We start from the raw sequence: 57671 nt of genomic DNA on the forward strand, positions 1-57671 counted from the left end.
TCATGGCCATCGAACGGGACAACAACCTGTGGCTGTCCGAACCGCGGCCGCTGCTCGCCGCCGCCGAGGTCGACGACGTCCTCAAGGCCCAGCTAGTGTCCTGAGTCATTAATTCCGGTCGAGTTGTTAGACTGGGTTATGCCGACTCCCCATGCCGCCGAGATCGTGTTGACCGATGCTGAGCGAGTAGAGTTGGAGGGTTGGGCGCGGCGACGCCGCAGCGCCGGGGACTTGGCGATGCGCTCACGAATTGTGTTGGCCGCAGCTGATGGCGGTTCCAATACGAGCTATCGCAACGACTCGGACTTGCGATCACCACGGTGCGGCGGTGGCGTAACCGGTTTGCCGTCGATCGTCTCGACGGTCTGCTCGACGAACCGCGCCCGGGACGGCCACGAGTAGTTGGCGACGAGCGGATCAAGGACCTGATCACCACGACGCTGGAGACCACTCCACCTAATGCCACCCACTGGTCGACGCGATCGATGGCCGAGCACCTGGGATTGAGTCAGTCGATGGTGTCGCGAGTGTGGCGGGCGTTCGGATTGACTCCGCACAAACAGGATTCGTGGAAGTTGTCCAAGGATCCTCAGTTCGTGGACAAGGTGCGCGACGTGGTCGGACTCTACCTCGATCCTCCCGAACGAGCCGTCGTGCTGTGCGTCGACGAGAAGACCCAGATCCAGGCCCTGAACCGGACTCAACCCGTGTTTCCCATGCTGCCGGGGACGCCGGCGCGGGCCAGCCACGACTACGTGCGCCACGGCACATCGACCCTGTACGCCGCTCTTGATCTGGCACCGGCAAGGTCATCGGCTCACTACACGCGCGTCACCGCGCCCGCGAGTTCCTGGCATTCCTGAAGAAAATCGACGCCGAGGTACCTGACGATCTGGACTGCCATGTCGTACTCGACAACGTCTCAACGCACAAGACACCCGCGGTAAAGCGCTGGCTGACAAACCATCCCAGATTCGTCTTGCACTTCACGCCCACCAGTTCATCTTGGCTGAACTTGGTCGAGCGCTGGTTCGCCGAGTTGACCACCAAGAAACTACGTCGCGGCACTCACACATCAGTGCGCCAGCTCAACCGACATCCGCGCATGGATCGACACCTGGAACGACAACCCACGCCCCTACGTCTGGACCAAAACCGCCGATCAAATCCTCACCAGCATCGGCAACTACTGCACCAGAATTAATGACTCAGGACACTAGAGGCGGGCATCGGGCTGCGCACCCTCATCCACATGGACGACCCGCACCACCGCAAGGTGCGCGCCATCGGCGCCGACTGGTTTCGCCCGAAGGCCATGCGCGACTTGAAGGTTCGCGTCGATGAGCTGGCGAAGCGCTATGTCGACCGGATGCGTGACGTGGGTCCCGAATGCGACTTCGTCACCGAGATCGCGGTGAACTTCCCGCTGTACGTGATCATGTCGCTGCTGGGCTTGCCGGAGGAGGACTTTCCCGCATGCACATGCTCACCCAGGAGATGTTCGGCGGCAACGACGAGGAGTTCCAGCGCGGGAAGACGCCGGAGGACATGCTCGCGGTGCTGGCGGATTCTTCAACTACTTCGCGACGCTCACCGCGTCACGGCGCGCGCGAATCCCACCGATGATCTCGCCTCGGCGATCGCCAACGGCCGCCTCGACGGAGAACCGTTGTCCGACATGGACACCGCCTCGTACTACGTCATCGTCGCCAGCGCCGGCCACGACACCACCAAGGACGCGATCTCCGGCGGGCTGCACGCGCTGATCGAGAATCCCGGCGAACTGGAGCGGTTGCGCACCAACATGGATCTGATGCCGCTGGCCGTCGAGGATGATCCGGTGGTCGACGCCGGTCAAGGAGTTCATGCGCACCGCCGCGAGGACACCTCGGTGCGCGGGGTGCCGATCGCCAAGGGCGAGTCGGTGTACCTGGCTTACGTGTCCGGTAACCGCGACGAAGAGGTGTTCGACGACCCGTTCCGGTTCGACGTCGGCCGCGACCCCAACCGGCATGTGTCGTTCGGATACGGCGTGCACTTCTGCCTCGGCGCGGCGCTGGCGCGCATGGAGATGAACAGCTTCTTCACCGAACTGATCCCGCGGTTGGACTCCATCGAGCTGGCCGGCGCGCCGGAGCTGACCGCCACCACCTTCGTCGGCGGCCTCAAGCACCTGCCGGTTCGGTACTCGCTGAGGTGATTTCGCTCGGCTTGCGCGCGTGCGTGGCCAGGAAGCCGTCGACGGCGGCTTCCGCGCACGCGCGGTAGTCGAAGTCGGCCACGGTCGAGAGCTTGCCGAGGATCAGTGGGCCGATGAGCAACGCGATGGTCTGGATGCGATCGGTCTCGTCGAGCTCCTCGGCCGCCTGCGGGCTGTCGAGGATCGCATCGAACGGCACCGAGTACAGCTGCACGATCCGGGACCGCAGCGTGCCGACGGCATCCGAATCCGCCTCCCGCACATCGGGATAAGGGCCGACATCCGGTCCGGACGCCATCCAGGTCATCGCGGTGAGCATCGCGGGCACCTCGGCGATCGACTCCGCCCAGCCCTCGACCACCGCGATCAGCCGGTCGCGCAGGCTGCCTTCGGCGGGCGGCATCGGCGCGGGGCTGAGCAGCCCCATGAACGCCGCGGCCATCAGGTCGTTGGCACTGGAGAAGTGGCGGTACAGCGTGGCCCGCGCGACGTTCGCGGTGCGGGTGACGGCGTCGATGGTCACGCGTTCGGCCGCCGCAGCAGCGTCGTGGCCGCTTCGAGCAGGCGCGCCCGGGACCGGGCGGGCCGCGGATCGCTACTCGGGCCGCTCATCGTTTACCCCTCCACACCGGGAACAAGACTATCGGTCTCAGTACAAGACTGTTAGTCTCAAAAAATCTCATCCGCCCGAAGGAGAACGACGGTTCATGGTCAACACCCTCGAACGGTCTGATCAGGATATCGACGCCAACCTGAGCACCCTGAGCAGATTCGGGCGTTTCTGGCTGCTGACGATCGCCAGCCTCGATGTGCTGCTGGTCATCGCATCGATGGTGGCGCTCAACGCCGCGATGCCCGACCTCGCGATCGAGACCTCGGCCACCCAGACCCAACTGACCTGGATCGTCGACGGCTACACGCTGGTGCTGGCCTGCCTGCTGCTGCCCGCCGGCGCGCTCGGCGACCGGTATGGGCGCCGTGGCGCGCTGCTGCTCGGGCTGGCGATCTTCGGCCTGGCCTCGCTTGCGCCGGTGTTCTTCGACAGCCCGACGCAGATCATCGTCGCGCGGGCGGTCGCCGGACTGGGGGCCGCATTCGTCATGCCCGCGACTCTCTCGCTGTTGACCGCCGCCTTCCCGAAGGACGAGCGCAACAAGGCCGTCGGCATCTGGGCCGGAGTCGCCAGTTCGGGGCGATCGTCGGTTTCCTGGGTACCGGCGTCCTACTGCACTTCTTCTCGTGGCAGTCGATCTTCTGGGCGTTCGCCGGTTCCAGCCTCGCGTTGCTGTTGTGCACGTTCACGATCCGGTCCTCCCGGGACGAGTCGGCCACCCCGCTGGACTGGGTCGGGGCGGTGACGATCGGCGGCGCGGTCGCCGTCTTCGTCTACGGCGTGATCGAAGCCCCGATCCGCGGGTGGAGCCATCCGATGGTCTGGGGCTGCATGGCCGCCGGCGTGCTGCTCGCCGGCGTGTTCACCGCGGTGGAACTGCGGCACCGCCATCCGATGCTGGACGTGCGATTGTTCGCCAAACCCGACTTCGCCACCGGATCGCTCGGCATCACCTTCCTGTTCTTCGCCAACTTCGGTTTCTTCTTCGTCGAGATGCAGTACCTGCAGCTGCTGCTCGGCTACAGCGCGCTGCAGACCGCGTTCGCCTTGTCCCGTTGGCACTTCCGATCATGGTGCTCGGCGCGACCATGCACCTGTACCTGCCGAAGGTCGGGCTGCGGGCCGCGGTGACCACCGGGTTGCTGTTTCTGGCCGCCGGGTTGTTCTGGATGAGCAGGCTCGGCGCCGACGCGGCGTACATCGATCTCGTCGGCCCGCTGTTGGCGGCGGCGGTCGGCATCGGGTTGTGCGTCGCGCCGACCACCTCGGCGATCATGAACGCGGTGCCGACGGAGAAGCAGGGCGTGGCCTCTGCGGTCAACGACACGACCCGCGAGGTCGGTGCCGCGGTCGGCATCGCGGTCGCCGGTTCGGTCCTTGCCGCGCAGTACAATTCGTCGCTCGGGCCGGCGCTGTCCACGGTTCCGGAGCAGGTGCGGGGCGCCGCGTCGGACTCCCTTGCCAATGCCCTGGCGGTGGCGCAGCAACTCGGAACCGCGGGCGCCGACCTGGCCGCCGCGGCCACCGCCGCGTTCGTCGACGCCATGAGCCTGTCCCTGACGGTGCTCGCCGTGGTCCTGGTGGTCGCCGCGGCGTTCGTCGCGGTCTGGGCGCCGGGCCGCGACGGCGAGCAGTTCGGCTTTGTGAAGCGGCGACGTGCGTCAGCCGATGAACTCGGCGGCGCGGTGCCCGAGCATGCAGATGCTGGCGTGCGGGCCGCGGCTGGTGATCGCCGGCAGAACTGACCCGTCGACCACCCACAACCGATCCACCCCATACACCCGGCACTGCGGGTCCACCACGGCGCGGTCATCGCCGTCGACACCCATTGGCGCCGTGCCCGCCAAGTGCTGTGAGGTGGACCAGGACACCGGGCCGAATCCGGTTGTCCTGCCGATCAGTTCGCGGACCATACCGACACCCGAGCGCAGCAGCGCCACGTCGCCGGGCGCGCTGTCGTACCGGTGCTCGATGACCGGCGGGGTGTTTGGGTCGGCGGTGCGCACCGTCAGCCGGCCGCGCGACGTCGGTTGCATGACCGCCACCCCGATGTGGGGATGGTCGGCGGGGTCGTCGCGCCGGCCGCTGACCATGGCACCGAACCCGGCGGTGTACGGCCGGATCTCCAGGCCGTCGGCCGTGGTCAGGACGGCTTCCAGCGGCGGCACCCCGTGGGTCTCCGCCCAGTGCACCGGCAGCACCCACTCCGGGTGGTCCGAGGTCGCCGCACCCACCGGAAGGTCGGCCACCACCGGGATACCGGCGGCCTGCAGCGCGTCGGCCGGACCGATGCCGGACAGCATCAGCAGGTGTGCCGACCCGATCGCCCCGGAGCACAGGATGATTCGGTCGCCGCGCAGGTCGGCGGGGCCGTCGGGTCCGACCGCCTGCACGCCGACGGCCCGACCGTCGGCGATCAAGATCCGCAGGACGCGGGTGTCGGCGAGCAGGGTGAGGTTCGGCCGGTTCATCGCCGGTTGCAGGTAGGCCCCGCCCGGGCCGACGCGCGTGCCCTGCTGGATGTTCAGCGGCACCGCCCCGATCCCGGAGCCCAGGGGTTGCTCGAGCGTCGACCCGTTCAGGTCGGGAATCCAGGGATGCCCGGCTGCGGTTGCTGCTTGAACGAAAGACGCTGTGCAGCCGTCGAATTCCGAAACCCTGCGGACTGCGATCGGGCCGTCGTCACCGTGCAGGGGGTTGGTGAAGTCGAGGTCGGTCTCGATCGCGCGGAAGTGGGGCAGCACGTCGCTGAACGACCAGCCCGGCAACCCCCAGCTGTCGAAGTCGGCGGGCAGACCGCGGCAGAAGTAGCCGCCGTTGACCGCCCCCGATCCCCCGACCACCGCGCCGCGCATGATCTGCGCCGCCCGCGGCGGGTCGACGGTGAGCGTGGTCGGGTACCGGTGCACGACCGAGCTGGCGTCGCCGATCGGCAGCCGCAGGCCGTTGCTGATCTGTGCGTGCACGCGCGGGTCGGACGGCGCCGGGCCGGCCTCGATCAAGGTGACTTGGCACGACGCATCGGCGGAGAGGCGTTCGGCGAGAACGGAACCAGCGCTGCCCGCGCCGACGATCAGAACGTCAGGCACGCGATCGGTGCCGCTTCACGTTCGGATCTGGGGCTTGAGCGCGCCGAGGTGGCGCTCGCGGACCACACCGGACCACAGGCCCACGCCGTAGGCCAGGTCGTCGAGCCGCTTGAGCAGCACGTAGGTCAGCAGCCCGACGGGTTTGGTGTCGTCCTCGGCCTTACCGTTGCGGGTCAGCCAGTCGACCACCCCGTCGACCACCGCGGCCACCAGCACCACCTGTCGGCAGCGCCGCGACACCAGCGCCGCGATCAGGGCCACCGGCCAGTAGTGCCGGCAGATCGCCGACGCCAACTGCATCGCCGCCGACCACAGACCGTGGGCGGCGACCACCGCGACGTCCTTGGGTTCGGTCTCCACACTCGACAGTGACTTGGCGATGCGCCGTCCGGTGAGCATGGCGACGACGACGGAGGCCAGGTAGCCGATCGACGATCCCATCGCCAGCAGCATCCACGCCACCAGCGTCCACCCCGAGATGACCAGCGGAGCGGTCTTGCCGGGGTGCCGCGAGGCCAGGGGCGCGGCGGAACTGCCGTAGAATGCCTTGCGCAAGAACCACTCTCGCATCTGGGTGCGGTGATCATGGGCCACCAGAGCGATCGGCTCGTACCGCAGCCGCGCCCCGGACTCGATCAGCCGCCAGCACAGGTCGACATCCTCGCCGGAGCGCAGCGTCTCGTCGAACCCACCGACCTCCTTGAGTACCGACCGGCGACAGATGATCGCCGCACTCGGGACGTAGGAGACCGTGCCGTAGGGCACCACCGGGGCCTCGCGCAGGCCCAGGTCCAGCGAGGAGCGCACGGCCTCGTAGCGGCCGACCAGACTGTCCGGTTCGCGCAGCCCGACGATGCGGGGCGCCACCAGCGCGACGGCCGGGTCACAGAAGTGGCCGAGCAGCGCCTCGAGCCAACCGCGCCGCGGCACCACGTCGCTGTCGAGGAACGCCACGTAGTCGGTGTTGCATGCGGCCATGCCGGTGTTGCGCGCGGCGGCCGGTCCCCTGCTGCGCGCGTGGCGCAGCACCTGCACGTCGCTGTGGACATCGGCCAGGTCGACCTGCTCGAGCGGTGTCTGCGAACCGTCGTCGACCACGACGACCCGCAGCCCACGGACCGCGGTGAGCAGGCGGCGAACTCCAGAAGCATTGTCCCGCACCGGGATCACGAGCGTGACATCGCGATGCGACGGGCCGCTGGCCGGCCGCGGGTGCGCGACGGTGGCGTCGAGCAGCGTGCGCGCCAGCTGAGCGCTGACCGCGTCGTGGACTTCGAGCCTGCCGCCGTTGAGCATGGTCTGCGCAGCGGGCGCGAGGCGCAGCAGCCGCGTCGGGGATCCGCCGAGCAGCGCTGACCCCTCCCCGAGCACCTTCACCCGGCGATCAACCTGAACGGCGAACCCGTCGGGGAGCCGTGGACCCGTCATGTCAACATCCCGTCGCGATCGGGTACCCAACGCTCGATTCGCTGCAAACATGATTCGACCATGGCGTCGAAAATGCGGGCGCCCTCGTCGGCGGTGGCCGTCGTCGGATCGCCGAGCACGCCGACGTCGCTCACGGCCGCGATGCCGCCACGACGCAATTCGGGCATCAGCTCGCGCAGCGGCGCGCAGTTTCCCGGCACGCGTTCGTCGACCGCGACGTCCCGCGGCGAAAGATGTAGCAATACAGACGTTTCGGTATGGCCGGCGTGCGCGTCGGCCCCGGCGACCGTGCACGGACACCACGCCACATCGCGCTCCTCGTACCGAAGCAAAGCCGTTGCGGCGGCCAAAGCCTCCACGTTCCCCCCGTGCCCGTTGACGAAGACCAGCCGCGACGCCCACCGCGACGCCGAGCGGCCAAACTCCACCAGCAACAACCGCAGCGCCGAGGTCCCCACCGAAACCGTGCCGTCGAAGGCCTCGTGCTCACCGCTGGCGCCGTAGCCGATCGACGGCGCGATCCGCCAGATCGATCCATCTCCGCGGGCCAACCGGTCAGCAACCGCGCGCGCCACCGCGTCGGCGATCCTGGTGTCGGTGTCCAGCGGCAGATGCGGGCCGTGCTGTTCGGTGGATCCGACGGGCACCAGCAGTGCCGACGGTGTGCCTTTCAGCTGCTTCGACGTCGCATTCGCGAGCTCGCTGACGAAAGGCACCCGCCGATGGTAAGCCGAATTCACCTGGTATGCGCCAATTGTTCGTGCATGCGCAGCAATTGATTCGCCGGAATTTTCACGGGCGACATCGACACTGTCCCGTCAGTCCCCTGCGCCACGTCTGTACCAGGAGCTTTGCAAATTCGACGCGCGCGACGGCGCACCGGACTGCGGTCAGGTGTCCGTTCCGCCGGGCACCCCGAGCGCCCGCTCGAAGCCGGGCGGCACCAGGATGTCGTCGGCGCCGAGGTCGTGCACCGACGCGCGGCCCAGACCCATCAATGCAGAATCGATGCCCCCGCGGAGCACGTCGAGCACGTTCTCGACACCGGCCTGCCCGTTGGCGGCCAGGCCCCACAGGTACGCCCGGCCGATCATCACGGCGCGTGCCCCCAGCGCGACGGCCTTGACGACGTCGCTGCCGCGCCGGATGCCGCCGTCGAGCAGCACCTCGATCTCGTCGCCGACGGCCTCGGCGATCGCGGGCAACGCGCGGATCGCCGCCGGCGTCCCGTCCAGGTTGTTGCCGCCGTGATTCGACACCGAGATCGCCGAAACACCGGCGTCCACAGCGCGTTTCGCGTCGTCGACCCGCATCACGCCCTTGAGCATGAACGGGCCGCCCCACAGCTCACGCAGCCACGCGATGTCTTCCCAGGTCGGCGGCGGGGTGCCCATCCATTCCCCGTAGGCGTGGAAGAACGGCGGGCCCGCCTCGCCGCGCGCGGCCTGGTTCGGCACCCGCAAGTTCGGCGGCCGCATCGTCTTGCCCCACTGCCACATCCAGCTCGGCCGGGTCAGCCCGGTCGGCAGCATCCGCACGGTGGTGCGCAGGTCCATCTGCTCGGGGATCTTCGGGCTGCCCCAGTCGCGGCCGTGCGAGAAGCTCCAGTCGGTGGTCACGATCAGCCCGACAGCGCCGGCCGCGCGGGCCCGCTCGACCCGCGCCGCGATCGCGTCCCGGCCGCCGAGCCAGTAGACCTGGAAGAACAGCTTGGGGTTGGCGGCGATGACCTCTTCGATCGGCTTGCTCGCGAACGACGACAAACCCATCGCGGTGCCGCGCGCGGCGGCGGCGCGGGCGACGGCGACCTCCCCGTCGGGGTGCACGGCCTGCACGCCGGTCGGCGAGATCAGCACGGGCAGCGAAATCTCCTGGCCCATCACGGTGGTCGCCAGATCGCGCTTCTCGGTCGCGCCGATGACGTGGGGCGCGAAGCCCAACTCCGCGAACGCCTCGACGTTGTCGGCGACCGTCACGCCCTTCTCGCTGGCCGCCAGCAGCGCGGAGTACACCGGCTTGGGCAGACGCCGCCTCGCCCGCTCCTGGGCGGCGGCGACGGTTTCGAACCAGGTGTCGGCCATGACTTACACCGGACTTTCGTTGCAGAGGCGTTTCGGAGGCGCGCCGGCGCCGACATCCGACCTTGGGGGTTTGGTCAGCAGCTTCAGTGCGACGGGCCCGCTGCGGGAGTGATCGACGCTGGACTTGGGCTTGACCCGCTCGCGGGCCAGCGCGGGAGCGCCGTAGCCCTCCACACATTCGGGGTCCGGGCCGTCCATCGGCAGCCCGGTGAAGAACTTCGCGGCCATGCAGCCGCCGCGGCAGCTGTCGTAGTGGTCGCAGCTGCTGCAGGCACCCGCCGACTGCGGCTCGCGCAGCTGGCGGAACAGCGGAGCGTTCTTCCACACGCTGTCAAAACCGCCGTCCGACAGGATGTTTCCGGCCAGGAAGCGGTCGTGGATGGCGAACGGGCACGCGTAGACGTCGCCGACCGGGTCGATCAGGCAGACCACGCGGCCGGCGCCGCACAGGTTCAGGCCCGCCAGCGCGCCGGGCGCACCGAGGCCGGACAGGTGGAAGAACGAGTCGCCGGTGAGCACCCGCTCACCCTTGGCCACCAGCCAGTTGTACAGCTGCACCTGCTGTTCTGAGGTGGGGTGCAGATCGTCCCAGACGTCGGCGCCGCGGCCCGACGGCCGCAGCCGGGTGATCCGCAGTGTGGCGCCGAACTTGTCTGCCAGGGCGACGAATTCGTCGAGCTGGTCGACGTTGTGGCGGGTCACCACCACCGAGATCTTGGCGTCCTTGAAACCGGCATCGGCCAGGTTCTGCAACGCCCTGGTGGCCATCTCGAACGAGCCGGCGCCGCGCACGGCGTCGTTGACCTCGGCGGTCGCGCCGTCCAGCGAGATCTGCACGTCGACGTAGTCGCTGGCCGCCAGCCGGGCCGCCACCTGCGGGGTGATGCGCACCCCGTTCGTCGAGAACTTCACCCCGACGTGGTGCGCGGTGGCGTAGTCGACGAGCTCCCAGAAGTCCGACCGCACCGTCGGCTCACCGCCGCCGATGTTGACGTAGAACACCTGCATGCGCTCGAGTTCGTCGATGATGTCCTTGCACTGCTGGGTGGTCAGCTCGCGCGGGTCGCGCTTACCCGACGACGACAGGCAGTGCACGCACGCCAGGTTGCACGCGTAGGTCAGCTCCCAGGTCAGGCAGATCGGGGCGTCCAGTCCGTGCTCGAACTGCTCGACGAGCCGAGGCACCGGGGCGATTGAAGTCATTGGGGCACCAGCATTTTCGATTGAGCAAGCACACCGAGTGCATGCAGATACGGCGCCTGCTGCGCGTCGTCGACACCGGCGGCCCGGCAGGCGGATCGGACGTCGGGATGCTCGGAGAGCACGTTGACGACGTCGACGATGGTGCGGTTCTTCAGGAACGACAGCTTGCGTGTGCCGAAGTGGTAGAGCAGCGCACCGAACGGCTCGGGCCGCACCGCCACCTGGTGGTGCAGCCGCCAGCCGCGCTCGGGGTCGAAGACCGCGTCCTCGGCCCCCGTCGACGTCGAGGTCACGGTCAGTAGACCCCGCACATCCCGTCGATCGACACCTCTTCGACGAGGGTCTCGGTCACGAGCTCGTCGTTGTTGACCTGCTGATTCGGTTCCATCGGGCTCCGCCTTTCACTTCACCGGTTCTCGACAATGTGATCGAGGTCGCAATAATATGGCATCGAGTGCCTAAATGGAAAGGGGGCCCCTGACGGACGAGCACCGGGTGGGCCGACGGCGCTCCACGACGTGGGACCACATCAGCAACGTCGCGATCGACCTCTTCGCGACCCGCGGCTTCGACGAGGTCAGCGTCGACGACGTCGCGGAGGCCGCCGGCATCGCGCGCCGCACCCTGTTCCGCTACTACCCGTCGAAAAACGCTTTGCCCTGGGGCGATTTCGACGCTCACCTGGCGCACATGCGCGACCTGCTGGCCGATTCCGATCCCGACGTGCCGATCCGTCATGCGTTACGCACGGCACTGCTGGCGTTCAACACGTTCGACGAAACCGAGACCGCACGACACCGCAGGCGGATGCGGGTCATCCTCGAGACGGCCGCGCTCCAGGCGTACTCGATGACGATGTACGCCGGCTGGCGCGGGGTGGTCGCCGACTTCGTCGCCAAGCGGCTGGCCACCACGCCCGGGGACCTGGTGCCCCAGACCGTGGCGTGGACGATGCTCGGGGTGGCGCTGTCGGCATACGAGTACTGGCTCGCCGACGAGGCGGTGCCACTGGCCGACGCGCTGGGCGCCGCGTTCGACACCGTCGCCGACGGACTGCGCGCGCTGGATCCCTGATTCACCCGGCTCCGGTCGCGGGCCCGCGCTAGTTTTGGGCGATGCCGGAGAAGAAGACGGGACAGACGCTTCTGTTCGACGGGCTGTGGACCAAGGGCACCGCGTTCACCGAGCAGGAGCGTCACGAATTCCGTTTGCTCGGTTTGCTTCCCACGGCGGTCAAGTCACTCGAACAGCAGACCGAGCACTCCTGGCTGGAGTTCTGCCGCCGGCGCGAACCGCTGGACAAACACATCTATCTGCGCAACCTGCAGGACCGCAACGAGACGTTGTTCTACCGGGTGCTGCGCGACCACATCGCCGAGACCATGCCGATCGTCTACACCCCCACCGTCGGCGAGGCGTGCCAGCGGTTCAGCGAGATCTACCAGCGGCCCCGCGGGCTGTTCGTGTCCTACCCGGACCGCGAATTCCTGCGCGAGGTGCTGCGCAACCGTCCGCGGCGCGAGGTCGACGTGATCGTCGTGACCGACGGGCAGCGCATCCTCGGCCTCGGCGATCAGGGCATCGGAGGCATGGGCATCCCGATCGGCAAGCTCTCGCTCTACACGCTCATCGGCGGCATCGACCCGGCGCGCACGTTGCCGATCGTGCTCGACGTGGGCACCGACAACGTCGAACTGCTCGAGGATCCGCAATATCTGGGTTGGCGGCACCGCCGCATCGGCGACGACGAGTACTACGCATTCATCGACGATTTCGTCACCGTCGTGCACGAGGAACTGCCCGACGTGCTGCTGCAGTGGGAGGATTTCGCGACCGCGCACGCGCTGCCGATCCTCGAGCGTTACCGCGACAAACTGCTCACCTTCAACGACGACATCCAGGGCACCGCCGCGGTGACGCTCGGCGCGCTGCACGGAGCGGCCCGGGTGGCCGCTCGGCCGCTGTCCCACCAGCAGGTGGTGATGCTCGGCGCCGGTTCGGCGGGCATCGGCGTGCTCGACATGGTGCACCGCCAGATGGTCACCGAGGGCCTGAGCGAGCAGCAGGCCGCGGCGCAGATCTGGGTCGTCGACATCAACGGACTGCTCACCGACGACCGCACCGACCTGTCCCCCGGCCAGCGCCGGTTCGCCCAGCCCGCCGACCGGGTCGCCGGCTGGGGACTGTCCGGCCCCGCGCAGCTGGCCGACGTCGTGCACCACGTCGAGGTCGGCGTGCTGCTCGGATTGTCCACCGCCGCAGGCGCATTCACCGAAGAGATCGTCCGGGAGATGGCGGGCAAGGTGGACCGGCCGATCATCTTCCCGCTGTCGAACCCGACCAGCCGCGCCGAGGCGCACCCGGCCGAGCTCGACGAGTGGACCGACGGCCGCGCGCTGATCGCGACGGGTTCGCCGTTCGCGCCGCTGCAGCGCAACGGCCGCGAGCATCCGATCGCGCAGTGCAACAACGTCTACATCTTCCCGGCGATGGGCCTGGCCGTCACCGCCGCGCAGGCCACCCGCGTGACCGACGAGATGATGCGCGCCGCGGCCGCCGCGCTCGGCGACGCCTCCCCCGCACTCGCCGACCCGGACGCGCCGCTGCTGCCCGCCTGGTCCGATGTGCCCGACGTCGCGCTGAGCATCGCCCACGCCGTCGCGGTGCAGGCCGTCGCCGACGGCGTCGCGCCCGAGCGCAGTCCCGAACAGCTGACCCAGCGGATCACCGAGGTGCGCTGGACGCCCGAGTACCGCAGCTGAGCGCTCGCCGAAAAAATTTTCCGCCAGGACCCGTCGGAGTTCGGTGCCCGGCGGCGACGATAAGGGTGTGAGCGCCGAACCGAACGGCCCCGACGCTCCGCGGGCACTGCTGGAGTTGTACGACGACGCGCTACCACGCGTGTACGGCTACTTCGTCCGGCGCTGCGGTGACCGCGGGACGGCCGAAGACCTGACGTCGGAAACCTTTCTGGCGGCGATGGACGCTGCCAGAAAGGACGCTCCACCGCCGATCACGGTGCCGTGGCTGATCGGGGTGGCCCGCCACAAACTGGCCGACCACTACCGCCGCCGCCACGACCGGTTCAGCGTCCCCGTCGACGAGGTGCCCGAACCCGACGTCTCCGACGACTGGGACGCCGAACTGGACCGCATCGTGGCCGAAAGCGTGCTGACCAAGCTGTCCGAGCAGCACCGCACGGTGTTGACGCTGCGCTACATGGACGACTGCTCGGTGCCCGAATGCGCCGAGCTGATCGGGCGCACCGTGCACGCCACCGAGGCGCTGCTGGTGCGGGCCCGCCGCGCTTTCCGCGCCAACTATCCGGGACCGGAAGGAGGGAAGTCATGAACGACCCGCTGGCCGTGCTGCGCGGCGACGACTTTCCGGTGCAACCGGATCCGGCTTTCGCCGCCCGGTTGCGTGCCCGGCTGGAATCGGCGCTGACCCTACCGAACCGAACCGAGGAGGTTGTCATGAGCGGAACCGATACCGCGATCGCCGAACTGTCCGACACCGCGTCCGACCCGGTGCACACCGCGCCGAGAGCGGCCGCGCTGCCGTACCTGACCGTCGCCGACGCGCGGGCGGCCATCGCCTGGTACGCCGAGGCATTCGGCGCGACGGTCGTCGGCGAACCGATCGAGATGGACGACGGCCGCATCGGCCACGTCGAACTGGCGATCGGTGACGGAGTGCTCTACCTGGCCGACGAGTATCCCGAGATCGGCCTGAAAGCGCCTGCACCGCAATCGACTTCGGTGAGCCTGATGCTGCACGTCGCCGACACCGACGCCGCGTTGCAGCGAGCCCGCGACCGCGGTGCCGAGGTGCAGCGCGAACCGTACGAGAACTACGGCGCGCGCAGCGCGGCGCTCATCGACCCGTTCGGCCACCGGTGGATGCTCAGCGGTCCGGTGACGCAGGCGGGTGTGCAGATCCAGCACGGCGACGTCGGCTACGTCTCGGTGTGGGTGCCCGACGCCGAGCGGGCCGCGGCGTTCTACGGCCACGTGCTCGGGTGGACCTACGACCCGGCGACCCACCAGGTGACCAACACCGACCAGCGGATCGGGATCTTCAGCGTCGACGGCACCCAGGGGATGCTGTGCTGCTACGCCGTCACCGACATCGACGGCGCGCGGCAGTCGATCACCGACGCCGGCGGCACCGTCGGTCGGGTCACGGAGTTCGACTTCGGCACCGTGCTCGACGCCACCGACCCCAGCGGTATCGCGTTCGCGGTGTTCCGGCCGAAGCCGGGCACCCCGCGGCCGGCGGTCAACGGCACTGGGCCGGGCGAACTCTCCTACATCACGCAGCTGGTGCCCGACTCCGCGGCGTTCCGGGCGTTCTACAGCCGGGTGCTGTTCTGGACGTTCGAGCCCGGCCGCGTCGACGACGGTTGGGCCGTGCGCGATGTCCATCCGATGGCGGGCATCGCGGGCGGCAACGCCGAACCGGCGATCGTGCCGATGTGGACCGTCGACGACGTCGACGCCGCGGTCGCGCGGGTCCGTGAGGCGGGCGGGACCGTGATCGAGGAACCCTCGGAACAGGCCTACGGCCGCTCGGCGCTGTGCACCGACGACCAGCACACCCGCTTCTACCTCGGCCAGTTCTAACGGCGACTTCGGTGTAGTTGGTGGCGCTGGGCGCAACTAACTACACCGAAACCGCAACGTACTCAGCCCAGGACGTCGGCGATGGGTGCGCCCGCGGCGATCTTGCCGCGGGCCTTCATCACCTTGCCCGGCATACCGCCGCCGACCACGCCGGCCACCACGCCGTCGCGCTCGTAGTAGGCCAGGAACTTGCGGCCGTCGTCCTCGACGACGTGCACGGTGTCGCCGGGTTCCGGTTCGCCGAGGCACTGGATCTTGACGTCGTACTGGTCGCTCCAGAAGTACGGCACCGACACGGCCGCGGGCGGCTCCTGCCCGAGCATCGCGGGCACCAGGACCCGCGCCTGGTCGGCGACGTTGCTCCAATGCTCAACGCGCACTTGATGACCCAGGCTGTGCCGCCACGACGCCACGTCGCCGATCGCCCACACGTGCGGCGCGCTGGAGCGGCCGTTGTCGTCGCAGACCACACCGTTGTCCAACTCCAGGCCGCTGCCCTCCAGCCAGTCGGTGCCCGGCCGCGACCCGATGCCCACCACCACGATGTCCGCCTCGACCTCGGTGCCGTCGCCGAGCACCACCGTCTCCACCCGGTCGGCCCCGCGCACCTCGGACACCCCGACACCGCAGCGCACGTCCACGCCTTCGGCGCGGTGCAACCGGGCGACGAGTTCGCCGATCTGCTCACCGAGCACCGACGCCAACGGTGCGGGCTGCGGCTCGACCAGCACCACGTCGGCGCCGAGCTTGCGCAGGCTGGCCGCGACCTCGCAGCCGATGAACCCGGCGCCGACCACGACGGCGCGCCGCGCGGAGCCGGCCTCCTTGCGCAGCGCGACGGCCTCGTCGTAGTTGCGCAGCACGTGGATGCCCGCCAGATCCGGGAACGACGGAATGCGCTTGGGCACCAGACCCGTCGCGATGATCAGCTCGTCGTAAGCCAGTTCGGTGCCGTCGGTGAGCGTGATCGTCTTCGCTTCGGTGTTCAGCGACTTCGCGCCGCTGCCGAGCCGCACGGTGATGTCGTTCTCCGAATAGAACTCCGCGGGCTTGAGGGTGACGTCGTCGGTCTCGGCGCGCAGCACTTCCTTCGACAGCGGCGGCCGGTCGTAGGGCAGGTGGTCCTCGTCGCTGACGATGGTGACCGGACCGGCGTACTCGGACCGTCGCAGCTGTTCGGCCGTGCGGGCCGCCGCCAATCCGCCGCCGACGATGACAATGCCGCTCGTAGAGGTCATGGACAGTTTCTTACACGATGCGTGTGGTGTTTTGTCCGCCACCCCGGCCTCAGGTGCTTAGCTGCGCGAGGGGGCGCCCCGGTCGCGATCGATGATGTTCGTCAGCACCACGATGCTCTCGCTGCGCTCGACGTCGGCGGCCGAGCGGATCCGTTCGAGCGCCTCTTCGAGATGGCGCATGTCGCGGGCCACCACGTGCAACATCGCGTCGGCCGTGCCGGTGACAGTAGCCGCGCTGATCACCTCCGGGATGTCGATCCACGCCGCGCAACCGTTCTGGCGCGATTGTGCCGTGCCGGAACACCTGCACGTACGCCTCGGTCGTCCAGCCGAGCGCGCTGCGGTCGACGACGGTGGTGAAGCCGCGGATGACGCCGTTGTCGAGCAGGCGGTCGACCCGGCGCTTCACCGCGGGCGCGGACGGGTTGACCCGTTCGCCGATCTCCGCGTACGTGGCGCGCGCATCGTTGGCCAACGCCGCCAGGATCTGCTCGTCGGTCTCATCCAGCCGGTCCACCATCACCTCCGCGCAACAAAACACTGCTATCAGCAGTTTGGCACAATGTATAGGTCCTGAACACGCAATGAACGACGATTGATTGCAAATTCATGCCGCCATACCGTTGATCTATGACGATCTCCCCCGTCGCCGCCGCCCCGGACGGCGACCGGACCGCCTCGCGACGGTCCCGCACCCGGCACTACGCCATGACCCCGCCGACCTTCTTCGCCGTCGAGTACGCGATCAACCCGTGGATGGACACCGACACCGTCGTCGACACCGCCCTCGCACTGGCGCAGTGGGAGACGCTGCGCCGGACGTACACCGACCTCGGCCACACCGTCGACATCATCGATCCCGTCGCCGGCCTGCCCGACATGGTGTACGCGGCCAACGGCGGCCTGATCGTCGACGACACCGCCGTCGTCGCCCGGTTCGCCTATCCGCAGCGCGCGGCCGAGGCCGACGCCTACGCCGCATGGATGGCCGCCCGCGGCTACCGGCCGGCCCAGACCCGGCACGTCAACGAGGGCCAGGGCGATCTGTTGGTGGTGGGCTCGATGGTGTTGGCGGGCTTCGGCTTCCGGACCGACCGCCGCGCCCACGACGAGATCGCGGACCTGGTCGGCAGGCCCGTGATCAGCCTGGAACTGGTCGACCCGCGGTTCTACCACCTCGACACCGCGCTCGCCGTGCTCGACGACACCACCATCGCGTACTACCCGCCCGCGTTCACCGACGAGTCGCGCGCCACGCTGTCGGCGCTGTTCCCCGACGCGATCGAGGTCGGCACCGCCGACGCCTACGTCCTCGGGCTCAACGCGGTGTCCGACGGCTGTCACGTCGTACTGCCCGCCGCCGCAACCGGTTTCGCCGACCAGCTCGTCGCCGACGGATTCCAGCCGGTCGGCGTCGACCTGTCCGAACTGCTCAAGGGCGGCGGATCCATCAAATGCTGCACGCTGGAGGTGCATTCATGACCACGATCGAGACCACCACGCCGGCGACCGAGCGGGCGATCGCGCTCGACGCCCGCCACACCGCGCACAACTACTCCCCGCTGCCGGTGGTCGCCGCCAGTGCCGAGGGCGTCTGGATCACCGACGTCGACGGCCGGCGCTACCTGGACTGCCTGGCGGCCTACTCGGCGGTCAACTTCGGCCACCGCAACGCGGAGATCACCGCGGTCGCGCACGCCCAACTCGATGCCGTCACCCTGGTCAGCCGCGCGTTCCACTCCGACCGGCTGGGGCCGTTCTGCGCCGCGCTGGCCGACCTGTGCGGCAAAGACATGGTGCTGCCGATGAACAGCGGCGCCGAGGCCGTCGAGAGCGGGCTCAAGGTCGCGCGCAAATGGGGCACCGACGTCAAGGGTGTGCCCGCCGAGACCGCGAACATCGTAGTGGCGCACAACAACTTTCACGGCCGCACTACGACGATCATCAGCTTCTCCGACGACGCGAGCGCCCGCCGTGGCTTCGGGCCCTACACGCCCGGCTTCCGCATGGCCCCGTTCGGTGACGCCGACGCCTTCGCCGACGCGATCGACGAACACACCGTCGCGGTGCTGGTCGAGCCGATCCAGGGCGAGGCCGGGATCATCGTCCCGCCCGACGACTTCCTGCCCCGGCTGCGGGCGCTGTGCACCGAGCGCAATGTGCTGCTGATCGCCGACGAGATCCAGTCCGGGCTGGCGCGCACCGGGCGCACGTTCGCCTGCGACCACTGGGGCGTGGTGCCCGACGTCTACCTGCTCGGCAAGGCGCTCGGCGGCGGTGTGCTCCCGGTGTCGGCGGTGGTGGCCGACCGCGACGTCCTCGGCGTGCTGCACCCCGGCGAGCACGGGTCGACCTTCGGCGGCAACCCGCTGGCGGCGGCGATCGGCGCGACCGTCGTCGAGATGCTCGCCCGCGGCGAATACCAGCGTCGCTCAACCGAACTCGGCGCTCATCTGCACCGGCGGCTGCGCGCGCTGATCGGACGCGGTGTCCTCGCGGTCCGCGGCAAGGGGCTGTGGGCCGGCGTCGACATCGACCCGGCGCTGGGCACCGGCAAGGAGATGTGCCGACGCCTCGGGCAGCGCGGTGTGCTCGTCAAGGACACGCACGGCTCCACGCTGCGGTTCGCCCCGCCGCTGGTGATCACCGAGGACGAGATCGACTGGGCGGTCGACCAGTTCGAGGCCGCGCTCACCTGATGCCGGCGAGCAGCCGCAAAGTGACCCTAAAACCCGCAAATTGTGGGCATTTCGCGTCTGCTCGCGGGAGAAAAGTCAGTACTTCATCGTGCCGCGGTCGACGGCGATCTGGCTGCCGGAGATGGTCCGGGAACTGTCGCCGGCCAGCCACGCGACGACGTCGGAGACCTCTTCGGCCGTCATGAACTCCTGCAGTCCCTTGTTGCCGTCGGAGTCGACCGGGTGGTACGGCATCGGCGAGAAGCTGTGGATGAAGTTGGGGTGCTTGCCGAAAAGCTGAATCATCGCTTCCTTCTCGACCATCGGGGTGTCGATCGAGTACGGGTGGATGGAGTTGACCCGGATGCCGAACTCGCCGGCTTCGATGGCCAGCGCGTTGGTCAGCGCGGTCACCCCGTGTTTGGACGCCCCGTAGTGCGCGTTGCCCGGGGTGGCTTTCAGCCCGGCCGACGAGCTGACGATGATGATCGACCCGCCGTTACCCGCCTCGATCATCGCGGGCACCGCCGCGCGCACGGTGCGCCAGGTGCCGTTGAGGTTGACGTCGATGACGGTGTCCCACTGCTCTTCGGACATCTCCCAGATGCGGCCCCAGCTCAGCACGCCGGCGTTGGCGACGACGATGTCGAGGCGGCCGAACTGCTCGACGCCGTCGGCGACGACCTGCTGCAGCGCGGCCAGGTCGCGGACGTCGACCTCGCGGGCCAGCACCTTGCGGCCGGTGGCCTCCACGGCGCGCACCGTCTCGGCGAGCTCCTCGGAGGTGGCCAGCGGATAGGTGATGGTCTCCGAGATCGGCGCGCAGACGTCGATCGCGATGATGTCAGCGCCCTCCTCGGCGAGCCGGATCGCATGCGACCGGCCTTGCCCGCGCGCGGCTCCGGTGATGAACGCCACGCGGCCTTCCAGGGGTTTCGTCGCCGTCACCGCTGCTCCTTCCGAGGGATGCTGCGGACAGGCTAACAGCCGAACTGGAACGTGTTCTAGTGCCGCGGTCAGTCGAGCGGGTCGCGGATGATCGGGCAGGTCATGCAGTGCCCACCGCCGCGGCCGCGGCCGAGTTCGGCGCCGACGATCGTGATCACCTCTACCCCGGCGCGGCGCAGCAACGTGTTGGTGTGGGTGTTGCGGTCGTAGGCGAACACCACCCCGGGTGCGACGGCGACGAGGTTGTTGCCGCTGTCCCACTGCTGACGCTCGGCGTCGTAGGCGTTGCCGCCCGTCTCGACCACCCGCAACTCGCCGACTCCCAGCGCCGAGGCCACCACCTCGACGAACGGCTTGGTCGCCTCGACGACCTCCACGCCGGGGTCGGCGTCGCTCGGATACAGCGTGAACGTCTGCATGGCGTCGACGATCTCCGGATAGATGGTCACGACGTCGCGGTCGGCGAACGTGAAGATGGTGTCCAGGTGCATGGCCGACCGCAGCTTCGGCATGCCCGCGACGATCACCTGTGTCGCCGCGCCCTCGGCGAACAGCGCCGCGGCCACCTGGGTGATGGCCTGGCGCGACGTGCGTTCGCTCATCCCGATGATGACGACGCCCTGTCCGGGGACCAGTACATCGCCGCCCTCGAATGTGGCCAGCCCCCAACTTGATTCGGGATCGCCCCACCACACCCGGGACCCGGCGAAGTCGGGGTGGAACTCATAGATCGCCTTCATCAGCAGGGTTTCGTCGTGCCGGGCGGGCCAGAACAGCGGGTTGAGCGTCAGACCGCCGTAGATCCAGCAGGTGGTGTCGCGGGTGTAGAGCGTGTTGGGCAGCGGCGGCATCAGATACTCGGTGACACCGCTGTTCTCGCGCGCCAGGCCGCGGTAGCCCGACTGTGTGTCCTTCGGCAGGTCCCGGATGGACATGCCCCCGATGAGCAACTCCGCGAGCCGCTGCGGCGGCAGCGAGTCCAGAAATCCCCGGGTGTCGTCGACCAGTCCGAGCCCGACCTCGTTGGGCACGATCTTGCGGTCCAGCAGCCACGCCTTGGCCTGCGGGTCGCTCATCGTCTCGGCCAGTAGCTCGTGCAGTTCGACGACCTCGACGTCGTGGTCGCGCATCTTGTCGACGAAGTCGAAATGGTCGCGGCGCGCGTTCTGCACCCACAGCACGTCGTCGAACAGCAGGCTGTCGCAGTTGGTGGGGGTCAGCCGCTCGTGCGCGAGGCCCGGCGAGCACACCAGCACCTTGCGCAGCCTGCCGACCTCGGAGTGCACACCGTAGTCCGTGGGGTTCGACACGTCAGTTCTCCTCCTGTGCATCAGATTTCGATGGCGCCGGTGGCCAGCGAGAACACTCCCGCGACCGCGCCGACAACGATCACGCCGAACAGCACGGCCTCGGCGGGACGGAACACCCGCAGGCCGCGTTCGCGTCGCGCCTTGAAGTACAACGCGGCCGCGGGGGCGTAGAGGATGCACGACAGCAGCAGCTTGTCGATGCCCGCCGCGTGGACCAGGAACAGGGTGTAGACGGTGGCGACCGCGGCGATCGCCATGTCCGGCGCGAGCGACTGTCGGGTGTCGTAGGTTTCGCGGGTGAGCGTGAGCTTGAGCGCGTAAGCCGCCGCGAGCAGATACGGAATCAGCGACAGCGCCGCGGTGAGGTCCAGCATGAAATCGAGTGCGTCCGCGGCGAACAGCAGCGCCACCAGCAGCAGCGTCGTCAGGCCCGCCGCCATGACCAGCGCCGTGACGGGGGCGTCGTGGCGGTTGGTGCTGCTCAGGAAGCGCGGCATGTCGTCGGACTTGGCGGGGATGAACAGCACCTCGGCGGCCATCAACGTCCACGCCAGGTAGGCGCCGAGCACCGACACGATGACCCCGACCCGGATGAACACCGAACCCCACGGGCCGACGATCGACTCCAGCACCGCGGCCATCGACGGCTGGCTCACACCGGCGAGGTCGCTCTGCGGCATCACGCCGTAGGACACCAGGGTCACCAGGGCGAAAACGCTGAGCACGCTGAGGAATCCGATGACCGTCGCCCGGCCGACGTCCTCCCGCCTGCGCGCCATCCGCGAGTACACGGCGGCGCCCTCGATGCCGAGGAAGACGAACACGGTGATCAGCATCGTGCCGGTGGCCTGCTCCCACACCGCGGCGAACGAGTACTGCCCGCCGCCGCCCCAGAAGTTGTCGGCGAACACCCCGGCCTCGAACGCGACGATCGCGATCAAGATGAACACCAGGATCGGCAGCACCTTGGCGATTGTGACGATGTAGTTGATGACGGCCGCGTCCCGGACCCCGCGCAGCACCAGGAACACGAACAGCCACACCCCGATCGCCGACACCACCACGGCCAGCACGGTGTCGCCCGCCCCGAACGCCGGCACCACCGCGCTCATCGTCGTCGTGATGAGCACCCAGTACGACACGTTGCCCGCGCACGCCGACGCCCAGTAGCCGATCGCCGAGTTGAACCCGACGTAGTCCCCAAAACCGGCTTTGGCGTAGGTGAAGATGCCGGCGTTGAGGTTGGGCTTGCGGATCGCGAGGCGCTGAAACACGAACGCCAGCATCAGCATTCCGGTGCCCGCGACGGTCCAGGCGATCAGCGCACCCGCCACGCCGGTCTCGGTGCCGAAGCGGCGCGGCAGCAGGAACACCCCGGAGCCGATCATCGACCCGACCACCATGGCGGTCAGGGTCGGCAGGTTGACCTTCTGCTCGGCCTGTTCGCTACGGGTCTCCGTCGACGTCATGTCACGTCCTCCTCGGTGGGTGCGGCCTTGACGACCCGGAAGCCGGTGAACCCGTAGACCACGCTGAGCAGCGGGCTGGCGATGTTGAAGATCGCGAACGGCAGATACGCCAGCGTCGACACCCCGAGCACCGCGCTCATGAACGCCCCGCAGGAGTTCCACGGCACCAAAGGCGACGTCACGGTGCCGCTGTCGGCCGCCAGCCGCGAGAGGTTCTGCGGTGCGAGTCCGCGCTTTTCGAACTCCAGCCGGAACACGCGGCTGGGCAGCACGAGCGCGATGTACTGGTCGCCGGCCACGATGTTGAGGCCGATACCGCTGGCGAAGACGGAAAGATACAGTCGGCCGGTCGATTTCGCGGATTCGATCAGCGGCCGCACCAACCGGTCGATCAACCCGAACTGCTCGAGCAGGGCGCCGAACGTGACGGCGCCGATGATCAGCCAGATGGTGAGCAGCATGCTGTCCATGCCTCCGCGTGACAGCAGCCGGTCGATGTCGGCGATGCCGGAGTTCATCGTGAACCCGTTGGCCATCGCACGCCAGATCGCCTGCACCGAGCCCGCGATCATGTCGCTGCTGCCGTGGATCTCGGCGACGAAGCCCGCCACGACATCGCGTTGCAGGAGCACCGCCTGGATGCCGGCCCACAGTGAGGCGGCCAGCAGCGCCAACGAGGCCGGCGCCTTGCGGATCGACAGCACCACCAGGATCACCAACGGCAGCAGGTTCAGCGGGGTGATCGAGAAGATCTCGCTCAGCTTGGCCAGTTCGACGTCCTCACCGACGGTCTGGCGTACCGGCGGGCCGACGATGCCGAGCAGCGCGAACACCACCGCGGCGATGACGAATGCCGGGACCGACGTCCACGCCTGGCTGCGGATGTGGGTGTAGAGGTCGACCTTGACCATCTGCGCGGTGAGGATCGTCGTCTCCGACAGCGGCGAGAGTTTGTCGCCGAGGTACGCCCCGGAGATCACCGCTCCCGCGGTGATGGCCGACGAAACCCCGAGCATGGTGGCGATCCCGACGAGCCCGACGCCGACGGTGCCCGCGGTCGTCCAGGAACTGCCGATCGACATTGCCACGACCCCGCAGATGACCGCGGCAGCAACGTAGAAGTAGCCCGGCGACAGCACCTGGATGCCGTAGTACACCAGCGTCGGGATGGTGCCCGACAGATTCCACGTCCCGATCAGGGCGCCGACGGCCAGCAGAATGAACAACGCGCTGGTGATCGACGACATCGCACCCTGGCCGGCCTCCTGCACGGCGGTCCAGCGGTGCCCGTTCTTCAGCGCGATCAAAGCCGCGACCGCGCAACACATCACCAGCGCGACCTGGATCGGACCGTCGAGGGCGTCGAGCCCGAACAACGCGATCGAGCTACCGATCAGGACTGTGAGAGCGATTAGCGGGACAATCGCGTCGACCAGCGACGGACTGCGAATCGCCTGATGCTCCAGCGAGTCCGTCATCGCAGGACCCCAGGGGGCCGCTACGCGGCACGAACCGACGGTAGCAGCCCGCGGCGTGTGATACGCCGAAAACTACAGGTCAGCGATAATTTGCTGACGCTTCGCGGTGTACTCGTCCTCGGAGATGGCGCCGGTGGCGCGCAGCGTTTCGAGTTCCTGGAGGCGCTGCGCGGTCGACGGCTCGGGCGGCGCCAGGTAGGGCGCGGCGGTGGCTGACGTGGCCTGCGGTGCCGCGGCCGCCGGTGCGGCGGCGGTCGTCTGCTGGGCGGCACGGCGGACCACGGCCTGGACCTGTTGTCGCGCAGCGGGATTGGCCCGCAGGTCGATCATGTTGTTGAAGCCGATGTTGTGCGCTTTGAGGATCTGCAGGATCTCCATCAACGGCGCCGTCTGCCCACTCAGGTCGTAGGTCCTGTTGTCCTCGGCGATCGTGAAGTTGGCGGGCATCATCCCGCTGACGAGAGCGCTTCGCTCCCAATCGATTTGATACTCCATCGTCACCGGGTCGACGAGCGCGACCAGTTTGCGGTTGGTGATCATCGGCAGCCGCGAGATCGAGGCGATGACCTTGTCCTGACTGGCGAACGGGGTGACGCCGGGACCGGTGATCTGCAGGTCGAGTTTGACCAGCGGCTGCTCGTTGATCCGGGTGTTGGTCTCCTGGATTCCGGTGACCTGCGCCAGCGCCAGCACCCCGGTCTGCTCGAGCGCGGCGGTCTTGGCCGCCGACCGCGCACCCATCCCGGTGATCGCCAACGCGATCAGCACGTCGGCGACGGTGATCAACAAGCCCGTCCAGAACATCCACTGCAGCAGCGGGTCCGCCCCCGTGGCGAAGTAGATGACCAGAAAGATCGGGCCGACGATGCCGCACAGCAGGACGAAGGCCTGGATCTTGACGTAGCGCCAGAATGTGGACACGGGCCTGACTCCTGTCGGTCGCGACGTTTCCGCGTCAGATTAACGCCAAACCGCCTCGAATGAGCCGTATCGTCGGTCGATGACGTCGGGGGCGGACACCAGGGCGAGGTGGATCCTGGCGCCGTCGCGCTGGCCTTGTTCTGCGTGCAGATCGACTACTTCGCGATGAACCTGGCGCTGCCGCGCATCGCGGCCGAGTTCGATCAGACCGCGACGGATCTGCAGTGGCTGATCAGCGCCTACATGCTGGCGCTGGGTGCGTTCATGGTGCCCGCCGGGCGCATCGGCGACATCTTCGGGCGGCGCCGCGCACTGCTCACCGGGGTGGCGTTGTTCGGCCTGGCGTCGGTGGCGTGCGCGGTCGCACCGTCGGTGGTGTCGCTCATCGTGTTTCGCGTCGTGCAGGGCCTGGGCGCCGCGCTGATCTTCCCGGTGTCGGTCAGCGTGCTGACCAACACCTATGACACCGCCAAGGCCGGCCACGCCATCGGAACGGCCTACGGGATCGCGGCTTTGGGCAACGCGGCGGGTCCGCTGATCGGTGGCCTGCTCACCGACACCGTCGGTTGGCGGTGGATCTTCTGGCTGAACGTGCCGATCACGTTGGCGTCGTTGGTGATCGCGGCGCGCACGGTGAACGAGTCCTTCGACGAGTCGGCACCGAGGCGGATCGACATCAGCGGTCTGGCGTTGATCAGCATCGGGATCGGCTTGTTCACACTGACATTCGACCGGGCACCGACATGGGGATGGCTTTCGGCCTGGACGGTGATCGCGTTCACCGGGTCGCTGGTCGCGCTGGCGGTGTTCGTCGTCGTGGAGAACCGCGTGCGCTGGCCGCTGGTCGATCTCATGCTGCTGCGCGATCCGCGGTTCACGCTGCTCGTCGTCGCCGGCACGGCCGCCAACGTCGCTTACGCGGTCGCCATCTTCCTGTCGACGCTGTTCCTGCAACAGGTGCGGGGGATGGACCCGCTGCTGGCGGGGCTGGCGTTCCTCGGTCCGTCGGCGGGCGCGGCCATCGGCGGTGTGCTGGCGGGCCGGCTCGCCGTGCGTCAACCGCCGGTGGTGATGGGCGTGACGACGGTGCTGGCCGCGGTCAGCCTGGCCGCGCTGGCGGTGTCGGGCGGCTGGGTCGGCTACCTGCTGGCGCTGACGGCGTGCGGGTCGACGCTGGGCCTGGTGTACGCATTCACGACGGTCGCGACCCAGGCCGTCGTCCGGCCCGAGCGCGCCGGCGAGGCGGCCGGCGTGACGCTGACGGTGCTGGTGTCGATGGCGGGTGTCGGCGTCGCGGTGGCATCGACGGTGCTGGAGATGTTGGGCCGCAACGGAATTGAACCAGCCGACGCCGTCGACCTCATCCTCGGGGCGCTGGCGGCCGCGCTGCTGGCCGCCGGAGCGCTGGTGCTGTGGCTCGCGCGTTCGGAGACTACGGAGTCGGCGCGCTCGCGTTGAGCGGAACCATCGGTTGCGCATCGGCCGTCGTGGGCGCCGGCCCGAGCAGGAAGTGCAGCGGCGCCGTCCACGGCAGGCCCGGGGTGCGGGCGTAGCTGGTGTGCACGGCCACGCGCCGGGCATACGCCGCCGAGGAGTCGTCAGCGTCCTCGTCGTAGTCGCACACGGCGTCGTTGAGATCGCAGACGCTGATCGTGCGGGCGCCCATGGCCGGCGACAGCGGGGCGGGCGCGTGGGCCAGGATCGGCCAGTCCTGCGCGACACCCTTGCCGCGCTCGGGGATACCCGCGGCGCTGCCGAAGTTCATCGTCGGGTCCGCCGGCAGCCGGTCGCCGTCGGCGACGAGCAGCACCGCGGCGAGGTTGGGGCTCGCTTCGAGGGCCGCAAGGTTGCGGTGCACGACCATGGCGCCCTGCGAGTAGCCGGCCAGCACCACCTTCGACGCCGGGCAGCGCTGCACGAATGCCGAGTACTGCTGGCCGAGCGCGGCCGCGCCGGTGTCGACGCTGCCCATGAAGCCGAGCCACTCGCCGATGCCGCCGTCTTCGCCGGGCACCTCGACGGCCGGGTAGGCGACGGCCTCGGCGGTCATGGTGCGGCCGTCCTTGGCGACCTCCGCCGACAGTTCCTGCAGCGACCGGTAGACCACGCGGCCCATCCCGTCGTTCTGGGTGACCTCGGCGGGCGTGCGCTCGCCGGAGCCGGCGGCACCGATCCAGTGCACGTCGGGGCAGTCAGGCTGGGCCTGCGCGGACCCGGTGGACAGCACCGCGAAGGCGGCGCCCGCGACCGCGGCTGCGCTGACGAACGACGTGAGACGACCGAACATGAAACCCTTACCCTTCTTTACCCGACCAGGGCATACGCGAAGTACATCGCGGTTTGGGCGCCGGGTGTTACAGCTGAGGCGCCGTTGGGCCCGCCCCACGCTCGCGATTTCTACACCAGGGCTGCGATCCTCGACCGATCACAACCCCCACGTAGAACTCGCCGCGCAGAGGCAGGCGCCCGCGCGTCCAACGGTCGCGATTTCTACACCAGGGCTGCGATCGCCGACCGATCACAACCCTGACGTAGAACTCGCCGCAGAATGCGAAAGCGGCGCCCACCCGAAGGTGAGCGCCGCTTCACGGCAGAACTAGATCACTTGTGGATCTTGGTCACCCGGCCGGCGCCGACGGTGCGGCCACCCTCGCGGATGGCGAACCGCAGGCCCTCGTCCATGGCGACGGGCTGGATCAGCTTGACGGAGATGTCGGTGTTGTCACCGGGCATCACCATCTCGGTGCCCTCAGGCAGGGTCACCACGCCGGTCACGTCCGTGGTCCGGAAGTAGAACTGCGGACGGTAGTTGTTGAAGAACGGCGTGTGGCGGCCACCCTCGTCCTTGGACAGGATGTAGACCTGGCCGTCGAACTCGGTGTGCGGGGTGGTGGTGCCGGGCTTCACGACGACCTGGCCGCGCTCGACGTCCTCACGCTTGATGCCGCGCAGCAGCAGACCGACGTTGTCACCGGCCTGGCCCTGGTCGAGCAGCTTGCGGAACATCTCGACACCGGTGACCGTGGTCTTGGTGGTGTCGGGGCGGATGCCGACGATCTCGACTTCCTCGTTCACGTTGATGATGCCGCGCTCCACACGACCGGTGACCACGGTGCCGCGGCCGGTGATCGTGAAGACGTCCTCGACGGGCATCAGGAACGGCTTGTCGGTCTCGCGAACCGGGTCCGGGATCGACTCGTCGACCGCGTCCATCAGCTCTTCGATGCTCTTGACCCACTTCTCGTCACCCTCGAGCGCCTTGAGCGCCGACACGCGGATGACCGGGGCCTCCTCGTCGAACTCCTGGGCGGCCAGCAGTTCGCGGACCTCCATCTCGACGAGCTCGATGAGCTCCTCGTCGTCGACCGCGTCCGACTTGTTCAGCGCCACGAGGATGTAGGGCACGCCCACCTGACGGGCGAGCAGCACGTGCTCACGCGTCTGCGGCATCGGGCCGTCGGTCGCGGCGACCACCAGGATCGCGCCGTCCATCTGGGCGGCACCGGTGATCATGTTCTTGATGTAGTCGGCGTGACCGGGGGCGTCGACGTGCGCGTAGTGACGCTTCTCGGTCTGGTACTCCACGTGGGAGATGTTGATCGTGATGCCGCGCTGACGCTCCTCAGGCGCATTGTCGATCTGGTCGAATGCGCGCGACTCGTTCAACTCCGGGTACTTGTCGTGCAGCACCTTGGTGATTGCTGCGGTCAGCGTGGTCTTGCCGTGGTCAACGTGACCAATGGTCCCGATGTTGACGTGCGGCTTCGTCCGCTCGAACTTCGCCTTCGCCACTGTGTTGTCCTCCTGGACTGTGTTAGTGCTTGTCTTGAAGCAGTGTTGATCTTTGCAGTTGTGTGGTCCCGCGAAACCAGCGGGTCAGATTACTGACCCGTCGCCTTCGCGATGATCTCCTTCGACACCGTCGCCGGAACCTCGGCGTACGAGTCGAACACCATGGAGTAGTTCGCCCGGCCCTGGGTCTTCGACCGAAGGTCGCCGACGTAGCCGAACATCTCCGACAGCGGTACCTGCGCCTTGACGACGCGAGCACCGGCCCGCTCCTCCATGGCCTGGATCTGACCACGGCGGGAGTTCAGGTCGCCGATCACTTCACCCATGTAGTCCTCGGGTGTGGTCACTTCGACCGCCATGATCGGCTCGAGGATCACCGGCTGGGCCGCCTGCGCGGCCTTCTTCAGCACCTGTGAACCCGCAACTTTGAACGCCATTTCCGACGAGTCCACCTCGTGGTAGGCACCGTCGAGCAGAGTGACCTTCAGGTTCACCAGCGGGTAGCCGGCGAGCACGCCGTACTGCATCGCGTCCTGCGCACCGGCATCCACCGACGGGATGTACTCGCGCGGGATACGGCCACCGGTGACCTTGTTCTCGAACTCGTAGGTCGCCCCGTCCTCGCCGGTGAACGGCTCGAGGTCGATGAGCACCTTCGCGAACTGGCCCGAGCCACCCGTCTGCTTCTTGTGGGTGAACTCGACCTTCTCAACCTTGCGCTTGATCGTCTCGCGGTAGGCCACCTGCGGCTTACCGACGTTGGCCTCGACCTTGAACTCGCGCTTCATCCGGTCGACGAGGATGTCGAGGTGCAGCTCGCCCATACCGCCGATGACGGTCTGACCGGTCTCCTGGTCCAGGTGGACCTTGAACGTCGGATCCTCTTCGGCCAGCTTCTGGATCGCCGTGCCGAGCTTCTCCTGGTCGCTCTTGGTCTTGGGCTCGATGGCCACCTCGATCACCGGGTCCGGGAACGTCATCGACTCGAGCACGATCTGCTCGTTGGCGTCGGACAGCGTGTCGCCGGTGGTGGTGTCCTTGAGACCGATCACCGCGTAGATGTGCCCCGCGGAGGCCCGCTCAACCGGGTTCTCCTTGTTGGCGTGCATCTGGAACAGCTTGCCCAGCCGCTCCTTCTTGCCCTTGGTCGAGTTGATGACCTGCGAGCCGGACTCCACCGTGCCGGAGTAGACGCGCACGTAGGTCAGCTTGCCGAAGAACGGGTGCACCGCGATCTTGAACGCCAGCGCCGAGAACGGCTCGTCGGTCGACGGCTTCCGGCTGATGGCCTCGTCCTCTTTGCCCGGCACGTGGCCCTGGACGGACTCGACGTCCAGCGGCGAGGGCAGGTAGTCGATGACCGCGTCGAGCATGGGCTGCACGCCCTTGTTCTTGAACGCGCTGCCGCACAGCACCGGGTACAGCTCGGAGTTGACGGTGAGCTTGCGGATGGCGCCCTTGATCTCGGCGACCGTCAGCTCTTCACCACCGAAGTACTTCTCCAGCAGCTCCTCGTCGGACTCGGCGACGGTCTCGAGCAGCTTGGTGCGGTACTCGTCGGCCTGCTCGGCCAGCTCCGCGGGGATGTCCTCGATCTCGTACTTCTCACCGAGGGCGGTCTCGCCGCGCCACACCTTCGCGCGCATCTCGACCAGGTCGATGATGCCGATGAAGTCGTTCTCCGCGCCGATCGGCAGCTGGATCACCAGCGGCTTCGCACCGAGGCGCTCCTCGATGGTGCGCACGGTGAAGTAGAAGTCCGCGCCGAGCTTGTCCATCTTGTTGACGAAGCAGATACGCGGCACGTCGTACTTGTCGGCCTGACGCCACACCTGCTCGGACTGCGGCTCGACACCTTCCTTGCCGTCGAAGACGGCGACGGCACCGTCGAGCACGCGCAGCGAACGCTCCACCTCGACGGTGAAGTCGACGTGGCCCGGGGTGTCGATGATGTTGATCTGGTTGTCGTTCCAGAAGCACGTGACGGCCGCGGAGGTGATGGTGATCCCCCGCTCCTGCTCCTGCTCCATCCAGTCGGTGGTCGAGGCGCCGTCGTGCGTCTCGCCGATCTTGTAGTTGACGCCCGTGTAGTACAGGATGCGCTCGGTCGTCGTGGTCTTACCGGCATCGATGTGCGCCATGATGCCGATGTTGCGGACCTTGTTCAGGTCGGTAAGCACGTCCTTCTGTGCCACAGAAGTCTTCTCTCTCGCTTGGTAGGTGCTGTGTGGTCATTGCGCCGGCGGCAACACTGCTCGCCGGCGGCTATCACCAGCGGTAGTGCGCGAAGGCGCGGTTTGCCTCGGCCATCTTGTGGGTGTCCTCACGCCGCTTGACGGCGGCACCCAGGCCGTTGCTGGCGTCGAGGATCTCGTTCGCCAGGCGCTCGATCATGGTCTTTTCGCGGCGGGCCTTGGAGAAGCTGACCAGCCAGCGCAGCGCCAGGGTGACCGAACGATCCGGACGGACCTCGACGGGAACCTGGTAGGTCGCACCGCCGACGCGGCGGCTGCGCACCTCGAGGGCCGGCTTGACGTTGTCCAGAGCGCGCTTGAGGGTGACCACCGGATCGGTGCCGGTCTTCTCACGAGCCTGTTCGAGCGCACCATAAACAATGCGTTCGGCCAGCGATTTCTTCCCGTCCAGCAGAACCTTGTTGACCAGCTGGGTGACCAGCTGCGACCCGTAGACCGGATCGTTGACCAACGGACGCTTGGGCGCGGGTCCCTTGCGCGGCATCAGCTCTTCTCCTTCTTCGCGCCGTAGCGGCTCCGGGCCTGCTTGCGGTTCTTGACACCCTGGGTGTCCAGCGAGCCGCGGATGATCTTGTAGCGCACACCCGGCAGGTCCTTCACACGGCCGCCACGCACGAGCACCATCGAGTGCTCCTGCAGGTTGTGACCCTCGCCCGGGATGTAGGCGGTGACCTCGACCGCACTGGTCAGCTTCACGCGGGCGACCTTGCGAAGCGCCGAGTTCGGCTTCTTCGGGGTGGTGGTGTACACGCGTGTGCACACCCCGCGACGCTGCGGGCTGCCCTTGAGGGCCGCAGTCTTCACCTTGGCGATCTTGTCGCGGCGACCCTTGCGGACCAGCTGCTGGATGGTTGGCATCTACCGGCTTCCTGTGTTGCGTTCCTGCGTTGTTCTAAGTCTCTGTACTGCACTTTTGTCCCCGGTCACGTACCCCGCGATCGGGTGTGTCGCACGCGTCCGCCCGAGACAATTCGGCATTGCCTCAATTCTCAAGGGCATGGCGACATGCAAATTAGCCCGGCGTGCAGGCACGCTTGCGCTTCAAACCAGCCGCCAGCGCCTTATCTGCCAGGCACGATCGTCCACAATACCAGCACCGGCGCAGCGCTCCAAAACTCGTCGCGCGCGCCCTAATCGCAGGTCAGGTTACGTTCTACCGGCGTTCCATGCCGGACGCCAGTCGCACCACCATATCGCTGTACACGGCGTCGCTGTCGATGCCCTGCATCGCGCCGGTCATCTCCAGCAGCACGAAACCGTGCATCGCCGACCAGAACTCCAGCGCCGCATAGAACGCGTTCTCACCCTCGAGTCCGTAGGACGCCAGCACCGCGATGACGGGTTCGGCGGCTGCCCTCGTCGCCTCAGTGAAGTCCGGGTCGTCGCCGCCCAGCGGCATCCGGGTGAACGCCGAGTAGCGGCCCGGATGGTGGTGGGCGTAGCTGCGGTAGGCACTGGCCATCGCGGTCACCGCGTCGTCGCGGGTGCGGCCTTCGGCCACGTTGGTGAGCATGCCGATGATGTCGCCGACGACCCGCATCCGCACGGTTCGGCGCAGGTCATCAAGGCTGTCGACGTGGTTGTACAGCGACGGGCCCTTGGTGCCGAGCTGGTTGGCCAGCGCGTTGATGGTCAGCGCGTCCCAGCCTTCGCGGTCCAGGAAGGTCAGCGCCGCGTTGACGATCGACTCGCGGCTCAGCCGCGGCGACCGGCGGGCCGGGGAACTCGACGGCTGAGCCATGCGCGCACCGCCCCCTGCCCGAGTCGTCGATCCGAAAGAGTCCACGAGAAAACTAACACCTCTAGTTCCCGTGATTCAGTTGACGCGCTCCTGGCTGAGCTCGGCGAGTTGTTCGGTGATCGAACACAGATCGGGCAGCGCGGCGGGGTTCATGGTCTGGATCGACCAGGTAATGACGTCGTCGCCCTTGGCCACATAGAAGCTGCACGCGTTGCCGTCGAACGCCTTGAACCCCTTGTTGCCGTCGAGCGACAGTTCGGTCAGCGTGCGACCGGCCTGCTGTTCGAGCTTGCGTTCGGTGTCCATGTCGCTGCCGCGGTACCACCACGTCGAGATGCCCATGCCCGCGCCGACCGTCCCGAACAGGGTCTCCTCCTGCCAGAAGCAGCCGGCGTCGCTGACCACCGCCTTGGTGAACTCCGCCCTGCCGACGGCGGCGGCGATGTCGGCGTCGGTGATGCCGTTGCAGTCCACGCTGTTGAAGCCTGCGGCCGACGGCGACGCCGGGCGGGCCGGTTCGTCGGCGTCCGAGCCGCAGCCGGCGAGCACCGCTGCGCAGGCCGCGACGGCGCAGATCCGCAGTAATCGAGGGGCTGCCATGGTCACATGTCCGACTTCAGGGTGGCCGACAGCAGTTTCTCGGCGTCGACGCACGGGTTGCCGGTGGCCGCGTCGCGCAGCTGCACCCACCAGCTGAGCACCCCGCTGCCGGCGGCGGCGGTGACCGAGCAGGCGGTGCCGGTGACGTCGCGGCGCGCGGTGAACGCGAGATGGCGTTCGACGACGAGGTCGGTGACCTCGGCGCCGCGCTCGACGGCCAGGTTCCGCTCGCGGTCGAGGTCGCCGGTGCCGAACCAGGAGAACGTGACGTCGATGGCCGCGTCGCCGCGGAACAGCACGTACTGGCAGACGGCGCCGCTGTAGGGGCGGCTGATGTCGTCGGCGGCGAGAATCTCGCGGACGGTGTCGTCGGACAGCAGCCCGCAGCGGTCGTCGACGTATCCGTAGTTGCGGTCGGGATCGGGCGCGTTCGACAGCGCGCGTTGCGCGGTTCCGTCGACGGTCTGAGCACACCCTGCCACCGTCAACATCGCTACGACCGCCGCGACAGAAATCGGGCTGACCTGCCAACGCATCGCCGCTCACGGTACCCAGCGCGGCTGTTAATAGCGACTCGGGCGAACCGCTGTCGAGACCCGCACCCGGCGACGTACGCTCTCTGCCATGACGTGGACTGTGGTGGCCCGGTCACTTGCGGCTTCGAGCATCGCGCTTCCGCTGATCGCGGCCGCGCCCCTCGCGCACGCGCAACCGGTGATCTGCAACCCGATCCTGCGTCAGTGCGCCGACAACAGCGTCGTCGGCAGCGAGCGCGGGACCGACACCCACATCACCGGCATCGGCGTCACCGAGGTCATCGACTGCAGGAACTCGACGCTTCTGGTCAACGGTGCCAACAACCGGATCACCGCGCTGGGCACCTGCTGGGCGGTGACGATGCAGGGCAGCGGCAACGTGGTCATCGCCGACAACGTCATCAACGACGTGACGGTCTACGGCTGGGACCAGACGGTGCTCTACAAGAACGGCGCCCCGGCCGTCGTCGACCGCGGCCGCGAACTGGGCATGACCAACCGGATCGATCGGGTGCCGGCATGAGCGCGCGGCTCGCGATCGCCGGAGCCGCCGCGGCCGCGGTGATGCTGGCCGGCTGCGGCTCGGAGAGCAGCGACACGAACACCCCGACCGCCACTGCGGGTTCGTCGGGTGCGCAGGTCGAGGTCGGCAACACGATCAACTACGGGTCGTTCGGCACCACCGCCGAGATCGATTGCGCGGACGGCAAATCACTCAACATCGGCGGGTCCAACAACACGCTGACGGTCAAGGGCACCTGCGCGAACGTGAACATCGGCGGCGCGGACAACAAGGTCACGTTCGACAGGATCGACAAGGAGATCAGCGTCGTCGGCCTGAACAACACCGTGACCTACCAGGACGGCGACCCGAGCGTCAACGACACGGGCAACAACAACAAGATCACCAAGGGCTGACCGCCTTTCGCACGCCGGCGCCGCATCGACGGTGCAACAAATCGCGTGACAGCGCCGCCTCCGGGATGCTCCGATGAGGCGATGGATGTGGAGCGCGACATTCTCACCCACTACGCGATCACCGACGAGGGCGACCGACTCTTTACCCGGGCCCGCCTCGAGGGTGAACGCACCCGCGAACTGCTCCGCCGTTTCCTGCCGCCGCCACCGGCGAAGGTACTCGATATCGGCGGAGCCGAGGGCGCGTACGCACTGCCGTTGGCGCGCAACGGATATCGCGTCCACCTGATCGACCCGGTGGCCCGCCACGTCGAGGCCGCGCGGGCCAATTCCGAGGCGCAAGCCGATGCACCGCTGGCCGGCGTCGCACTCGGCGACGCCCGCGAGCTGGCCGGCATTCCCGACGCCGGCGCAGACGCGGTGTTGCTGTTCGGCCCGCTGTACCACCTGGTCGACGCCGCCGACCGAGCGCGCGCACTGGCCGAGGCCCGACGGGTGCTGCGCCCCGGCGGACGGTTGATGGCCGCCGCCATCTCCAGATTCGCCTCGACCATGGACGGTCTGGCGCTCGGCTATCTGCTCGACGCGCGGTTCGCGGCCATGGTCGACCACACTCTCGACACGGGTGTGCACCGCAACCCCGACGCGGCCGAACGGCCGGAGTGGTTCACGCTGGCCTACTTTCACCGCCCCGAGGAGCTGGCCGCCGAAGTGGCCGCGGCGGGTTTCCTCGACACGCGTGTCCTGCCGGTCGAAGGCCCGGTGGCCGCACCCGATGCGGAGATCGACGCCGCGCTGGCGGACCCGAGGCAGCGCGCGACGGTCCTGCGCGCCATCGAGCGGATCGAGGACGAGCCGGCGCTGCTCGGGGCCAGCCCTCACCTGATGGCTGTGGCCGCGGCCCCGTAGGCGTCAGGCGTTGGCGCCGTGTCGCCCCGCTCCGGCGGCGAATCGCGCTGCGCCCTCCAGTGATTCGGCGGCCACGCGCGACATGCTGCCGAACTCGAAATCCATCGCCTCGGCCTCCGACCGGCCCCACTGGTTCAGCGCCGACAACCGGTCGGCGCGCATGCACTGCTGCGGCAGCTTGGCCAGTTCGGCGGCGAGTTCTTCCGCGCGCTGACGCGCCTCCCCCTTCGGCACCACGCGGTTCGCCAGGCCGATCGACAACGCCTCGGCCGCATCGACCGCGCGGCCGGTCAGGATCAGGTCCATCGCACGGCTGTGCCCGATGAGCCGCGGCAGCCGCACGGTGCCGCCGTCGATCAGCGGCACCCCCCACCGGCGGCAGAACACACCCATGATCGCGTCCTCCTCGACCACCCGCATGTCGCACCACAGCGCCAACTCCAGTCCACCGGCGACGGCGTATCCGCTGACCGCGGCGATCACCGGCTTGGACAGCGCCATCCGGCTCGGCCCCATCGGCCCGGGTCCGGTGCGGTGCACGGGGTTGGCGTCCGGTGTGCCGAACGCCTTCAGATCGGCTCCGGCGCAGAAGGTTTCGTTGTCGCCCCAGAGGACGGCGACGGCCGCGGAGTCGTCCTTGTCGAACTCGTCGAACGCGGCGAACAGTTCGGCAGCCGCGGGTCCGTTGACCGCATTGCGCGCCTGCGGCCGGTCCATGATCACCGTGGTCACCGGACCGTTCTTCTCGACCCGCACTCCACCAGCCGTCATGTCGCCTCCATCAGTTGAACACCATCGCGCCGCGTGGACAGTTCGGCGGCGAAGTCGTTGTAGGCCCGACGCAGTGCGGCACCGGGCCAGTCGTCGGGCAGCAGTTCGGGCGGCAGCACCGGATCGGTCAGCAGGTGCCGCACGATCGCCGCGGCGACACCGAACCGCGCGGGTACGTCGGCGGCCGCCGACATTTCGGTCAGCATCTTGTGGCCCGCGCGCGCCCAGCCGTCCAAGTCCCAGAGCTGTGCCGCGAGCGACACCGGCTCGTCGTCGCGCACCCGCATCAGCCGTCCGCGCCGCAGCACATCGGCGGGCAGGGTGGAGTCGAGGTTGTCCGGCCGCAGCCACACGCCCTCGCGAAGCTCGGCGAACCGATGCTCTTGCAACGTGTTCCGCAGCGCGGCGCGGGCCCGTGCGTCGACGCCGACGCTGGTGATCGCCAGCATCGTCCACTCGCCGTTCCATGCGCGCAGCCGCGGATCGATCGCGTCGTCCTGCCGGCGTTGACGCGCCAGCAGCCGGTCCGACAGCCGGTAGCCGTCCTCGGAGCGCACCAGGTCCCCCGCGCTGACCATCCGCGTCAGCGCAACCCGCACCGTCGGCTCACGGATGTCGAAATCCGCGGTGAGCCTGATCAGTTCGCTCGCGGTCGCCCACGCCGGGTGGGCGCCGAGCAACACGCTCAGCACCACGGAGCGGGCTGTCATCCGCGACAGCGACCTGGGCATCAGACCCCGGAGGCCTTGCGGCCGTGGTCGCCGAACGGCTCGTCGCGCTGGCGGACCGCTTCGCGGAACCCGTGCTCGCGCGACTGTGCGACGAACGCATGGCCCTCGGGCGTGTGGCGGGCGATCCCGTCGAACACCGTCGAGACCATCGCGCTGTTCGCGGTGCCCTGGTTGTAGAGCGCCGAGTTCATCGCCAGCTTGACCATGATCAGCTGGTTGATCGGCACTGCGGCGATCCGGGCGACCAGCCGTTCGGTGCGCTCGTCGAGGTCCTCGGGCGACGGCGCCTCGACCGCCAGCCCCCACTCGGCCGCCTGCGCGCCGGTGATCGAATCACCGGTCAGCAGAAGACGTTTCGCGCGCTGATCACCGAGCCGGTGCGCCCACATCCCGGCCGCGGGCACACCCCATACCCGGGTCGGCGGGTAGCCGATCTTCGCGTCGGCCGCCGCGATCACCTGGTCGGCATGCAGCGCGATGTCGGTGCCGCCGGCCACGCAGTAGCCGTGGATCTTGACGACCGTCGGCTTGTCGCAGTGCATCAGGCTGGAGAAGCCGCGCACGAACCGGCTCATCATCTGATAGTCGATCATCGGGTCCCACGGCTGATCGGGCAGATGGTTGACGGCCTGCGTCTTACCCGAGAGCACGGTGTCGCGGTACGGGCTGCCGCCGCCGGCCGACGAGGAGCCCTCCGCGTACGCCGACAGGTCAAATCCCGCGCAAAAGCCCTCTCCCCGACCGGAAACCAGGATCACGTGCACATTCGGATCCAGGTCGGCCCGTTCCACCAGCGCCGACAACTCCAGCGGCGTGTCCGCGACGATCGCGTTGCCCTTCTCCGGCCGGTTGAACGTGATGCGCGCGACCCGGTCGGTGACCTCGTAGGTCATGGTCTTGAGGTCGTCGAAGTCGACGGGCCTGATCGCGTGAGTCATGAACGGCTCACCTCACTTTCTCCCCGCGAGCAGTCGCGAAATGACCCGAAAACCCGCGATATCAGGACAGTTTGCGTCTGCTCGCGGAGAAACCTCACGCCTTCACCAACGCGCGCTCGATGATCGGGGCCAGGTCCAGGCCCGTCGGCAGCGTCCCGAACGCGCCGCCCCACGCGCGGCCCGTCCGGGTGGCCAGGAACGCCTCGGCGACGGCCGGATGACCGTGGCGCACCAGCAGCGAGCCCTGCAACGCCAGGCTGATGTCCTCGGCGACCTTGCGGGCGCGGTACTGAATGGTCTCGAGATCGCCCAGTGCGGGCCGCAACGCGCCGACGAATGCGTCCAGCCGCGGATCGGCACCGGCCGTCACACCCAGCTCGTCGAACAGCACGTCGATGCATTCCGGTCGAGTCGCCATGGCGCGCAACGTATCCAACGCGCTGACATTGCCCGAGCCCTCCCAGATGCCCATCAGCGGCGCTTCGCGGTACAGCCGCGGCATGCCCGACTCCTCGACGTAGCCGTTGCCGCCCAGGCATTCCATCGCCTCGGCCGCGTGCGGGGTGGCGCGCTTGCACACCCAGTACTTGCTGGCCGCCAGCCCGATGCGCCGCAGCAGCGCCTCACGCGAATCCCCGCGCACCGCCGCGTCGGTCGCGCCGGCCATCCGCATGGCCACCATCGTCGCCGCCTCCGCCTCGACCGCCAGATCGGCCAGCACGTTGCGCATCAGCGGCTGGTCGATCAGATACTCGCCGAACGCCTTTCGGTGCTGCGCGTGATGGATCGCGCGGGCCAACCCGTTGCGCATACTCGTCGCGCTGCCCAGCGTGCAGTCCAGCCGGGTCAGGTTGACCATTTCGATGATCGTCGGCACACCGCGGCCCTCTTCGCCGACGAGCCAGGCCACCGCGCCGTCGTACTCCACCTCCGACGAGGCGTTGGCGTGGTTGCCGAGCTTGTCCTTGAGCCGCTGCAACAACATCCGGTTGCGGGTGCCGTCGGGCAGCACGCGCGGCAGCAGGAAGCACGACAACCCGCCGGGCGCCTGCGCGAGCACCAGGAAGATGTCGCACATCGGCGCCGAGGTGAACCACTTGTGCCCGCGCAGCGAGTACGTCCCGTCGCCGTTGGGCGTGGCCTCGGTGGTGCCCGCCCGCACGTCGGAGCCGCCCTGCTTCTCGGTCATCGACATGCCGGCGGTGATGCCGGCCTTGGTCGTCGGCACCTTCAACTCGGGGTCGTAGACGCGGCTGGTCAGCAGGGGCTCGTACACCGCGGCCAGCTCCGGGTTGTGCCGCAGCGCCGGGACGACGGCGTAGGTCATCGAGATCGGGCAGATGTGGCCGGGTTCGGGTGTCCACACCGACGTCTTGGCGGCCCGCACGACATGGGCGCCGGGGCGGTCGTCGGCCCACGGCGCGCCGTGCAGCCCGTGCCCGACCGCGACCGTCATCAGCGAGTGGTACGCCGGGTCGTACTCGACCTCGTCGACGCGGTGGCCGTAGCGGTCGTGCGTGCGCAGGATCGGCTGGTTGCGGTCGGCGAGCTCGCCCCACCGCTGCGCCTGCCGCGACCCCGACAGCGCGCCCAGTTCGGTGACCTCGTCGAGCCCCCACTCACCGCCCTCGCGGATCAGCGCCTCGGTCAGCACCGGCGAGGTGGCCGGGTTGTAGTCCTCCAGCGGCGGGACCTGATTGGTGACGACGTGCGTGTCTGGCATGACGCCACTATTACACTTTGACCGACAACTGCACAAGAGTCGTAACAGCCCCGCGGGCGTCCCGGATGTCCGGTAGAAGAGTCCAATGGACCTGACGCTTCGCGAGTCGATGGCGCGGCGGCTGCACCGCCGGTCCATCGTCGCCAGCACGATCACGCTGCCCGCCGTCCCCGCGATGATCGACGAGTACGTGCAGATGTGCGACAGCATTTTCACCGCGGTCGGCCGCAAGTTCTCCGCCGAACAGCTCGACAACTGCCGGCAGGTGATCGCCGGGCAGCTCGCGATCGCCTACGAACGCTCGCCGCGGTCCAACATCGTGATCTCGATCGAGGCGCCGATCGGCACCGTGCTCAACTACCACGTCAAGGCCGAGTGGTACACCGTCGAGGGCGCGTACGCGAACTGGCTGTCCACCCGCGAGCCGCCGCTGTTCGGCACCGAACCCGACGCGCGCATCTGGGCGCTGGCCGGCGAGGCCGCCACCCCTGCGGAGTGTCCGGTGCTCGACATCGGCGCCGGCACCGGGCGCAATGCGCTGGCGCTGGCGCGCCGCGGCCATCCCGTCGACGCCGTCGAGATGACCGCCGATTTCGCCGACGTCATCCGCGCCGACGCCCAGCGTGAGCACCTCGATCTGCGGGTGCTGACCCGCGACATCTTCACGACGGCCGACGACCTGCGCGCCGACTACCAGCTGATCCTGCTCTCGGAGGTGGTCTCGGACTTCCGCAGCACGGCCCAGTTGCGGGCGCTGTTCGAACTGGCCGCCGCACAGCTGGCGCCCGGCGGGCGGCTGGTGTTCAACACGTTCCTGGCCCGCGACGGCTACGAACCCGACGACGCCGCCCGCGAGCTGGGTCAGCAGGTCTACACCAGCATCTTCACCCGCGACGAAATGACCGCAGCGTTAGGCGGATTGCCGCTAGACCTGATCGCCGACGACTCGGTGTTCGACTACGAGCGCGCGAATCTGCCCGCCGGGGCATGGCCGCCGACCAGCTGGTACGCCGACTGGGTCAGCGGTCGGGACCTGTTCGATCTGGCACCGGAACAGTCGCCCGTCGAGATGCGCTGGCTCGTCTACGGGCATCGAACCGGTTGAGCGCGAGGATCACCGCCGCCGCCAGCGCCCAACCCAGCAGGATGTCGATGACGTAGTGCTCGGCGGTGTACACCAACGTGAACGCCATCATGAGCACATAGGCCGCCAGCAGGGGACGCCACGCCCCGTGCACGCGGTGCCACAGGAAGGCTGCGATCGCCGCTGTCATGCCGGCGTGCAGCGACGGTATTGCTGCCACCAGGTTGACGCTGGCTTGCCCCGCATCGAGCAGCGCGCTGGCGGTATGCATGTTCAGGTTGCCCCAGCCGCGACCGACGATCCGCTCGATCCACGGGTTCGCCCCGTCCTGACTGCTCTGCATCGCCCCGAGGACACCGCCGTCGGGCACTCCGCGCGCCGAGCGGAACATGCAGCGCGCGTCGGCCGGTCCGCCGGCGACGTCAGCCGGTGTGCACCGGGCCGCTGCCCACGGCGGCGCGGCCGGCACCAGGGCGTAGATGAGCAAGCCCACGAAGTTCAGCCCGACGAACAGGCGCACGAATGCTTTCCACTCCTCGCGGTCACGCAGCCACAGCACCCCGGCCACCACGTACGGCAGGATGAAGAACGACATGTAGACGCAGCTCAAGACGATTTCCCACCACGGCGGATGGCCCTGTTTGAGCTGCTCCTGCAGCCACACGGTCGGCACGGTGCCGGCAAACAGCCAGCGATCGACCTCGACCGGCCACTCCCACAGCGTCGGTCGCCCGATCATGTCCGCGGCGCCCCGGCTCAGGTCATAGGCGATCAGCACCAGCGCGAACGGCAGCCAGTCCCGGATGACGTAGAGCATCTTTCGGCCCTGGCCGATGCTGGCGGCCAGCAACCCGGTGGCGATGTAGAGCAACACCAGTTCGCGGTTGAACGCGAAACCCGTTGTGATGGTGCGATAGACGATCACCACGGCCCAGGTCAGGACCGCCACGCGCCGCAGGATAGTCAGCCGCCGTGCGCGCTTGTCGACCGGTTCGGGCAACCCGCTCAGGTCTAGCTGTTCGACGGCACGCGGAGGCGCGATCGATGACTCGTCCACCGCGGCCACTCGGAAGAATCTAGTTCACCGCGAGGTCACCGCGAGTTACCGGGCCGTTCGGTTAGCGTTTCGTGACCTCGCTAGCCGAGGTTGTCGCGAAGAAACGCGATGTCGTCCTTGCGGCCCTCGTCGGCGGTTTCGCAGATCACCGGGGCGTCGGCCGCCTCGACGACCGCGACCAGCAACTGCGGGTCGATTTGACCGGTGCCGAAGTTGGCGTGCCGGTCGGCGCCCGAGCCGGCGGCGTCGCGCGAGTCGTTGCAGTGCACCAGGTCGATGCGGCCGGTGATGGCCTTGATGCGGTCGACGGCGTCGATCAGGGCCTCGCCGGCCGCCCAGGCGTGGCAGGTGTCGAGGCAGAACCCGATGCCTTTGTCACCGATGTGGTCCCACAGCCGGGCGATGACGTCGAAGTGCCGCGCCATCGCGTGATCGCCGCCGGCGGTGTTCTCCAGATAGACGGGTACATCGGTCTCGAGGTAGTCCAGCGCCTTGACCCAGCGCTCGAAGCCCGCCTCCATGTCGTTGTCGTCGGCGTGGCCGCCGTGCACGATCACCGCGGTGGCGCCGACGTCGGCGGCTGCGTCGCAGGTGTCCTGCAGGATCTTGCGCGACGGGATGCGGACCCGGTTGTTGGCCGACGCGACGTTGATCAAGTACGGCGCGTGGACGTAGATCGGGACGCTGGACGCACGCAGCGCGTCGGCGTCCTCGCGGGGTTTGGGCTTCTTCCAGCTTTGCGGGTTGCCGAGGAAGAACTGCACGACGTCAGCGCCGTCGGCTTGGGCAGCGGCGAGGGGGTCGTCACCGTGGACGTGCGAGCCAATGAGCACGGTCCCGATTCTAGGCGGGCGACGATCAAGCGGCGAGGAACGAGCCGCGTTGAGGAGCCCGCCCATTTAAGTAGGCCTGAGCCCCGACAGTCAGGTCGCCTCGTCGATGAGCTTCGCCGCGGCGGCGCGGGCGTGCAGCAGCGCGGCGGTGTCGTTCAGCGAGGTCGCCAGCGCCGTCGCACCCTCGAAGAGCACCAGCAGCTGGTTGCCCAGCGCGTACGGGTCGGCGGCACCGGCCTCCCCGGCCACCGCGACGAGCCGCTCGGCGAAGCGGCGTTTGTGGGTGCGGACCAACTCGTCGACGGTGGGCCAGGCGCCGGCCGACTCGACCGCGGCGTTGTGGAACGGGCAGCCGCGGAACTGCTCGACCGGAGGCGCGTCGAAGATCGCCAACAGCCGCTCACGCGGAGCCAGGTCGGTCCGGTCCAGGGGCCGCTCCATCGGCGTGCCCTCCGCGTCGAACATCCGCAGGTAGTTCTCGACGAGCTCGGTCTTACTCGAGAAATGTTGATAGAGCGTTCGTTTGGACACCTTGGCCTGCTGGATGACCATCTCGACGCCGGTGGCGTTGATGCCGTTGCGGTAGAACAGCTTGGCGGCGGTGGCAGCGAGACGCTCACGCGCGCCCCGGCCACCCCGCGCGGGCGTCTCGGTCGTCACGGTTGTGAGTATACCGATCGGTACCATGCAGAGAGCTCAACCGCAAGGAGGAACAATGACCCACCCGTTCGAGGCGGCGATCGATCTGCGGCCCGGCGCCGATCACCGCCTGCTGGGTCGCACCGTCCCCGAGTACGCCAACATGGTGGGCCCGTTCGGCGGGGCAACCGCCGCCGCACTCCTGCATGCCATCGAGCAACACCCGGACCGGTCCGGTGATCCGGTCGCTCTCACCGTGAACTTCGCCGCCCCGGTCGCTGACGGGCAGTTCACGATCGACACCACGCTGGTTCGCGCCAACCGTTCCAATCAACACTGGACGGCCACGATGAGCCAGGACGACGGTGTGGTGTCAACGGCCACTGCGGTTTTCGGCCTACGCCGCGACGCCTGGTCGGGCACCGAGGCGGTGATGCCCGTCGTGCCGGAGCCAGGCGCGGTCGAGCGGTCGAACGGTCCGGAAGGCGTTGCGTTCCTGCAGAACTACGATCTGCGCTTCGTCGAGGGCCGGCCGCCCGGCGACGGTATTCCGCGGGCGTCGTCGGCGACGACTCTGTGGGTGCGTCACGCCCCGGGACGCGTCCTCGACTTCAGCGCTCTGGCAGCGCTTTCCGACATCTTCTATCCCCGGGTGTACCTGCGTCGCGGCAAGCCGGTGCCTGCGGGCACCATCTCGATGACGACGTACTTCCATGTGGACGCCGCCGAGGTCGCCGAACTGGGCGACGACTTCGTGCTCGCCACCGCGCAGGGCCAACAGTTCGCACGCGGTTACTTCGACCAGACCGCGCAGTTGTGGTCCCGCGGCGGCGCGCTGCTCGTGACCTCCAACCAGACCGTCTACTACAAAGACTCCTTCGGCCGGTGACGAACCCATACTGAACCTGCACGGTACCGTCCGGTATTCCTGATCACGGTATTGATCACAGGGTGTAGCACTCGCGGTACCGCTCGGTGTACTTTGATGCGCAGCATCGAGGTAGGAGGTTCCTGTGCAGCATCTTGTGTTGACCAAGTTCGGCAAGCCCGAGGATTCGGTCGTACTCCAAGACAGTCCCGCACCGACGCCGAGCTGGGGTCAGGTGTCGGTCCGGCTCGAGGCCGCCGCGATCAACCCGTCGGATCTTTTACTGATTCGCGGGAAGTATCTCGCGCACCCGACACCGCCGGCCACGATCGGCGCCGAGGGCGTCGGCGTCGTCGAACAGGTCGGTCCCGGCGTGGACACCGCCATCGTCGGCAAGCGGGTGATCCTGTTGCCCACATACGAATACGGCACCTGGTCGCAGCAGGTCGTCGTCGCCGAGACCGACGTGATCGAGGTTCCCGACGCCGCCGACCCCCTGCAGTTGGCGATGGTGACGATCAACCCGGCGACCGCCCATCTTCTGCTGGAACGCGTGGACCTGAAGGTCGGCGACTGGATCGGCCAGACCGCGGCGAACTCGGCGGTCGGTCGGCTGGTGGTGGCGCTGGCCAGGCGACGAGGATTGAGAACGCTCAACGTGGTTCGCCGCGAAGAGGCCGCCGACGAGATCCGGCGGGCCGGCGGCGACGCCGTACTGGTGAGCGGTCCGACTCTGGCCGCCGACATCGCGCGCGAACTCGGCGATCAGCAGTTGCGGCTGGTGCTCGATCCCCTTGGCGGAGACCACGCGGCAGAGCTGGTCGGTGCGCTGGAGTTCGGCGGGACGGCGATCACCTACGGGTCGCTGACCGGCGCGCCGACGGGACCCTCGTCGGCCGCGCTGTTCGCCAAAGAGGTGTCCTACACCGGGTTTTGGCTCGGCAACTGGTACTCCCGGGCGCCGCGGGACGAGATCGCCGCGACGCTGTCGCACCTTGCTCACCTGGTGGCCGACGGTGACCTGTCGGTGCCGGTCGAGGCCACCTATCCCCTCGACGAGTACCTCAAGGCGTTCACACACGCGCAGGCCACCCAGCGCGGTGGCAAGGTCCTGTTCACCTTCGACTGAGGAGCCAACGATGACCGACAACCCGATCCTGGTGACCGGTGCGACCGGCCGCCACGGCAACACCGGCGAGTACCTGGTGCGCCGGTTGCGCGACGAGGGCCGCACGGTGCGAGTGCTGGCCCGCACGCTGGGCGAGCGCACCGATCGGCTCGTCGAATTGGGCGCCGAGGTCGTCGTCGGCGACCTGCACGACCGCCGGACTCTGGTGCCCGCCCTGGCCGATGTCGACCTGGCGTACTTCACCTATCCGATCGATGCCGGCGTCATCCCGGCAGCTGCGAACTACGCCTCGGCCGTTCGCGAGGTCGGGCGCCATCCGCGAACCGTGGTGATGTCGATGGGTCCGGCCCACCCCGACAACCTCAGCAATCTCGGTCGCGCGCAATGGCTCGCCGAGCAGATCCTCGAGTGGGCCGGCCTCGACCTGGTGATCCTGCGCGTCGCCGCGCTGTTCCACGAGAACCTCGTCGTCCTGCACGGCGACTCGGTCCGCGAACGCGGGCTCATCCGTAATTCGTTCGGGCCCGAGGGCGTCGCCTGGATCAGCGGCCGCGACGCCGCGGAGTTGAGTTTGGCCGCACTGCTCGATCCCGATCGTTTCACCGAGGCCGTCTACTACCCCAAGGGATCGGAAGTGTTCGGCCACGACGACGTCGCCGAACTCCTCGCCGAGCTCACCGACCAGCGCGTGCGCTACGAACCCGTCACGCGGGACGAGTGGCGCGCCGACCTGGAACACCTGGCCCGAACTCACGGCGAGAACGTCGTCAACCCGGCGATGGCGCAACACATTTCGGCCGTCGGGCACATGGTGTCGCAAAGCGGCCGGACGCTGCCCGCCGATGGTGAGGCGCTCAAGGCCCTCATCGGCCGTGCCCCGATCACCCTGCGGGAGTTCCTCGAGGCCAACCTCGACGCGTTCACCGGGCGCCAGCCCGCCTGACGCCCTCCCCCACAGCGCCGAGCGTGGGCTTGTGTCACGCCCAACCCGCGGCAGCCGTGCGGGTAACCCACGTTCGGCCGTTCAGGTCTGCGTGGTGAGCAGGAAAGACAGATACACCAGATACGCCGACACCATCAACACGCCTTCGAGGCGGCTCACGCGACGGCCCGAGATGAAGATCGGGATGCACACCAGCGCGACGGCCACCATGACCGGCAGGTCGATCGTCACCAGGCTCGACGGCAGCGCCAGGCCGTGCGCCGGCACCAGGCACGTCACGCCCAGGATCAACAAGATGTTGTAGATGCTGCTGCCGATCAGGTTGCCGATCGCGATGTCGCGGTCCCCGCGCACGGTCGAGATCAAGGTGGTCACCAACTCCGGCGCCGACGTGCCGATCGCCACAACCGTCAACCCGATCAACGCGTCGGACACCCCGAATTGGCGGGCCATGCCGACGGCGCCGTCGACCAGCCAGTCGGCGCCCAGCACCACGACCGCGATCCCGCCGACCGTCATCGCGATGTTGGCCGACATGCGACGGCCCCCGGATTCCGCGTGACCGGGTTCGTCGGTCGCGAACTCGTTGACCAGTTCGGCGGCGAACTCACCTGCCACCACCCGTGATTCGCGCCGCGCCGACCAGATCACCGCGACGGTGTAGACCACCGCCAGCGTCACCAGCACGATGCCGTCGACCCGCGTGAGGACCCCGTCGGCGGCCAGCACCCACAGCAGCACCGCGGCCGCCGCCATCATCGGCAGTTCGAAACGGATCGTGCGGGTCTGCAACGCCAGCGGCAGCAGCGCCGCGCTGAGGCCGAGGATGAGCAAGACGTTGACGACGTTGGTGCCGGCGATGTTGCCGACCGCCAACGCGCCGCTGCCCTCACCCGCCGCCACCACACCGACCGCGAGCTCGGGCATGCTGGTGCCGATCGACACCACGGTCAGGCCGACGACGATCGGGCTGATCCCCAGTCGGACCGCGACTCCCGCGCCGCCGCGCACCATTACCTCGGCGCCGACGATCAGCAGCGCCAGCCCCGCGGCGAACCAGATCGTGTGGCCCAGCATCAGACCACCGACCGCCGAGTGTGGGCTTGTGTCACGCCGAACCCGCCGACGCCGTGCGGGTAACCCACGTTCGGCGCAACAAGTAACAGGGCACGAAAAAGCCCCCGGGTCGAAACCCGGAGGCTTTTCCGTTGACTGCTAGCGGTAATCGCTGTAGCCGTAGTCGTCCAGCGGGACCGCGGCACCAGTGGCCTGGCCGAAGTCCGGGCTGTAGTACTGATCCTCGTAGGACGGGATCGTGTACGCGGCGGCCCGGGCCTCCTCGGTCGGCTGCACCTGGATGTTGCGGTACCGGTTGATGCCGGTACCGGCCGGGATCAGCTTGCCGATGATCACGTTCTCCTTCAGACCCATCAGCTTGTCGCTGCGGCAGTTGATCGCCGCATCGGTCAGCACGCGAGTGGTCTCCTGGAACGACGCCGCCGACAGCCACGAATCGGTGGCCAGCGACGCCTTGGTGATACCCATCAGCACCGGACGGCCGGCCGCAGGCTCGCCGCCCTCGGCGACGACCCGGCGGTTCTCCGACTCGAACTCCGAGCGCTCGGTCAGCGAGCCGGGCAGGAACTCCGTCGAACCCGAGTCGATGATCGTGACGCGGCGCAGCATCTGCCGGACGATGACCTCGATGTGCTTGTCGTGGATCGACACACCCTGGGCCCGGTAGACCTCCTGGACCTCCTTGACGAGGTGGATCTGCACCTCGCGGGGGCCCTGGACACGCAGCACCTCGTGCGGATCGGCCGCACCTTCCATCAGCTGCTGGCCGACCTCGACGTGGTCGCCGTCGGTGAGCAGCCGCTCGGTGCCGTCGTCGTGCTTGAACACCTTCAGGCGCTGACGACGAGACAGCTTGTCGTACACCACTTCCTCGCCACCGTCATCGGGGATGATGGTGATCTTGTAGAAGCGGTCGCCCTCCTCGAGCTGCACCCGCCCGGTGACGTCGGCGATCGGCGCCTTGTTCCGCGGGATGCGGGCCTCGAACAGCTCCTGCACGCGGGGCAGACCACCGGTGATGTCCTCACCGACGCCGCCCTGGTGGAACGTGCGCATGGTCAGCTGCGTGCCGGGCTCGCCGATGGACTGCGCGGCGACGATGCCGACGGCCTCGCCGATGTCGACGAGCTTGCCCGTCGCCATCGAACGGCCGTAGCACATCGCGCAGACGCCGGTACCGGTGGCGCAGGTCAGCACGGAGCGGACCTTCACCTCGGTGATGCCGGCGGCCAGCAGCGCCTCGATCGCCGGGTCGCCCAGGTCGTGGCCGCGCTCGACGACGACGTTGCCGTCCTTGTCGACCGCGTCGGTGGCCAGCGTGCGGGCGTAGGCCGACGTCTCGATGTGCTGATCGCGCACCAGGGCCTCACCCCGCAGCTCGGCCAGCGTGACGTTGATGCCGCGCTCGGTCTCACAGTCGGTCTCGCGAACGATGACGTCCTGCGACACGTCGACCAGACGACGGGTCAGGTAACCCGAGTCGGCGGTACGAAGAGCGGTGTCCGCCAGACCCTTTCGGGCGCCGTGGGTGTTGATGAAGTACTCCAGCACCGTCAGGCCCTCGCGGAACGAGGACTTGATCGGCCGCGGGATGAACTCACCCTTCGGGTTGGTCACCAGACCCTTCATGCCGGCCAGCGTCCTGGTCTGCGTGAAGTTACCCGTGGCACCCGAGTCGACGATCGTGATGATCGGGTTGTCCTTCGGGTAGTGCGCACGCAGCGCCTCGCCGACCTCTTCGGTCGCGTCCTGCCAGATCTTCACGAGAGCGTCGTTGCGCTCGTCGTGGTTCAAAGCACCACGCTGGTACTTCTTCTCGATCTGGTCCGCTTCCTTCTCGTAGCGGTCCAGGATCTCCTGCTTCTGCGGCGGCACCAGCACGTCGGCCATCGACACCGTGACACCCGAACGGGTGGCCCAGTAGAAGCCGGCGTCCTTGAGCTTGTCCACGGTCTGCGCGACCACGATCATCGGGTAGCGCTCGGCGAGATCGTTGACGATGCGCGCCTGCACCTTCTTGTGCATCTGCTCGTTGACGAACGGATAGCCAAGCGGCAGAAGCTCGTTGAAGAGCACCCGACCCAGCGTGGTCTCGGCAGTCCAGGCGTCGCCCGGCTTCCAGCCCTCGCTGAACAGCTCGGCCTCGATGTCGGCGGGCGGACGCAGCTGCGTCAGCCGCACCCGGATCTTGGCCCGCACCGACAGTGCACCGCGGTCCATCGCCATGATCGCCTCGGCCGGCGAGCTGTACACACCGGACTCCGCCTGATCCTTGGCGGCCGGCGTGAATTCGCCGGTGTCGCCCTCGATCATCGTGGTCAGGTAGTACAGGCCGGTCACCATGTCCAGACGCGGCATGGCCAACGGGCGGCCCGACGCCGGCGACAGGATGTTGTTCGACGACAGCATCAGGATGCGCGCCTCGGCCTGCGCCTCCGCGCTCAGCGGAAGGTGCACGGCCATCTGGTCACCGTCGAAGTCGGCGTTGAACGCCTCGCAGACCAGCGGGTGCAGCTGAATGGCCTTACCCTCCACCAGCTGCGGCTCGAAGGCCTGGATACCGAGGCGGTGCAGCGTCGGTGCGCGGTTCAGCAGCACCGGGTGCTCGGCGATGACCTCTTCGAGGACGTCCCACACCTGCGGACGCTGCCGCTCCACCATGCGCTTGGCGCTCTTGATGTTCTGCGCGTGGTTCAAATCGACCAGACGCTTCATCACGAACGGCTTGAACAGCTCGAGCGCCATCAGCTTGGGCAGACCGCACTGGTGCAGCTTGAGCTGCGGGCCGACCACGATGACCGAACGGCCCGAGTAGTCGACGCGCTTGCCGAGCAGGTTCTGGCGGAACCGGCCCTGCTTGCCCTTCAACAGATCCGACAGCGACTTCAGCGGACGGTTGCCCGGCCCGGTGACCGGGCGGCCACGACGGCCGTTGTCGAACAGCGCGTCCACCGACTCCTGAAGCATGCGCTTCTCGTTGTTGACGATGATCTCGGGCGCACCCAGATCGATCAGTCGCTTCAACCGGTTGTTGCGGTTGATCACGCGGCGGTACAGGTCGTTGAGGTCCGAGGTCGCGAACCGGCCACCGTCGAGCTGCACCATCGGGCGCAGCTCCGGCGGGATCACCGGAACCGCGTCGAGCACCATGCCCATCGGCGAGTTCGAGGACTGCTGGAACGCCGCGACCACCTTGAGCCGCTTGAGGGCGCGAAGCTTCTTCTGCCCCTTGCCGTTCTTGATGACGTCGCGCAGTTCCTCGGCCTCGGCCTCGATGTCGAAGTTCTCGATGAGCTTCTTGATGGCCTCGGCACCCATGGCGCCGGTGAAGTACTCGCCGTAGCGGTCCTGCAGCTCGCGGTAGAGCACCTCGTCGACGATGAGCTGCTTGGGCGCCAGCTTGGTGAACGTCGCCCAGATCTCCTCGAGCCGGTCCAGCTCACGCTGGGCCCGGTCGCGGATCTGGCGCATCTCGCGCTCGCCACCGTCGCGCACCTTGCGGCGCACGTCGCTCTTGGCGCCTTCCTTCTCCAGCTCGGCCAGGTCGGCCTCGAGCTTCTGCGACCGCTCCGCCAGGTCCAGATCACGCTGGTCCTCAACGGCTTTGCGCTCGACGACCATCTCCGCCTCGAGCGTGGACAGCTCGTTGTGGCGCATCTCGTCGTCGACGGCGGTGATGACGTAGGCGGCGAAGTAGATGATCTTCTCGAGATCCTTCGGCGCCAGGTCGAGCAGGTAGCCCAACCGCGACGGCACACCCTTGAAGTACCAGATGTGCGTGACGGGCGCGGCCAGCTCGATGTGGCCCATCCGCTCACGGCGCACCTTGGCGCGGGTCACCTCGACGCCGCAGCGCTCGCAGATGATGCCCTTGAAGCGGACGCGCTTGTACTTGCCGCAGTAGCACTCCCAGTCGCGAGTCGGTCCGAAGATCTTCTCGCAGAACAGGCCGTCCTTCTCCGGCTTCAGCGTGCGGTAGTTGATGGTCTCCGGCTTCTTGACCTCGCCGTAGGACCAGTTGCGGATGTCGTCCGCGGTGGCCAGGCCGATGCGGAGTTCATCGAAGAAGTTGACGTCTAGCACGTAACTCCCTTTCCCCTTTCGGGACTAGAAAACTATTAGGCCAAATCCTCGACAGAGGCGGATTCGTTGCGCGACAGGTTGATTCCCAGGTTCGCAGCAGCGCGCTCCAGGTCCTCGTCATCACCGTCACGCATCTCGATCGCCGCGCCGTCCGAAGACAGCACCTCGACGTTCAGGCACAGCGACTGCAGCTCCTTGAGCAGCACCTTGAACGACTCCGGAATACCGGGCTCGGGGATGTTCTCGCCCTTGACGATCGCCTCGTAGACCTTGACGCGGCCCACGGTGTCGTCGGACTTGATGGTCAGCAGTTCCTGCAGCGTGTAAGCCGCGCCGTAGGCCTGCATGGCCCAACATTCCATCTCACCGAAGCGCTGGCCACCGAACTGCGCCTTACCGCCCAGCGGCTGCTGGGTGATCATCGAGTACGGGCCGGTGGAACGCGCGTGGATCTTGTCGTCGACCAGGTGGTGCAGCTTCAGGATGTACATGTAGCCGACCGTCACCGGGTACGGGAACGGTTCGCCACTGCGTCCGTCGAACAGCCGCGCCTTGCCGTCATCGTCGACCAGCTTCTCGCCGTCGCGGTTGGGCAGCGTGGCCGACAGCAGACCCTGCAGCTCGGCCTCGCGGGCACCGTCGAACACCGGGGTGGACACGATGCTGCCCGGCTCGGCCTCCAACAGCTCCTCGGGCAGGGCGCTGGCCCAGTCCGGCGAACCGTTGATCTTCCAGCCGGCCTTGGCCACCCACCCGAGGTGGGTCTCCAGGATCTGGCCGATGTTCATACGACGCGGCACACCGTGGGTGTTGAGGATGATGTCCACCGGGGTGCCGTCCGGCAGGAACGGCATGTCCTCGACCGGCAGGATCTTGCCGATGACGCCCTTGTTGCCGTGGCGTCCGGCGAGCTTGTCGCCGTCGGAGATCTTGCGCTTCTGGGCCACGTAGACGCGGACCAGCTCGTTGACACCGGCGGGCAGCTCGTCGTCATCCTCGCGGCTGAACACGCGGATGCCGATGACCTTGCCGGACTCACCGTGCGGCACCTTGAGCGACGTGTCGCGGACCTCGCGGGCCTTCTCACCGAAGATCGCGCGCAGCAGCCGCTCCTCCGGGGTCAGCTCGGTCTCACCCTTCGGGGTGACCTTGCCGACCAGGATGTCGCCGTCGCGGACCTCGGCGCCGATGCGGACGATGCCGCGCTCGTCGAGGTCGGCGAGCACCTCATCGGAGACGTTCGGGATGTCCCGGGTGATCTCCTCGGCGCCCAGCTTGGTGTCGCGGGCATCGATCTCGTGCTCTTCGATGTGAATCGAGGTCAGCACGTCCTCTTCGACCAGGCGGTTGGAGAGGATGATCGCGTCCTCGTAGTTGTGCCCTTCCCACGGCATGATCGCGACGAGCAGGTTCTTGCCCAGCGCCATCTCGCCGTTCTCGGTGCACGGCCCGTCGGCGACGACCTGCCCCGCCTCGACCCGCTGGCCGGCGTCCACGATCGGACGCTGGTTGGCGCAGGTGCCGTGGTTGGAGCGGGCGAACTTACGCATCCGGTAGGTCTGCCGGGTGCCGTCGTCGGCCATCACGGTGATGTAGTCGGCGGAGACCTCCTCGACCACACCGGGCTTGTCGGACACGACGACGTCGCCGGCGTCGATCGCGGCACGCAGTTCCATGCCGGTACCGACCAGCGGGGCCTCGCTGCGCACCAGCGGAACCGCCTGGCGCTGCATGTTGGCACCCATCAGGGCGCGGTTGGCGTCGTCGTGCTCGAGGAACGGGATCATGGCCGTCGCGACCGACACCATCTGGCGCGGCGAAACGTCCATGTAGTCAACCTCATTCGAGGAGACGTACTCGACCTCGCCGCCCTTCCGGCGGACCAGGACGCGATCCTCGACGAAGCGGCCGTTCTCATCGGTCGGCGAGTTGGCCTGCGCCACGACGTGGCGGTCCTCCTCGTCGGCGGTCAGGTAGTCGATCTGGTCGCTGACCACACCGTCGTTGACCTTGCGGTACGGCGTCTCGATGAAGCCGAACGGGTTGACCCGCGCGTACACCGACAGCGAGCCGATCAGGCCGATGTTCGGCCCTTCCGGCGTCTCGATCGGGCACATGCGGCCGTAGTGGCTCGAGTGCACGTCGCGGACCTCGAGGCCGGCGCGCTCACGGGACAGACCACCGGGGCCCAGCGCCGACAGGCGACGCTTGTGGGTCAGACCCGACAGCGGGTTGTTCTGGTCCATGAACTGCGACAGCTGGCTGGTGCCGAAGAATTCCTTGATCGCCGCCACGACGGGACGGATGTTGATCAGGGTCTGCGGCGTGATCGCCTCGACGTCCTGGGTCGTCATCCGCTCGCGCACGACGCGCTCCATGCGCGACAGGCCGACCCGGATCTGGTTCTGGATCAGCTCGCCGACGGTGCGCAGGCGACGGTTGCCGAAGTGGTCGATGTCGTCGACCTCGACGGGCACCTCGACGCCTCCGGGCACGGTCATCGTCTTCTGACCGTCGTGCAGCCGCACCAGGTACTCGATGGTGGCGACGACGTCTTCTTCGGTCAGCGTGGTCGCCGATGTCTGCGCGGGCTCGGCCGTAATACCCAGCTTCTTGTTGACCTTGTAGCGACCCACGCGGGCCAGGTCGTAGCGCTTCTCCTTGAAGAACAGGTTCTCCAGCAGGGTCTGCGCGGACTCCTTGGTCGGCGGCTCGCCCGGACGCAGCTTGCGGTAGATGTCCAGCAGCGCCTCGTCGGTGCCGGCGGTGTTGTCCTTCTCCAGCGTCGACATCATGATTTCGGAGAAGCCGAACCGCTCGGTGATCTGCTCGTTGGTCCAGCCGAGCGCCTTGAGCAGCACGGTGACCGGCTGGCGGCGCTTGCGGTCGATGCGCACGCCGACGGTGTCGCGCTTGTCGACGTCGAACTCCAGCCACGCACCGCGGCCGGGGATCACCTTGACGCTGTGCAGCGTCTTTTCGGTGGACTTGTCGATGCTCTCGTCGAAGTACACACCCGGCGAGCGGACCAGCTGGCTCACCACGACACGCTCGGTGCCGTTGATGATGAAGGTGCCCTTCTCGGTCATCATCGGGAAGTCACCCATGAAGACCGTCTGGCTCTTGATCTCACCGGTGTTGTTGTTGATGAACTCGGCCGTGACGAACAGCGGCGCCGCGTACGTCATGTCCTTGTCTTTGCACTCGTCGACGGGCGCCTTGACCTCGTCGAAGCGCGGATCGGAGAAGGACAGCGACATCGAGCCGGAGAAGTCCTCGATGGGGCTCAGCTCGGTGAGCACCTCTTCGAGGCCGCCGACCGGCTTGGCGTCACCGCGCTCCTTGGCCTTCTCCCGCCAGGCCTCGGATCCGATCAGCCACTCGAACGACTCCGTTTGAACATCAAGAAGCCCGGGAACCTCGAGGGGCTCACGGAGCTTCGCAAAAGAAATTCGATTTGGTGCTCCGGGGACGGAGTTTTTAGTAGCTTCAGCTGTCTTGTTTGGGCGAGACCCTGCCAAGATGCATCCTTCCAGCACCTCATGCGACGATCGAGATGACCGGTGACCGGTTCCCTATAGCCGCGATATCTGCGTCGGTTCGGCTGGCCACTCACGACCACAAACTCCCGAACAAAACGCACGCGACTAGATCACTGAGCGGGGGCTCAGGCTAGGACCTCGGTGTCAGGTGCGGGTTTAGGTGGGCAGGATGCAGCCAGCGCAACGTCCAACAGTACCGCAGGACGGCGTATTCCTCAACATCCACAACCCAACTGCATGCATGGCCGCTGACGGGACGCTGGCTGGCGACTCGTTACCTCTTACCCGTCCATACATTGCTGCCCAACAGATTGGCGCGTGATGGCCTTCCCGTCAAGAGATAACACGGTGTTCGGTGTGGAGTTTTGCGCAAAGAACCCGGCGTCCGGGTCCACCGCGCACGCCGCGAAGTCGTTCGAGTTGATCGAGTGCAGCAGCGCCGCGAAGAACCGCTCGATCGGCGACAGCGCCGCCGGCGGACCGGGCAGCACGTAACCGCGCGCCAGGCCGGCGTCGGTGTCGATGTCGACGATCTCGCCGACGTCGCCGTAGATGCCGGTGCGGCTGTCCTCGTCGTAGACCCGGCCCGCGAACATGTCGGCCAACCAGCCCTGCGTGAGCACCTGGACCGCCTCGACGTCCTGCGGCTGGGACTGACCGAACGCCAGCCCGACGAACGCCTGCACCAGACCGCCGTAGATGCTGCTGCGGAACCCATCCGAGTGGGCCCCGCCGACCAGCTGCACCCCGTTGAACTGATCAGGCCGCATCTCGCTGAACACCTGGTTGGCCTCGCCCCCGTTGTTGAACACCGTCGGACCACCGGCGATATTCAGTACCGGCACCGCGTCCGGCAGCTTCTCGAGAGCGCGGGCCAGCGCGCCGTTGGCGGCCGAACCGTCGTAAAGCAGAACACCCACCAGGTCGGCCTTCTGCTCCTCGGACGCCCGTTCGTAGTAGTAGCCCGACGTGCCCGCCGCCAGCATCGAACCCGCGGAGTGGCCGGCGAGCGCGAACTGCGTCGGCAGCGTGCCCTCGAATCCGGCGGCGGCCGCGCTCTCCCGCAGCGCGGTGCGGTCACCCGCGAACAGTTTCGCCACGGCCAGGTGCATGGGGTCGGCGGTCACGCTGCAGCCGTCACAGGAGAAGTAGTTCGAGGTGATCGACGGCGCGACGACGATCGCGTTGTTGCGTTCGGCCAACTCTGTCAGCGTGACGTTGTAGGTCGCCGCCGGGGACAGGAACCCGTGCTGGAAGTAGATGAGCTTGTCGGGTTCGCCGCTCGTCGGGAAGTACCAGTCGGCCTGGGCGTGGTACCCGTCGCCGCAGTCGATTTTCATCGTGGACCGCCCCGCGGTCACCGAGTACCCGGCCGGCACCACCGGCGGGCCCACCACGAGGTTGATGAAGAAATCGGCGACGCTCCACGCGAGCGTGCCGATCACGTTGATCAGGCTCGGCCGCGCCGGAGCCGGCACATCCGCGGCCGCGGTCATCATGACGCGGGCGGTGGCCGGTGAGGGCTCGACCTCGTCGATGAACGGCGCGTCGACGGTCACTGCCTCGACCGGCGCGGCGACGACGGTTTCGTCGGGCTCCTCGATCTTCTCGGGCTTCACCGGCGTCGGCTCGGGTTCCGGTGCGGGCTCCGGTTCCGCCCGCGTCGCTACCACGGATCGGGTGACGAGGGTGTCGCTCTTGGACTCGACGGCCGCGGGTTCGTCGACCTCGTCGTCGTTGTCCTCGGGCTTGGAGGTCGGCTCGTCGACGTCCTCGGCGGGGACCTCTTCGTCGTCGTCCTCGACGACGTCCTCAGTCTCTTCGTCCTCTTGCGCGGGCGGGTCGGCGTCGGTGTTGTCGACGTCCGAATCCTGTTGCGTGTCAGGCGAAGTCGACTGCGACGTGCCCGCGTCGCCGGACGGGTCGTCGTCGGCGAAGGCGAGGCCCGCTCCGAGGATCGTCCCCGCGGACACGCCTGCGAGGAGGACTCCCGCACTCAGCCACGCCAGAAACCGGCCCGCCATACGACCCCCTGAAGACGACGATTCAGCAAACGGTAACCCCGGCCGAGTCGCCATCAGGGCGGTTTACGCGGAACCGCCCGATCGTCACGCCGCGATGGACCCCTGACAGGTCCCGGCCGCGGTGCGTGCGCCGACGGACTCGGCGACACAGGTTGATTCGAAGGTAAATAACCCGTCCATGAGCGGCACCAACGGCT

At 68.0% G+C, this 57671-nt stretch carries 47 protein-coding genes and 5 pseudogenes (1 of these 52 running past the window's edge); 17 read left to right on the forward strand and 35 right to left on the reverse strand.

The window, feature by feature from the left end:
* Positions 1-138: 138 nt before the first annotated feature.
* Positions 139-1220 (forward strand): annotated as a pseudogene (locus BLW81_RS00005) (IS630 family transposase).
* Positions 1217-2200 (forward strand): annotated as a pseudogene (locus BLW81_RS00010) (cytochrome P450); the annotation flags it as partial. The pseudogenes BLW81_RS00005 and BLW81_RS00010, both read left to right, overlap by 4 nt.
* On the opposite strand, the pseudogene BLW81_RS00015 reads toward BLW81_RS00010, so the two are convergent.
* Positions 2166-2812 (reverse strand): annotated as a pseudogene (locus tag BLW81_RS00015) (TetR/AcrR family transcriptional regulator). The pseudogenes BLW81_RS00010 and BLW81_RS00015 overlap by 35 nt on opposite strands.
* A gap of 95 nt (positions 2813-2907) precedes the next feature.
* Here BLW81_RS00015 and BLW81_RS00020 point away from each other — a divergent pair.
* Positions 2908-4558: pseudogene (locus BLW81_RS00020) on the forward strand (MFS transporter).
* Here the strand turns inward: BLW81_RS00020 and mftG are convergent.
* From mftG to mftA, 7 genes are all read right to left on the reverse strand, one after another.
* Positions 4475-5902 (reverse strand): mycofactocin dehydrogenase MftG, encoded by a 1428-nt coding sequence (mftG, locus tag BLW81_RS00025; RefSeq protein WP_083405410.1) that lies wholly within the window; start codon positions 5900-5902, stop codon positions 4475-4477. The pseudogene BLW81_RS00020 and the gene mftG overlap by 84 nt on opposite strands.
* Before the next feature lie 15 nt (positions 5903-5917).
* A complete protein-coding gene (gene mftF, locus BLW81_RS00030; RefSeq protein WP_083405411.1) occupies positions 5918-7330 on the reverse strand; it encodes a mycofactocin biosynthesis glycosyltransferase MftF in 1413 nt (470 codons plus the stop codon).
* On the reverse strand, positions 7327-8070 hold the full coding sequence (gene mftE / locus BLW81_RS00035; protein ID WP_083405412.1) for a mycofactocin biosynthesis peptidyl-dipeptidase MftE: 744 nt from the start codon (positions 8068-8070) through the stop codon (positions 7327-7329). The genes mftF and mftE overlap by 4 nt, the downstream gene beginning before the upstream one ends.
* 150 nt (positions 8071-8220) lie before the next feature.
* Positions 8221-9411 (reverse strand): pre-mycofactocin synthase MftD, encoded by a 1191-nt coding sequence (mftD, locus tag BLW81_RS00040; protein ID WP_083405413.1) that lies wholly within the window; start codon positions 9409-9411, stop codon positions 8221-8223.
* 3 nt (positions 9412-9414) lie between these two features.
* Positions 9415-10614 carry a mycofactocin radical SAM maturase gene (gene mftC, locus BLW81_RS00045; RefSeq protein WP_083405414.1) on the reverse strand — a complete coding sequence of 400 codons (1200 nt, stop codon included), beginning with the start codon at positions 10612-10614 and terminating at the stop codon, positions 9415-9417.
* Positions 10611-10907, reverse strand: a complete 297-nt coding sequence (gene mftB / locus BLW81_RS00050; RefSeq protein WP_083405415.1) for a mycofactocin biosynthesis chaperone MftB — start codon at positions 10905-10907, stop codon at positions 10611-10613. The genes mftC and mftB overlap by 4 nt, the downstream gene beginning before the upstream one ends.
* 2 nt (positions 10908-10909) lie before the next feature.
* On the reverse strand, positions 10910-11002 hold the full coding sequence (gene mftA, locus BLW81_RS00055) for a mycofactocin precursor MftA (protein WP_083405416.1): 93 nt from the start codon (positions 11000-11002) through the stop codon (positions 10910-10912).
* A 74-nt stretch (positions 11003-11076) separates the two neighbouring features.
* Between mftA and mftR the strand changes: the two genes are divergently transcribed.
* The 4 genes from mftR to BLW81_RS00075 all read left to right on the forward strand — a co-directional run bounded on the left by mftR (position 11077) and on the right by BLW81_RS00075 (position 15239).
* Positions 11077-11688 carry a mycofactocin system transcriptional regulator MftR gene (gene mftR / locus BLW81_RS00060; protein WP_083405417.1) on the forward strand — a complete coding sequence of 204 codons (612 nt, stop codon included), beginning with the start codon at positions 11077-11079 and terminating at the stop codon, positions 11686-11688.
* A gap of 41 nt (positions 11689-11729) precedes the next feature.
* Positions 11730-13376, forward strand: coding sequence for an NAD-dependent malic enzyme (locus BLW81_RS00065; RefSeq protein WP_083405418.1), 1647 nt, complete (start codon positions 11730-11732; stop codon positions 13374-13376).
* A gap of 67 nt (positions 13377-13443) precedes the next feature.
* Positions 13444-13965, forward strand: a complete 522-nt coding sequence (locus BLW81_RS00070) for an RNA polymerase sigma factor (protein ID WP_083405419.1) — start codon at positions 13444-13446, stop codon at positions 13963-13965.
* A complete protein-coding gene (locus BLW81_RS00075; protein WP_083405420.1) occupies positions 13962-15239 on the forward strand; it encodes a VOC family protein in 1278 nt (425 codons plus the stop codon). The genes BLW81_RS00070 and BLW81_RS00075 overlap by 4 nt, the downstream gene beginning before the upstream one ends.
* A 62-nt stretch (positions 15240-15301) precedes the next feature.
* Here BLW81_RS00075 and BLW81_RS00080 read toward each other — a convergent pair whose 3' ends face one another.
* Both BLW81_RS00080 and BLW81_RS00085 read right to left on the reverse strand, forming a co-directional pair.
* A complete protein-coding gene (locus BLW81_RS00080; protein WP_083405421.1) occupies positions 15302-16477 on the reverse strand; it encodes an NAD(P)/FAD-dependent oxidoreductase in 1176 nt (391 codons plus the stop codon).
* A 57-nt stretch (positions 16478-16534) separates the two neighbouring features.
* Positions 16535-16994 (reverse strand): annotated as a pseudogene (locus BLW81_RS00085) (Lrp/AsnC family transcriptional regulator).
* Between the two features lie 113 nt (positions 16995-17107).
* Here BLW81_RS00085 and ddaH point away from each other — a divergent pair.
* Complete coding sequence (gene ddaH, locus BLW81_RS00090) at positions 17108-17959, forward strand: dimethylargininase (RefSeq protein WP_083405422.1); 852 nt, start codon at positions 17108-17110, stop codon at positions 17957-17959.
* A complete protein-coding gene (gene rocD, locus BLW81_RS00095; RefSeq protein WP_083405423.1) occupies positions 17956-19176 on the forward strand; it encodes an ornithine--oxo-acid transaminase in 1221 nt (406 codons plus the stop codon). Before ddaH ends, rocD begins: the two co-directional genes overlap by 4 nt.
* A 75-nt stretch (positions 19177-19251) precedes the next feature.
* Here rocD and BLW81_RS00100 read toward each other — a convergent pair whose 3' ends face one another.
* The 5 genes from BLW81_RS00100 to BLW81_RS00120 all read right to left on the reverse strand — a co-directional run bounded on the left by BLW81_RS00100 (position 19252) and on the right by BLW81_RS00120 (position 25281).
* Complete coding sequence (locus tag BLW81_RS00100) at positions 19252-20103, reverse strand: mycofactocin-coupled SDR family oxidoreductase (protein WP_173839557.1); 852 nt, start codon at positions 20101-20103, stop codon at positions 19252-19254.
* Between the two features lie 68 nt (positions 20104-20171).
* Positions 20172-21434, reverse strand: coding sequence for an arginine deiminase (locus tag BLW81_RS00105; protein ID WP_407662298.1), 1263 nt, complete (start codon positions 21432-21434; stop codon positions 20172-20174).
* Positions 21434-22882 (reverse strand): basic amino acid/polyamine antiporter, encoded by a 1449-nt coding sequence (locus BLW81_RS00110; RefSeq protein ID WP_083405425.1) that lies wholly within the window; start codon positions 22880-22882, stop codon positions 21434-21436. The genes BLW81_RS00105 and BLW81_RS00110 overlap by 1 nt, the downstream gene beginning before the upstream one ends.
* A complete protein-coding gene (gene nhaC, locus BLW81_RS00115) occupies positions 22879-24360 on the reverse strand; it encodes a Na+/H+ antiporter NhaC (RefSeq protein ID WP_083405426.1) in 1482 nt (493 codons plus the stop codon). The genes BLW81_RS00110 and nhaC overlap by 4 nt, the downstream gene beginning before the upstream one ends.
* 72 nt (positions 24361-24432) lie before the next feature.
* Positions 24433-25281 (reverse strand): SHOCT domain-containing protein, encoded by an 849-nt coding sequence (locus tag BLW81_RS00120; RefSeq protein WP_083405427.1) that lies wholly within the window; start codon positions 25279-25281, stop codon positions 24433-24435.
* 108 nt (positions 25282-25389) lie between these two features.
* On the opposite strand from BLW81_RS00120, the gene BLW81_RS00125 reads away from it, so the two are divergent.
* Entirely contained in the window at positions 25390-26739 is a 1350-nt protein-coding gene (locus tag BLW81_RS00125; protein WP_235632127.1) for an MFS transporter, read from the forward strand.
* Here BLW81_RS00125 and BLW81_RS00130 read toward each other — a convergent pair.
* From BLW81_RS00130 to BLW81_RS00165, 8 genes are all read right to left on the reverse strand, one after another.
* The gene (locus tag BLW81_RS00130) at positions 26714-27568 is read right to left on the reverse strand and encodes a cutinase family protein (protein ID WP_083405428.1); all 855 of its coding nucleotides are present in this window, start codon (positions 27566-27568) and stop codon (positions 26714-26716) included. The two genes, BLW81_RS00125 and BLW81_RS00130, sit on opposite strands and share 26 nt — an antisense overlap.
* A gap of 314 nt (positions 27569-27882) precedes the next feature.
* The gene (gene tuf, locus BLW81_RS00135) at positions 27883-29073 is read right to left on the reverse strand and encodes an elongation factor Tu (RefSeq protein WP_083405429.1); all 1191 of its coding nucleotides are present in this window, start codon (positions 29071-29073) and stop codon (positions 27883-27885) included.
* Positions 29074-29162: 89 nt separating this feature from the next.
* The gene (fusA, locus tag BLW81_RS00140) at positions 29163-31268 is read right to left on the reverse strand and encodes an elongation factor G (RefSeq protein WP_083405430.1); all 2106 of its coding nucleotides are present in this window, start codon (positions 31266-31268) and stop codon (positions 29163-29165) included.
* A gap of 73 nt (positions 31269-31341) precedes the next feature.
* A complete protein-coding gene (gene rpsG, locus BLW81_RS00145; RefSeq protein ID WP_067090928.1) occupies positions 31342-31812 on the reverse strand; it encodes a 30S ribosomal protein S7 in 471 nt (156 codons plus the stop codon).
* Positions 31812-32186 (reverse strand): 30S ribosomal protein S12, encoded by a 375-nt coding sequence (rpsL, locus tag BLW81_RS00150; RefSeq protein ID WP_014209181.1) that lies wholly within the window; start codon positions 32184-32186, stop codon positions 31812-31814. The genes rpsG and rpsL overlap by 1 nt, the downstream gene beginning before the upstream one ends.
* A 295-nt stretch (positions 32187-32481) precedes the next feature.
* Complete coding sequence (locus tag BLW81_RS00155) at positions 32482-33069, reverse strand: TetR/AcrR family transcriptional regulator (RefSeq protein WP_083405431.1); 588 nt, start codon at positions 33067-33069, stop codon at positions 32482-32484.
* A gap of 75 nt (positions 33070-33144) precedes the next feature.
* Entirely contained in the window at positions 33145-33669 is a 525-nt protein-coding gene (locus BLW81_RS00160) for a DUF3558 domain-containing protein (RefSeq protein ID WP_083405432.1), read from the reverse strand.
* Between the two features lie 2 nt (positions 33670-33671).
* Positions 33672-34205, reverse strand: a complete 534-nt coding sequence (locus BLW81_RS00165) for a DUF3558 domain-containing protein (protein ID WP_083405433.1) — start codon at positions 34203-34205, stop codon at positions 33672-33674.
* Positions 34206-34293: 88 nt separating this feature from the next.
* Between BLW81_RS00165 and BLW81_RS00170 the strand changes: the two genes are divergently transcribed.
* From BLW81_RS00170 to BLW81_RS00180, 3 genes are read left to right on the forward strand one after another with little or no spacing between them, the layout of a single operon-like run.
* Complete coding sequence (locus tag BLW81_RS00170; RefSeq protein ID WP_083405434.1) at positions 34294-34728, forward strand: DUF3060 domain-containing protein; 435 nt, start codon at positions 34294-34296, stop codon at positions 34726-34728.
* Positions 34725-35123, forward strand: a complete 399-nt coding sequence (locus BLW81_RS00175) for a DUF3060 domain-containing protein (protein ID WP_083405435.1) — start codon at positions 34725-34727, stop codon at positions 35121-35123. The genes BLW81_RS00170 and BLW81_RS00175 overlap by 4 nt, the downstream gene beginning before the upstream one ends.
* Positions 35124-35168: 45 nt before the next feature.
* A complete protein-coding gene (locus tag BLW81_RS00180; protein ID WP_197680347.1) occupies positions 35169-36032 on the forward strand; it encodes a class I SAM-dependent methyltransferase in 864 nt (287 codons plus the stop codon).
* 3 nt (positions 36033-36035) lie between these two features.
* Here the strand turns inward: BLW81_RS00180 and BLW81_RS00185 are convergent, their stop codons facing one another.
* The 4 genes from BLW81_RS00185 to BLW81_RS00200 form a co-directional block, all read right to left on the reverse strand.
* Positions 36036-36803, reverse strand: a complete 768-nt coding sequence (locus BLW81_RS00185; protein ID WP_173839558.1) for a crotonase/enoyl-CoA hydratase family protein — start codon at positions 36801-36803, stop codon at positions 36036-36038.
* Positions 36800-37513 carry a PaaX family transcriptional regulator C-terminal domain-containing protein gene (locus BLW81_RS00190; protein ID WP_407662302.1) on the reverse strand — a complete coding sequence of 238 codons (714 nt, stop codon included), beginning with the start codon at positions 37511-37513 and terminating at the stop codon, positions 36800-36802. The genes BLW81_RS00185 and BLW81_RS00190 overlap by 4 nt, the downstream gene beginning before the upstream one ends.
* Before the next feature lie 20 nt (positions 37514-37533).
* A complete protein-coding gene (locus BLW81_RS00195; RefSeq protein ID WP_083405439.1) occupies positions 37534-38472 on the reverse strand; it encodes a crotonase/enoyl-CoA hydratase family protein in 939 nt (312 codons plus the stop codon).
* 94 nt (positions 38473-38566) lie between these two features.
* Positions 38567-40195: an acyl-CoA dehydrogenase family protein gene (locus BLW81_RS00200; RefSeq protein WP_083405440.1), complete on the reverse strand. Its 1629-nt coding sequence runs from the start codon at positions 40193-40195 to the stop codon at positions 38567-38569.
* An 85-nt stretch (positions 40196-40280) separates the two neighbouring features.
* On the opposite strand from BLW81_RS00200, the gene BLW81_RS00205 reads away from it, so the two are divergent.
* Positions 40281-41300 carry a class I SAM-dependent methyltransferase gene (locus BLW81_RS00205; protein WP_157897513.1) on the forward strand — a complete coding sequence of 340 codons (1020 nt, stop codon included), beginning with the start codon at positions 40281-40283 and terminating at the stop codon, positions 41298-41300.
* Here the strand turns inward: BLW81_RS00205 and BLW81_RS00210 are convergent.
* From BLW81_RS00210 to BLW81_RS00220, 3 genes are all read right to left on the reverse strand, one after another.
* The gene (locus BLW81_RS00210) at positions 41215-42288 is read right to left on the reverse strand and encodes a phosphatase PAP2 family protein (RefSeq protein ID WP_162277416.1); all 1074 of its coding nucleotides are present in this window, start codon (positions 42286-42288) and stop codon (positions 41215-41217) included. The two genes, BLW81_RS00205 and BLW81_RS00210, sit on opposite strands and share 86 nt — an antisense overlap.
* A gap of 128 nt (positions 42289-42416) precedes the next feature.
* Positions 42417-43169 (reverse strand): deoxyribonuclease IV, encoded by a 753-nt coding sequence (locus BLW81_RS00215; protein ID WP_083405442.1) that lies wholly within the window; start codon positions 43167-43169, stop codon positions 42417-42419.
* Positions 43170-43259: 90 nt separating this feature from the next.
* Positions 43260-43856 (reverse strand): TetR/AcrR family transcriptional regulator, encoded by a 597-nt coding sequence (locus BLW81_RS00220; RefSeq protein WP_083405443.1) that lies wholly within the window; start codon positions 43854-43856, stop codon positions 43260-43262.
* A gap of 28 nt (positions 43857-43884) precedes the next feature.
* Here BLW81_RS00220 and BLW81_RS00225 point away from each other — a divergent pair, with 28 nt between their 5' ends.
* The 3 genes from BLW81_RS00225 to BLW81_RS00235 all read left to right on the forward strand — a co-directional run bounded on the left by BLW81_RS00225 (position 43885) and on the right by BLW81_RS00235 (position 46748).
* A complete protein-coding gene (locus BLW81_RS00225; RefSeq protein WP_083405444.1) occupies positions 43885-44697 on the forward strand; it encodes an acyl-CoA thioesterase in 813 nt (270 codons plus the stop codon).
* Between the two features lie 124 nt (positions 44698-44821).
* On the forward strand, positions 44822-45805 hold the full coding sequence (locus BLW81_RS00230) for a zinc-dependent alcohol dehydrogenase family protein (RefSeq protein ID WP_083405445.1): 984 nt from the start codon (positions 44822-44824) through the stop codon (positions 45803-45805).
* Between the two features lie 10 nt (positions 45806-45815).
* Entirely contained in the window at positions 45816-46748 is a 933-nt protein-coding gene (locus BLW81_RS00235; protein ID WP_083405446.1) for an NmrA family NAD(P)-binding protein, read from the forward strand.
* Positions 46749-46829: 81 nt separating this feature from the next.
* On the opposite strand, the gene BLW81_RS00240 is transcribed toward BLW81_RS00235, so the two are convergent.
* The 5 genes from BLW81_RS00240 to BLW81_RS00260 form a co-directional block, all read right to left on the reverse strand.
* A complete protein-coding gene (locus BLW81_RS00240) occupies positions 46830-47825 on the reverse strand; it encodes a calcium/sodium antiporter (RefSeq protein WP_083405447.1) in 996 nt (331 codons plus the stop codon).
* A 138-nt stretch (positions 47826-47963) separates the two neighbouring features.
* Positions 47964-51908 (reverse strand): DNA-directed RNA polymerase subunit beta', encoded by a 3945-nt coding sequence (locus BLW81_RS00245; RefSeq protein WP_083405448.1) that lies wholly within the window; start codon positions 51906-51908, stop codon positions 47964-47966.
* 35 nt (positions 51909-51943) lie between these two features.
* Positions 51944-55447, reverse strand: a complete 3504-nt coding sequence (rpoB, locus tag BLW81_RS00250) for a DNA-directed RNA polymerase subunit beta (RefSeq protein WP_157897514.1) — start codon at positions 55445-55447, stop codon at positions 51944-51946.
* 284 nt (positions 55448-55731) lie between these two features.
* Positions 55732-57474, reverse strand: a complete 1743-nt coding sequence (locus BLW81_RS00255) for a hypothetical protein (RefSeq protein WP_083405449.1) — start codon at positions 57472-57474, stop codon at positions 55732-55734.
* An 84-nt stretch (positions 57475-57558) separates the two neighbouring features.
* Positions 57559-57671, reverse strand: the final stretch of a protein-coding gene (locus BLW81_RS00260) for an alpha/beta hydrolase family protein (RefSeq protein ID WP_083405450.1). 1624 nt of this gene lie beyond the right edge of the window; only the last 113 of its 1737 coding nucleotides appear in the window; its start codon lies off the right edge, out of view; it ends in the stop codon at positions 57559-57561.

This window comes from Mycolicibacterium rutilum, assembly GCF_900108565.1.
Classification (GTDB): Bacteria; Actinomycetota; Actinomycetes; order Mycobacteriales; family Mycobacteriaceae; genus Mycobacterium; species Mycobacterium rutilum.

Excerpts from the sequence above, each read along its gene's own strand:
- mftF (WP_083405411.1), bottom strand. The coding sequence starts at position 7,330 with ATGACGGGTCCACGGCTCCCCGACGGGTTCGCCGTTCAGGTTGATCGC.
- mftD (WP_083405413.1), bottom strand. The coding sequence starts at position 9,411 with ATGGCCGACACCTGGTTCGAAACCGTCGCCGCCGCCCAGGAGCGGGCG.
- mftC (WP_083405414.1), bottom strand. The coding sequence starts at position 10,614 with ATGACTTCAATCGCCCCGGTGCCTCGGCTCGTCGAGCAGTTCGAGCAC.
- mftA (WP_083405416.1), bottom strand. The coding sequence starts at position 11,002 with ATGGAACCGAATCAGCAGGTCAACAACGACGAGCTCGTGACCGAGACC.
- mftR (WP_083405417.1), top strand. The coding sequence starts at position 11,077 with ATGGAAAGGGGGCCCCTGACGGACGAGCACCGGGTGGGCCGACGGCGC.
- BLW81_RS00065 (WP_083405418.1), top strand. The coding sequence starts at position 11,730 with ATGCCGGAGAAGAAGACGGGACAGACGCTTCTGTTCGACGGGCTGTGG.
- BLW81_RS00075 (WP_083405420.1), top strand. The coding sequence starts at position 13,962 with ATGAACGACCCGCTGGCCGTGCTGCGCGGCGACGACTTTCCGGTGCAA.
- BLW81_RS00080 (WP_083405421.1), bottom strand. The coding sequence starts at position 16,477 with ATGACCTCTACGAGCGGCATTGTCATCGTCGGCGGCGGATTGGCGGCG.
- ddaH (WP_083405422.1), top strand. The coding sequence starts at position 17,108 with ATGACGATCTCCCCCGTCGCCGCCGCCCCGGACGGCGACCGGACCGCC.
- rocD (WP_083405423.1), top strand. The coding sequence starts at position 17,956 with ATGACCACGATCGAGACCACCACGCCGGCGACCGAGCGGGCGATCGCG.
- BLW81_RS00105 (WP_407662298.1), bottom strand. The coding sequence starts at position 21,434 with ATGCACAGGAGGAGAACTGACGTGTCGAACCCCACGGACTACGGTGTG.
- BLW81_RS00110 (WP_083405425.1), bottom strand. The coding sequence starts at position 22,882 with ATGACGTCGACGGAGACCCGTAGCGAACAGGCCGAGCAGAAGGTCAAC.
- nhaC (WP_083405426.1), bottom strand. The coding sequence starts at position 24,360 with ATGACGGACTCGCTGGAGCATCAGGCGATTCGCAGTCCGTCGCTGGTC.
- BLW81_RS00130 (WP_083405428.1), bottom strand. The coding sequence starts at position 27,568 with ATGTTCGGTCGTCTCACGTCGTTCGTCAGCGCAGCCGCGGTCGCGGGC.
- rpsG (WP_067090928.1), bottom strand. The coding sequence starts at position 31,812 with ATGCCGCGCAAGGGACCCGCGCCCAAGCGTCCGTTGGTCAACGATCCG.
- rpsL (WP_014209181.1), bottom strand. The coding sequence starts at position 32,186 with ATGCCAACCATCCAGCAGCTGGTCCGCAAGGGTCGCCGCGACAAGATC.
- BLW81_RS00155 (WP_083405431.1), bottom strand. The coding sequence starts at position 33,069 with ATGGCTCAGCCGTCGAGTTCCCCGGCCCGCCGGTCGCCGCGGCTGAGC.
- BLW81_RS00160 (WP_083405432.1), bottom strand. The coding sequence starts at position 33,669 with ATGGCAGCCCCTCGATTACTGCGGATCTGCGCCGTCGCGGCCTGCGCA.
- BLW81_RS00165 (WP_083405433.1), bottom strand. The coding sequence starts at position 34,205 with ATGCGTTGGCAGGTCAGCCCGATTTCTGTCGCGGCGGTCGTAGCGATG.
- BLW81_RS00170 (WP_083405434.1), top strand. The coding sequence starts at position 34,294 with ATGACGTGGACTGTGGTGGCCCGGTCACTTGCGGCTTCGAGCATCGCG.
- BLW81_RS00175 (WP_083405435.1), top strand. The coding sequence starts at position 34,725 with ATGAGCGCGCGGCTCGCGATCGCCGGAGCCGCCGCGGCCGCGGTGATG.
- BLW81_RS00185 (WP_173839558.1), bottom strand. The coding sequence starts at position 36,803 with ATGACGGCTGGTGGAGTGCGGGTCGAGAAGAACGGTCCGGTGACCACG.
- BLW81_RS00190 (WP_407662302.1), bottom strand. The coding sequence starts at position 37,513 with ATGACAGCCCGCTCCGTGGTGCTGAGCGTGTTGCTCGGCGCCCACCCG.
- BLW81_RS00195 (WP_083405439.1), bottom strand. The coding sequence starts at position 38,472 with ATGACTCACGCGATCAGGCCCGTCGACTTCGACGACCTCAAGACCATG.
- BLW81_RS00200 (WP_083405440.1), bottom strand. The coding sequence starts at position 40,195 with ATGCCAGACACGCACGTCGTCACCAATCAGGTCCCGCCGCTGGAGGAC.
- BLW81_RS00205 (WP_157897513.1), top strand. The coding sequence starts at position 40,281 with ATGGACCTGACGCTTCGCGAGTCGATGGCGCGGCGGCTGCACCGCCGG.
- BLW81_RS00220 (WP_083405443.1), bottom strand. The coding sequence starts at position 43,856 with ATGGTACCGATCGGTATACTCACAACCGTGACGACCGAGACGCCCGCG.
- BLW81_RS00225 (WP_083405444.1), top strand. The coding sequence starts at position 43,885 with ATGACCCACCCGTTCGAGGCGGCGATCGATCTGCGGCCCGGCGCCGAT.
- BLW81_RS00235 (WP_083405446.1), top strand. The coding sequence starts at position 45,816 with ATGACCGACAACCCGATCCTGGTGACCGGTGCGACCGGCCGCCACGGC.
- BLW81_RS00240 (WP_083405447.1), bottom strand. The coding sequence starts at position 47,825 with ATGCTGGGCCACACGATCTGGTTCGCCGCGGGGCTGGCGCTGCTGATC.
- BLW81_RS00255 (WP_083405449.1), bottom strand. The coding sequence starts at position 57,474 with ATGGCGGGCCGGTTTCTGGCGTGGCTGAGTGCGGGAGTCCTCCTCGCA.